Here is a 56,009-nt window from a genome sequence, read left to right on the forward strand (position 1 = left end):
CGCTGCGCACGCGCATCGACGCGCTCGCGCCGGTGCGCACCGTCGTGCCGTCGGGCATGGAGCGCCGCATCGAGTACGCGTTCGACGCCGAAACCGACACGTCGCTTGCGCCCGTGCTCGCAGTCAAGCTGCAGGAGCTGTTCGGGCTGGCCGACACCCCGCGCATCGCCGATGGGCGTGTGCCGCTCACGCTTCACCTGCTCTCACCTGCCGGCCGCCCGCTGCAGGTGACGCAGGACCTGCGCGGCTTCTGGGAACGCACGTACCCCGAGGTCAAGAAGGAAATGAAAGGTCGCTACCCACGGCACCCATGGCCCGACGATCCGTGGAGCGCAACCGCCACACATCGGGCGAAGCCGCGGGGGACGTAACCGGCCGCAGCAGGCCGTCGCATGGGCGCTCTTGGGTGTTACCGCGGTGCATTGCGTCGAGAGCTGAGCTCGCGCTGCAGCAGGTGCGCTCAGATGCAATGCAAGCCCCGCTCACGCTGCTTCAACGACGGCCGCTCGACACTGGCTTCCGCTCCCGCTGCAGGATTTTCGCCATGTGGTTCAGACAGCCCTCCATGACCGACCGTGCAATCGGCCGCGCCAAGCAGGTCGGTGACAACCTCAAGTTCATGGTGCCGAGCGCCAATGCGCTGCTTGCTGCAGGCACGAAACTCGGCGCCGCGAAGACCGGTGTCCGCGTTGCGGGCCTGTTCCTGCGCCGCCACCCCGCCGTGACCGTCGCCACCGTCGCTGGCGCAGGCCTGCTGTGGTACGCAGCCAAGCGCCGCAGCGCGCGCGCCGAGCAGGGCAATACGATCATCGCCGGCGAGCGCAGCTCGCGCCGCATCGATGCGAGCCAGAGCAACGATGCGCAGTTCAACGCGAACGGCGAGCGTGACCACAGCGGCCGTCGCAACGCGTCCGCCGGTGCACGATCGCGTAAGCGGGGCGGCGCACGCGGTGGCGCACGCAACGACAGCACGCCGAACGCGACGCAATAAGTGATCGGTGACCGGGCATCCGCAGCCTGCGGTGTCCGGAAGTGCGCGATAACGTTCAACGATGCGCCGAACGAGTCCGCTCGTTTGGCGCTAGTTTCATGCGTGTGCCCGAGCGAGCACTTGCCAGCGCGTCTATTGATAGCGTGGATTAGCTGCGCCTGAGCCGCGAGGCGGCTTCGCCGCTGCGGGTCACTGTGCGTTGTCCGATGCACCCGACGTGCGATAAGGCACGGGCGCCGATCGAGATCGAGTCGAGCTGGCGCGGCTGATCCGCACGCAGGTGGTGCGCTCGGACGGTCCAGCCGTGCTGCGCTACGCCTGGGGCAGTTCGATCACAAAGCGCGCGCCGCCGCTCTTGCGTTCTTCGTACCAGAGCTGGCCGCCGGCGTTCACGATGATCTGTTTCGCGAGCGACAGCCCCAGACCGCTGGACACGCCATCGTCGTTCGCCTCTTCGTGCAAGCGCACGAACGGCTTGAACAGCTCGCGCTGCTTCGAGGCTGAAATCCCCGGCCCGCGGTCGGCCACGATGAGCTGCCAGAAACCCGGCGCGCCGGCCCGGCCGATCAGCGTGAGTTCGCTGCCCGGCGCGTACTTCATTGCATTCGTGACGAGGTTTTCGCTGACCTGGCGCAACACGCGCTCGTCGATCGCAACGCGCGCATCGCGCGGCGGCGGCACGAGCTTGACGCGCAGACCCTTCGATTCGAGCTGCATTTCATAGCGGCGCAGCAGCCAGTCGAACGTCTCGGCGAGGCTCGCCGACGCCTTGGTCTGCGCCGCCTTCTGCTGCCCGGCGCGGCTTTCGAGGTAATGGCGGATGTAGCCAAGCGCGTCGGTCGCGCTCTCGTGGATCATTTCGTAGTAGCGCGGCTTGCGCTCGGGCTTGCAGCCATTGCTGCGCAGCAGATCGCTTGCGAACAGCACGCTCGTGAGCGGGTTCTTGAGATCGTGCGCGACGAGATTGACGAGTTCTTCGCGTTCGCGCGCCACGCGCTCGAGCCGGTCGCGGGTGAGCTTGAGGCCGATGTGCGCGTTCACGCGCGCCAGCAGCTCCTCGGGGAGGAACGGCTTGGTGACGTAGTCGACAACGCCGGCTTCGAACGCGCGCAGCAGCAGGTCGCGATCGTGCGCGGCCGTGACGAACACGACCGGGGCGCGCAACGGGCGCTCGTGGTTGCGCAACGCCTGCAGCACTTCGAAGCCGTCCATGCCGGGCATCATCATGTCGAGCAGGATCATGTCCGGCTCGGATGCGCCGTAGGACTCGATCGCCTTCTCACCGGACTCGGCCGTCGCGACCTCGTAGCCCTGACGCGTCAGCAGCATGCTGACCACGCGCAGGTTCGCAGCCTGGTCGTCGACGACAAGAATCCTGCCCGAATTGGAGGCGGCTACAGCCATGGCGTCCTTTGATCCGGGCGCGCGCGCAGAATTCGGCGCAGCGCTCATGCAAACACGACGAACGTTAACAGAACGATCTTCCACTCATCCAGAATGAAGTCAGCTTGCTGAATACGCCCTCCAGACGGTGTGAACGGCAAGCGAAGCCGGACGCGGCCGCAGTGCGCAGCGTCAATCAATGCGCCGCCATGTTCCGGGCGCGAGCCCGTCCAGCCGGTGTCCGCCCATCGCAGCGCGCACCAGGCGCAGTGTCGGCAGACCGACCGCCGCGGTCATGCGGCGCACCTGCCGGTTGCGGCCTTCACGCAGTTCGATTTCGAGCCACGCGTCGGGCACGGTCTTTCGAAAGCGCACAGGCGGATCGCGGGGCCACAGCGTCGGCGCATCGATGCGTCGCGCGCCGGCCGGGCGCGTGCGCCCGTCATTGAGCTCGACGCCCCGGCGCAGCGCGTCGAGGTGGGATTCGTCCGGATCGCCTTCGACCTGCACCCAGTAGGTTTTGGGCTGCTTGTGGCGCGGATCGGTGAGCCGATGTGCGAGCGTGCCGTCGTCGGTGAGCAGCAGCAGCCCTTCACTGTCGTGATCGAGCCGGCCGGCTGCATACACGTCCGGCGGCAGGCCGAAACGAGCCAGCGTGGGCCGCGGTGGCGTGCTGCGGTCGGTGAACTGGCACAGCACGCCGTAGGGCTTGTTGAACGCGACGAGCATGAGGCGGAATTACCCAAGGTGATCCGTTGCGGGCACGATCGAGACAGCCGGCGCGGCTGGCATGCACCGCACTCACCCGTACCGATCGCGTTCGTGGATCACCCAGTCCGCATCACGGCTTGCGGAAGCGCAGCGTCATGCGATCGCTTTCGCCGATCGCCTCGTACTTCGCCGCGTCGGCCGCCTCGTGCCGCTTGGCGGGCGGCAGCGTCCACACGCCGTTCGGATGGTTCTTCGTGTCGCGCGGGTTCGCGTTGACTTCGCTTTGCGCGGCGAGTTCGAAGCCGGCTGCTTTCGCGAGTGCGATCACCTGCGCCTGGCCCACGTAGCCGGACTTGTCATCGGCCGGCACGTCGGCCGCGGCGCGGTGCTCGACGACGCCCAGCGTGCCGCCGGACTTGAGCACATCGTAGAAGCCCTTGAACATCGCCTCGGCGTTGCCGTCCATGCGCCAGTTGTGGACGTTGCGGAACGTCAGCACGACGTCCGCCGAGCCCGGCGCGCCGAAGTTCGGCTGCTTCGGGTCGAACTTGACCGTGCGCGCGCCGCCGAAGCGCGCGGCGTCGCCGGTGAGCTTCGCCGTCAGGCCGTCGTTCGCCTTCGTGTAGTAGGCCCGTGCCTTCTCGTTGCTCTGCGAAGCCGGGTCGACCACCGCGGCGACGTACTGGCCGCGCGCGAGGTACGGCGCGAGCACTTCGGAGTACCAGCCGCCGCCGGGGGTGATCTCGATGACGGTGTCGTCGGGCTCGACGCCGAAGAACGCAAGCGTCTCACGCGGGTGGCGGTGCGCATCGCGCGCACGGTTCTCGGCGCTGCGCCAGTCACCGGCGATCGCGGCGTCGAGCGCGGCGGTGTCGACGGCGGACGCGGATGCGGGGGCGGATGCAGTCGCAGCCGCGTTCGCCTCGGCGGCCGAGGCGGTGTTCGTCGGGGAATCCTGCGTGGAGGCGCAGGCGGCGAGCAGGGCGGGGACGAGCGTGGCGAGCAGCAGACGATTCATGCGACGGCTCCGAGGGTCGGGGACCGGCGAGCGTACCGCGAGCGCATGTGAGCGGACCATCGCGCTTGCGACACCGGGCCGACATCGCACCGCAACGCGGCTGGCGCAGCGGTGTCATGCGCGCTGCGTAGCCTGCGCCGCGTCAAAGCCCATGACCGCGGCCTGCCTGCCGCGCCCCCGAAAAGGAGATCTGCGATGCGCCTGTTCAAAAGCGAATGGATGTTCGAACCGGCCCGCGCCGCCGGCGCGTTCGACCTGCGCCGGCCCCGCTACGGCGCCGGCCGTGCGACGCCAGTGCGCGCGGCGTGCCCGCCGCTGCCGGTGCTGGACGATGTGCCGGCACTGGCGACGATCGAGCACGAACGCGCGGTGCTGCGCCGGCTCGCCGAGTACGACCGCGCCGCCTGAGTCACGAAGCCGCGCCGGCCGCGACGATGCGGCCGGCGCATGGGTTGCCGTCAGCGCTTGAGCGTGGCGAGCGCGGCGTTGAACGTCGCGCTCGGGCGCATCGCATCGGCGAGCTTGGCGATGTCGGGCTGGTAGTAGCCGCCGATGTCGACCGGCCGGCCCTGCACCGCAACGAGCTCGGCGTGGATCTTCGACTCGTCCGCGGTCAACTGCCCGGCGATCGGCGCGAACAGTGACTTGAGCTCGGCATCGCTGTCCTGCGCGGCGAGCGCTTCGGCCCAGTAGCGCGCGAGGTAGACGTGCGTGCCGCGGTTGTCGAGCTGGCCGACCTTGCGCGCCGGCGAGCGGTTCTCGTCGAGGATGCGCGCGTTTGCGACGTCGAGCGCATCGGCGAGCACCTGCGCACGCGCGTTGCCGGTCGTGTTGGCCAGGTGCTCGAGCGAGGCTGCGAGCGCGAGGAACTCGCCGAGCGAATCCCAGCGCAGGTAGTTCTCTTCGACGAACTGCTGCACGTGCTTGGGCGCGCTGCCGCCGGCGCCCGTCTCGAACAAGCCGCCGCCCGCCATCAGCGGCACGACCGAAAGCATCTTCGCGCTCGTGCCGAGCTCGAGGATCGGGAACAGGTCGGTGAGGTAGTCGCGCAGCACGTTGCCGGTCACCGAGATCGTGTCCTGCCCGGCGCGGATGCGCTCGAGCGAGAGCTTCATCGCCTCGACCGGCGCGAGGATGCGGATGTCGAGGCCGCTGGTGTCGTGCTCTTTCAGGTACGCCTCGACTTTCGCGATGAGCTGCGTGTCGTGCGCGCGGTTCTCGTCCAGCCAGAAGATCGCCGGCGTATTCGACAGGCGTGCGCGCGTGACCGCGAGCTTGACCCAGTCGCGGATCGGCGCGTCCTTGGTCTGGCACATGCGCCAGATGTCGCCCGGCGCGACGTCGTGCTGCAGCAGCACGGTGCCGGCTTCGTCGACGACGCGCACGGTCCCGGCCGCATCGATGCGGAAGGTCTTGTCGTGCGAGCCGTATTCCTCGGCCTTCTGCGCCATGAGGCCGACGTTCGGCACCGAGCCCATCGTGGCCGGGTCGAACGCGCCGTTCGCCCTGCAGTCGTCGATCACCGCCTGGTAGATCCGCGCGTACGAGCGGTCGGGGATCACGGCCTTCGTGTCCTGCAGCTCACCGGCGGCGTTCCACATCTTGCCGCTGTCGCGGATCATCGCCGGCATCGAGGCGTCGACGATGACGTCGCTCGGCACGTGCAGGTTCGTGATGCCCTTGTCGGAGTTGACCATCGCGACCGCGGGGCGCTGCTCGTACACGGCCTTGAGATCGGCCTCGATCGTCTCGCGCACGCTCGCATCGAGCTGCGGCAGTCGCGCATACAGATCGCCGATGCCGTTGTTTGCATCGAAGCCGACCGATTCCAGCACCGCGGCGTGCTTGGCCAGCGCTTCGCGGTAGAAGCGCTCGACGACGATGCCGAACATGATCGGGTCGGAGACCTTCATCATCGTCGCCTTGAGATGCAGCGAGAACAGCACGCCCTGCGCGCGCGCGTCAGCGATCTGCGCATCGACGAAGCCCGTGAGCGCATTGGCGCTCATCGTGGCGGCGTCGATGACCTCGCCGGCCTGCAGCGCGACCTTCGGCTTGAGCACGCGCACCGCGCCATCGCTGCCGACGTGTTCGATGCGCACGTTCGTCGCTTCATGCACCGTCGTCGAGCGCTCGCTGCCGTAGAAATCGCCGCCGTCCATGTGCGCGACGTGCGTCTTCGAGTCCGCGCTCCACTTGCCCATGCGGTGCGGATGTTTGCGCGCGTACTGCTTGACGGAGGCCGGCGCGCGGCGATCGGAGTTGCCTTCGCGCAGCACCGGGTTCACCGCGCTGCCCTTGACGCGGTCGTAGCGCGCCTGGGTGTCGCGCTCGGCATCCGTGCCCGGCTCTTCCGGGTAGTCGGGCAGCGCGTAGCCCTGCTGCTGCAGTTCCTTGATCGCGGCCTTGAGCTGCGGCACCGAGGCGCTGATGTTCGGCAGCTTGATGATGTTCGCCTCGGGCGTCGTCGCGAGCGCGCCGAGCTCGGCGAGATCGTCGCTGACGGCCTTGTCGCCGAGCGCTTCGGGGAACTGCGCGAGGATGCGGCCGGCGAGCGAGATGTCGCGCGTTTCGACCGCGATGCCGGCAGTGCCGGCGAACGCCTCGACGATCGGCAGCAGCGACTGCGTGGCGAGGAACGGGGCTTCGTCGGTCAGCGTGTAGAGGATCTTCGGCGTGTTCGGCATGTCGGTCTCGCGGAATCGGGCGGAAAGACGGCGCGGCGTACGCTCGCGCATGGACACGCGCCGCGGCGCGGGCGCGCATTGTCGCGGTTCAAGGTGTCACGGGCAAAACACGGCCGCGGCATGAGGACCCAGCCGATCGCACTGAGCGGACTGGATTGCGTCGCAAACGCCCGCTAGTTCTGGCTCCACTGGCCGCTGCGCTTCATCGCACCCCACTGGTGCTTGCGCCGGCTCATCCATTGCCACATGCCGCGCACGCGCCAGAGCGTGTTGAGCTGGCGGTAGCCGAAGTTTTCGATCACGGCCATGAGAAACAGCAGCAGCATGTCGCGGCTGCGGGTGTAGATGCGGAACGACATCGTTTCCAGCAGCAGGCCGTTGACCGACAGCAGGATGCCCATGCCGATCGCGACGAGCAGGAAGATCGACAGCGCGACCGGCGAGATCACGCCAAGGATCGAGCCGACGATCATGAACACGTAGCCCGCGAGTTCGATGATCGGGCCGACCCATTCGAACAGCGCCATGAACGGCCAGGCGAGCCACGCCGCGGCGCCGCCGCGCGCGCCGAACGTGTGCGGCGGGTGGAACACCAGGCTTTCGGCGAGACCCCGCTGCCAGCGGCTGCGCTGGCGGCCGAGCGTGCCGAGGTCTTCGGGGCACTCGGTCCAGCAGATCGGGTCCGGCAGGTAGCGGATGCGGTAGGGAATGCGGCGCTCGCGGTGGTAGCGGTGCAGGCGCACGACGAGTTCCATGTCCTCGCCGACGGTGTCGGTGCGGTAGCCGCCCACGGCCTCGACGCGGGCGCGGTCGAACAGGCCGAACGCGCCGGAGATGATGAGCACGGCATTCAAGGGCGACCAGCCGAGCCGGCCGAACAGGAACGCACGCAGGTACTCGACGATCTGCAACCGCGCGAGCAGGTTCGTCGGCAGGCCGGACTTGATCAGAAAGCCGCCGCGCACCTGCGAGCCGTTCGCGATGCGCACCGTGCCGCCGGCGGCGACCGTGCGGGCGTCTTCGATGAACGGCTGGACGACGCGGAGCAGCGAGTCGCGCTGCAGGATCGAGTCGGCATCGACCGCGCAGAACAGCGCATGGCGCGCGAGGTTGATGCCCACGTTCAGCGCGTCGGCCTTGCCGCCGTTGTCCTTGTCGACCACGCGCAGGTTGCCGTAGCGCAGCGAGCGGTACACGCCGCGCACGGGCTGGTGCGGCACTGCGCGACGCACGATTTCGGGGTGGGGGACCAGCTCGAATTCGTCGATCAGCACCTGCAGCGTGTTGTCCTTCGAGCCGTCGTTGATGACGACCACCTCGAAGTCCGGGTACTGCAGCTGCAGCATCGATCGCACCGAGGCGCGGATCGTCGCCTCCTCGTTGTAGCCGGGCACGAGCAGCGAGATCGGCGGTTCGATGCCGAGGTACGGCGCGTCGGTGCCGTACTCGCTGCGTTGGCGCATGTAGCTGCGCAGGCTGAACAGCGACAGCACGTTGAGCAGCAGGTAGCCACCGTTGAGCAGCACGAAGTAGCCGATGAAGAAGATCTGTGTCGCAAGGATGATGCGCTCGGTCACGACGTCGGCCCCTCGGTGGCGGTCGCGGCGTTGCGACCGCGCCGCTCGTCGAGCGCACGCTGCAGCGCTTCGCGCCCGTAACGGTCCTCGACCTGATTCGCCCACGTCTCGAGCGTCGCATCGTCGATGCGCGGCAGCTCGACGAGCGTGTCGGCCGCGGCGCGGCGCACCCACCAGCTGCGATCGCTCAGGCGCGGCACGAGCAGCGCGGCGTCGTCAGGGCCGAGCCGTGCGCGCAGCGATTCGACCGCAACCAGCCGGACCGCGGCGTCCTCGTCGTCGAGCGCCTGCACGAGCGCGTCGCGGTCACGCGGGTCGTGCAGTTGGCCGAGCGTCTGCACGGCGCCGGCGCGGTGGCGCGGCTCGGGGTCGCGCGCGAGGCAGTCGCGGGCCCACGGCGCGGCGCGGCGCGGGTCGGCATGGCGCAGCAGCGGCACGAGTCGATCCAGGCCAGCAGCATCCGCCGCCTCCAGCGCGTCGAGCAGCGGCGGCGTGACCGCTTCACGGCCCGCCTGCTGGCACAGCGCGGCGATGCGGGGCACGCCCCAGTCCACCCGCGAGACCGCGAGCGGCATCACGAGCTGCATTGCACGCGTGGGGTCGATTGCGACGAGCGCATGCGCGGCGGCGAGTGCGACGAACGGGTTGCGCGCCTGCAGTTGCGGCTCGATCGCGTGCCAATGGCCCGGGTCGCTGAGGTGACGCGCGGCTTCGAGCGCGACGAGGCGCGCCCGCACGCTGCGCGCGCGCAGCAGGCGGCGCACCTGCGGCTCCAGGTCGAGCCGGTGCAGCACGCGGTTGAGCCGCTGGCTCGACGCGCCGCGCACCTGCCGCTGCATGCGGTTCCATTGCATCAGCCACCACGTCCGGCGCCCCCGGACCGGCGGCGGCAAGGCGGCGAGCGCGGCCGCATCGAGCGCGTCGTCGTCGAGGCCCGCCACCGCGAGCGCGGGGCGCCACGCGGCGTTGAACGCGTCGCGATGCCGGCGCTGCCGCGCGGCGACCGCGGACAGCACGAGCACCTGCACGAGCACGGCGAGCGTGACCGCCGCGAGCGCGAGCGCCGACTGCGCCGCAAGGCGCAGTGCGGGGTCGGCGGGCAGCCAGTGCATCGCGGTGATGTCCATGAGCTCAGTTCAGTGCGGCAGTCGACCGGCGCAGTGCGCCGTGCCGGGTTCAGAAGCGCCGCTCCAGGCCGAGAGCGACACCGTCGCGGGCGTACAGCGCGCCCTGGCGCACGTGGCCGACGTTCCAGCGCAGCGCCCACGCGCTCGACAACGGATGGCGCCCGCCGATCGACCACGCGCGCACGTCGCTGGCGACCACCTGCGTGCCCAGCAGCGCGTCCTCGCGCCCGGCCGCGAACTGCACGCCGATCTCGCCGCCGTCGGCCCCGTACGCGCGGGCGATGCGCAGGTCGTGGCCGACCGCGTGCACGCCGCGCAGGCGGGTCGCCGTCGCCGTGTAGCCGGCGCGCCATGCGCCGACGTAGCGCTCGACGCCGAGCGCGAGCCGCTCGACACGCACGTCGCGGTAGTCGCTGCGCCGCACCGCCGCCGCGCCGACCCAGCCCGCGCCGAACACGTGCTCGACGCGCAGCTCGCCAAAGCGCCGCGGCAGGAACTGCGCCCCCGGCACGACGCCGAGCTGCGGCTGCACGGTCCAGCCCTCGCGCACCGGCACGACCAGGCCGAGTTCGACGCCGTGATCGTCGAGGCCGAACCGCGATTCGGTGAACACCGCGCCGGTCACGCCGGTGCGATCGCCGCCGGTCGCGGCCGCGTCGAGCCGCCAGGCCCGCCAGTCGTCGAGGCCGCGGTCGAGGCGGTCGTGCCGCGCGGTCAGCACGAGCGAGCGACGGCGCTCGGGGGCGTCGGTCACTCCGGTGAGCGCGCTGGCCGCCGCGGCCCGCGGTGCAGCCTGCATCGGGTCGGCGGGCGTCAGCGCGCTGCCGATTGCCTGCGCATTGGACGGCCGGGCTGCGCCGTTCACGGGCGCGGCCGGGGCCCCCGCTGCCTGGCCGCGCGCCGCAGCCGCGGGCGGCGCGTCCGTCGGGGGGCTGCTCGCGACGGCGGTTGGATCGGCACTCGACCCGGGGTTCGCAGCGCGCGCCCGTGCCAGCGCCCGGTCGACGTCGGCGTAGTCAGGCGCGAGCGCGTGCGCGCGTTCGAGCGTGGCGATCGCCGCGTCGCGTTGGCCCGCCCACAGCTGCGCAAGCCCGTAGCCGAGCAGGTAATCGGCGTTGTCGGGCGCGCGCTCGAGCAGCGCGCGGTACAGCGGCAGCGCGGCCTCGGGCTGGCCCTGCCAGGCGCGCACGCGGGCGAGCAGGAAGCGGGCTTCGTCGTCGTCCGGCGACCGCGCAAGGTGTTGTTCGAGCGTCGTGCGCGCCGCCGCCCAGTCCCGGCGTGCGAGCTGCGCGCTCGCGGCTTGTACGGGCGTAGCCGATGCCGTCGGCCCAGCGGCCGGCGGCTGCGCCTGCGCGCCCGTGGCCGCGACCAGCGCGCACGCGAGCAGCGCCGGGTGCAGGCTCACGGCGCCCTCCGCAGCAGGCGGCGGATCCGCGCGAGCAGCTCTTCGGGTTGGAACGGCTTGGTCACGTAGTCGTCGGCGCCGAGCTCGAGCGCGCGCACGATGTCGGCCTCGCGCGCCTTTGCGGTCAGCATGAGCACCGGCACCGTGGCCCAGCCGGCCTGCGCGCGCAGCCGTTCGACGAGGTCGAGCCCGTCGTGGTACGGCAGCATCAGGTCCATCAGCACGAGGTCGGGCGCCGCACCGCTGCCGATGCGTTCGAGCGCGAGCCGGCCGTCGGCCATGTGCTCGACCGTGAAGCCGTTGCGCTCGAGCAGGAAGCGCACGATGAACGCGATGTCCTCCTCGTCCTCCACCATGAGCACGCGGGCGGGCGGGGTGTTCATTGCGTCTCCTTTCCCGCGTGCTGCGACACGGGCCAGTGTTCCAGGTTGGTCTTGATCAGGGCAGCGAGCTCGGCCGCGTCGCTGCGCGACTTGACCAGGCGGCGTAGCACGACGCGGCTGTCAGGCAGCGGCGCGTCCTGCGCGGAAAAGATGATCACCGGCGTCGGCGGCCGCGCTGCGCCGAGCTCGGGCAGCAGTTCCGCGCCGTCGCCGTCGGGCAGCATGAGGTCAAGGATCACGAGGTCGTGGTGCCGCTGGGCGAGCTCGCGCCGCGCCTGCGCGAGGTCGGCGGCGCTGTGCAGCGTCAGCGCCTCGCCGGCGAGCAGGGTGCGCACGAGCTCGCGCAGGTCCGCGTCGTCCTCGACGTGCAGCACGTCCGGCCGTGCACGCGCGCCGTGCAGGCACGCGCGCACCGCGGCGGCGACCCGCTCGGGGTCGAGCGGCTTGGCGAGCCAGTCGACGACGCCGACCGTGCCGCCGCGCAGCCCACCGCGGCCGCCGGCCGGCGGTTGCACGCCGAGCAGCAGCACCGGCAGGTGGCGGTAGCGCGACTGTGCGCGAAGCTCGCGCAAAAACGCGGGCGCGGAATCGCCGGCCAGCGCGAGGTCGAGTGCGAGCCCGCGCACGCCGGGCTCGACGAGCAGGCGCCGCGCCTGCGCCGGCGTCGTCGCCACACGCGTGCCGAAGCCGTTGCGCGCGAGCATTTCGGTGAGTTCCGCCGCGGTGGCCGCATCGTCCTCGACGAGCACGAGGTGCGGCTGCGTGGGGTCGCCCACGGCGTCGTCCGCACGGTCGAGCGCGACCGCACGCGACACCGGCAACCACACCTCGAACCGCGTCCCGTGGCCGAGCTCGGATTCGAAGCCGATCGTGCCGTGCATCTGCTCGACCAGCGAGCGCGTGATCGCCAGGCCCAGCCCGGTGCCGCCGCGGCGCCGCACGTCCGAGCCGTCGGCCTGCGCAAAGCGCTCGAACACGTGCGCGCGGAACGACTCGGGGATGCCTTCGCCGCGGTCGATCACCGCCACGCGCACGCCCCCGTGCGCTCGCACGAGTTCGACTTCGACCGTGCCGCCGGGCGGCGAGTGCTTGGCGGCGTTCGACAGCAGATTGGCCATGACCTGCGCAAAGCGATCGGCGTCGACGTCCACGGTGATGTCGTCGGCGACTTCGGTGCTCTCGTCAGCGGCCGACGCGAACACGACTTCGACGCCGAACTCGACCGCGTAGGGCCGGTTCTGCGCGATCGCCTGCTCAATCAAGCCGCGCACCGGCCACGGGCGCAGCTGCATCTGCAGGCGGCCGGATTCGAGCTTCTCGATGTCGAGGATGTCGTTGATGAGGCGCACGAGCCGCTCGGTGTTCTTGTGCGCGATGTCCAGCAGCGGCCGCGCGTCGTCGGGCACCGGGCCGGCGATGCCGCTGCCGAGCATGCCGAGCGCGCCGCGGATCGACGTCAGCGGCGTGCGCAGCTCATGGCTCACCGTCGAGATGAACTCGTTTTTCATGCGCTCCACGCGCAGGCGCGCGGTCACGTCGACCGCGACGGTGAGCACCTGCCTGCGCCCGTCGGACAGCTCCAGCGGTCGCTTGACGAGCTGCAGCCACATTTCGTGCCCGCGCAGGTCGACGACGCGCACCTGCAGCTGGCGCCATTCGGCCTCGCCGGCGACGAGCGCGGCGTCACCCTCGAGCAGCGGGGCGATCACCGCGCGCGCTTCGAGCGCATCGGCGTGCGTGCCTTCGACCTGCGCGGGGTCGAGGTGCAGCAGATCGCACAGCGCGAGGTTGGCGAGCACGAAGCGGCCTTCGGGGTCGCGCACGAAGATCAGGTTCTCGTCGGTGTCGACGATGCTGCGCAGGAACGCGCGGCGATCGAGGATGTCGCGCCGGTTGCGCATTGCCTCGGTGACGTCGCGCACGATCGCGAGCGCGCCTTCATCGGGGATGCGCACGAGCCGGACTTCGTACTCGTGCCCGTCAGTGTCGTTCCAGTTGAACGTGCGCAGCTCGTCGTTGCCCGGCAGCGAGGGCGCCTGCGCGCGCACCGCGTCGGCGAGCGCGGGCGGCAGTGCGGTGGCGCGGCCGGCGCCGGGGCTCGAGAGCGCGTGCATCACGCCCGCTTCGTCGACGAGCCACAGCGTGTCGGGCACCGCCTGCAGCATCGCGCGCTGACGCGCTTCGCCGGCCTGCGCGCGCGCGGTGAGCCGCGCCCGGAGCGCGAAGTTGCGGTTCACCGCGACCAGCGCCGACAGCAGCAGCACGATCGCCGTCAGCCCGCCGGCGATCGCGAGCCGGCGCCCGGATTCGAGCTGGCGGGTGACCGCCTGCTCTTCCGCGACCAGCTGCGTGCGCTCTGCGCGTTCGAGCGCGCCGAGCAGCGCACGCACGCGGTCCATCGCCTGCTTGCCGGCGGTCAGGCGCGCGCGCTCCGCGCTCTCTTCGAGCGTGCCGGTGCGTCGGAACGCCACGTTCCCTTCCGCGAGCGCGAGGCGTCGCACCACCGCCTGGTCGAGCGTGGAGAGGAACGCTGCGTGCTCGGGGGTCGGCGCAAGACGCGAGTGGAGCTCGCTCCGCTCGCGCACCAGTCGCACGCGGCCGCGGTGGTAGGGCTCGAGGAACACCTCATCGCCGGTGAGCAGGAAGCCGCGCATGCCGGTCTCGACGTCCTGCAAGGACGAGAGCGTGCCCTGCAGCGCGCTGAGCAGTTCAAGCCGATCCGCAACTCGGGCGTTCGCGTTGAGCAGCGCGTCCTGCGTGCGCTTGGCCTGCACGCCAAGCAGCGCCAGCAGCACGAACGCGAGGACGATGCCGAGCGTCGGCAGATGGCTGGATCGCAGGGGCACGCTACCTCCGAAAACTGCGGCGCAGTCTAGCCCGGCCGCTTAGACGGCACGTGAGCCGGGCCGGCGCTCAGGCGGTCCACGCCTCCGGCGTCAAGGGCGCCAGCCCGTACGCGACGCGCGCGCGATCGCATTGCGGGCTCGGTTCGCCGTGCTCCCACGCGGGCTGCAGCTCGCGGCAGGGGCTCGGCCGGCGCGCGTAGACCGTGCACTGCGCATCGCGCCCGACGGCACCGCTCAGTGCGGTGCACCGCACCGGCGCAGACAGCGTGCCGCGCATCGCGAGGCGGTGCGGGTCGAGCGCGGTGGTGAGTTCGATCGGCACATACGACGCGGGCGCGGGCTCGGTCTCGCTCCAGTGGAACGCGACACGGTAATGCGCGCAGCACGCGCCGCAGGAGAGGCAGGGGTGGTCGGGCACGATTGCGGCGCAAACCAGGCAGGTGCGGCATACGCCGCGGAGACCAAAGGCCGCACGCAGCGAGAGGCGCGTGCGGCGGCCCGTCCGCGCACGGACGGGGCCGGCTGCGACTTACCCCGCGCCGCAGCACTTCTTGTACTTGCGGCCGCTCCCGCACGAGCACGGCGCGTTGCGGTCCGGCGTGGCGTCGCGACGGATCGGCTCACGTGGGGTCAGCGCATCGATGCGGTGGTGGTGCAGGTCGGCGAGCATGCCCGGCAGGCTCGCGACGACCTCCAACCGCTCGCGGTAATCGACCGGCTGCCCGGGCTGCGTCGGGTCCTCGCCCATGACTTCGCCGCTTGCGAGGCGGTCGAGGCGCTCGAAGATTTCGTCGATCCACTCTTCCGCGTCGAGCCACGCTTCCCACTGCGTCTCGCGCAGCTCGACGCCGCGGAAAAAGCCCAGCGCCCAGTCGTGGCCGACGTCGAGCTCGTCGGGCTGCTCGGCCTCGACGTCCTCGGGCAGCCACAGCAGCGGCGCGAGCACGTCGGGGATCTCGTCGCCCTCGTGGCGCACGCGCAGCGTCACCGTGTGCCAGTGATCGAGCAGCAGCGCCTCGACCTCGGCGCGCTCGTCGGCATCGCGCCAGCGCGGCGGTGTGCCCCACACGGCGGGCTCCCATTCGCTCATCGGCACCGTGTCGGGGCCAACCGCGAGCGCGGAGAGGTAGCCGTCGAGCGCTTCGAGGTTGAAGCCCTTGTACGGCACCGCACGCTGCTCGAGCAGCTCGGACAGGCGTTCGATCTGCTGATCGTCCAGGACGCGGGGAGCGGGCATGGCGGCACCGGCGGAAAAAGGGCGTGTAGGGTAATCGCGCTGCGTGCGGCATGCTGCGCGACCCGCTGAATCCGCCCTCTTGAATCCGCCGCGCCATGCCCGCCTGCCCCTGCTCGCCCGACCGCGACTACGCCGCTTGCTGCGCGCCGCTGCACGCAGGTCAGGCCGCGCCGGACGCCGCCGCGCTCATGCGCTCGCGCTACAGCGCATACGCGCTCGGACGGCACGGTTACGTGCTCGACACCTGGCATGCGTCGACGCGGCCGGCCACGCTCGAGCCCGATGAGGCCGTGCAATGGCTCGGCCTCGACGTGCGCACGCACGTGGCCGACGGCGACCGCGCCGAAGTCGAGTTCGTCGCGCGCTGGCGTGCCGGCGGCGCGAGCGCGCAGCGCCTGCACGAGCGCAGCCGCTTTGTGCGCGAGGGCGGGCGGTGGTTCTACCTCGACGGGACCTTCATCGAGCGCGCGACGCGGCGTTGAGCCGGCGTCAGGCCTGTCGCCTAGAGGCGGCGCGCCGCCGGAATCACCCAAACAAAAAGGCGCGACTTCGCAGTCGCGCCCAAGCCCGTCGGACGGGAGAGAGCCAGTGTGGAGCGGCTGCGGGATGGCAGGCTCCGGGTCGAGGCCAGCATCGCATTCAGCTTGTTAAGTGCGCATTTCGCCGGCGTGAAGCACGGCCGTGAAACACGCAACAAATGGCGCTACTGGCGCAGGTCGCGCCCGGGCTGCGGCATCGCGAAGCCCGGCGTGGCGCGCCAGGGGTTGATGTCGAGCCCGCCCCGGCGCGTGTAGCGCGCTTCGACCGACAGGGCCTCGCAGTGCGCGTGCCGCATGAGGTCGAGAAAGATGCGCTCGACGCACTGCTCGTGGAACTCGCAGTGGTCCCGGAACGAGACGAAGTAGCGCAGCAGTGCCGCGCGGTCGAGTCGCGGCCCGCGGTAGTGCAGCGTCACGCTGGCCCAGTCGGGCTGGCCGGTCACCGGGCAGTTCGACTTCAGCACCGCGCTCGTCAGCGACTCCTCCACAAGCGCGTCGTCGACCGCGATCAGCTCCGCGCGCGGCGGGCCGTAGTGCTCGATCGCGACGTCGAGCGCATCGATCGATTGCGCGTTCGCACCCCCGTCGATCGCCGGCAGGCCGAACGCGACCGTGACCGTCGCGCCGGCCGCCTGCGACAGATCGCGCGCGATCAGCGCGCGGACCGTCTCGCGGCATTCGAAGCGGCTGCCGTTGAGCGAGTTCAGATAGAGCTTGAGCGACTTCGATTCGACGAGGTTCGGCGAGTCGGCCGGCACCGTGAACGTGGCGGTTTCGATGATCGGCTTGCCGCGCGCGTCGAGCCAGCCGAGCTCGTACGCGTGCCAGCGGTCGTGGCCGCAGAACGGCAGCGCCTCACCGTCGAGGCCGAGCTCGCGGCGTGCGCCGGCGCGTTCGATCGGAAACAGCAGCGACGCGTCGTACGCGCGCGGGTAGTCGACGCTGCGGCCGAGCGGCAGGCCGGCCGGGTTCACGCCATGAGGATCGTGCGGGTTCATGCCGCGATTATCGCGCGCCACGGCGGCGCGCGATCGCAGGCCCGCATGGTCGGTTCAGTCGCGCGTCGCGACCGGCTGCGCGCCGCCGTGCAGGTAATCGAGCGCGACCTGCAGCATCGAGCGCACGCCCACATCGAGCGCCCCTTCGTCGAGCAGGAACTTCGGCGAATGGTTGCTCGGCGCCTTGAGCGGGTCGATGCCCTCGCTCGTCGCGCCGACGAACCAGAACATCGACGGCACCTGCTGCGCGTAGTACGCGAAGTCCTCCGCGCCCATCTGCAGCGGCGGCTCGATGACCTTGTCCGCGCCCACCGCGGCCACGAGGCTCGCGCGCATGCGCTGGGTGAGCGCCGGATCGTTGACGGTGACCGGGTTGCCCGCGTTGTCGGGCACGCTCGCCTCGACGCTCGCGCCGTGCGCGGCGGCGACATGCTCGGCGACGTTCGCGAGATCGGCGTGGATCGCCTTGCGCACGCCCTCGTCAAACGTGCGGATCGTGCCGACGAGTTCGACCTCGTCGGGAATGATGTTGTAGCGGATGCCGCCTTGGATCGCGCCGAAGCTCACCACGGCCGGCAGCTTTGCGATATCGGTGCGGCGGCTCACCACGGTCTGTGCGGTGTTGACGACGTCGGCCGCGGCGACGATCGGATCGATGCCGCCCCATGGCCGCGAGCCGTGCGTCTGCCGGCCCTTGACCTTGATCGTGAACTTGTCCGAGGCGGCCATCAGCGGGCCGCCGCGCACCGCGACCGTTCCGACGGGCAGCGTCGAGAACACATGCAGGCCGAACATCGCATCGGGCTTGAAGTCCTTGAACAGGCCTTCCTTGAGCATCAGCGATGCACCGCCTTGTTCACCGTCGGGCGCCCCTTCCTCGGAGGGTTGGAACACGAGCATCACCTCGCCGGGCAGGTCCTTCTGCATCGCCACGAGCGCCTTCGCGACGCCGAGCAGCACGCCGGTGTGCGCGTCGTGGCCGCAGGCGTGCATGACGCCGGTGGTCTGGCCGTTGAACGTCGTGGTGACCTTGGAGGCGAACGGCAGGCCGGTCTGCTCGGTCACCGGCAGCGCGTCCATGTCCGCGCGCAGCGCAATCTTCGGGCCGGGCTTGCCGCCGCGGATCACCGCGGTCACGCCGTGGTGCGCAAGGCCCGTGCGCGGCTCGAGGCCCATCGCCTTGAGCGCCTTTGCGACCTGCGCAGCGGTGCGCTGCTCGCGGTTCGAGAGTTCGGGGTGCGCGTGGAAGTCACGCCGCCAGGCGACGACCTCATCGTGCACCGCGCGGGTCGCGGCCTCGACCTCGGGGCGCGCGCTCTGCGCATGCGCGGCGGTGGTCGCGCACAGCGCGGCGAGCAGGGCGGGCCACAGCAGGGACGGGGTCGGGCGCATCGGGATTCTCCGGGTCGGTCGGGTCGATCCTAGGTGCTGGGCTGATCGCCGGCCATGACCGCATCGGGCGCGCCGGCCCACGGCGGCTTTCGCGATGCGCTCACCGGCGCGGATCGAGCATTTGCCGCACACCCGCCCGCGGCGCCTGCGCGTCGCACCGGAGCCGACCATGACCCGCCGCGACGCCTCCACCGAGGTCGAACTCGTCGAAGCCGTGCGCACCGTCGCGCACCCCCTCACCGGCACGCCGCACGATCACGACGCCCTGCTCGAGCGCATCGGCGACGCGCGCGTCGTGCTCATCGGCGAGGCCTCGCACGGCACGCACGAGTTCTACGCGATGCGCGCCGAGATCACGCGCCGTCTGATCGAGGAAAAAGGCTTCACCGCGGTCGCGGTCGAGGCCGACTGGCCCGATGCGTATCGCGTGAACCGCTACGTGCGCGACGACGAGCACGACGCCGATGCGAACGCCGCGCTCGGCGGCTTCGAGCGCTTCCCGACATGGATGTGGCGCAACACCGAGGTGCTCGCGTTCGTCGACTGGCTGCGCGCGCACAACCGCGGGTGCGCTGGGAACGCGGGCGTCGGCTTTTACGGGCTTGATCTCTACAGCCTGCACAGTTCCGTCGCTGCCGTACTCGATTACCTGCAAGACACCGACCCGGACGCCGCCCGGCGCGCGCGTGACCGCTACTCGTGCTTCGAGCATTTCGGCGAGGACCCGCAGGCCTATGGGTATGCGGCGAGCTTCGGGCTCAGCGAGTCCTGCGAGGACGGCGTCATCGAGCAGCTCGAAGAGCTCAGCCGCCGGGCTGCACGCGCCGGCGGCGACCGCGACGAGGACCTGTTCTTCGCGGAGCAGAACGCGCGCCTGGTCGCGAACGCCGAGGCCTACTACCGCAGCATGTTCCGCGGCCGCAACGAGTCGTGGAACCTGCGCGACACGCACATGATGGAAACGCTGCAGGCGCTCATGCAGCACGGCGACGGCGGCGCGAAGATCGTCGTGTGGGCACACAACTCGCACCTCGGCGATGCACGCGCAACCGAGATGGGCGCGCGCGGCGAGCTCAACCTCGGCGAGCTCGTGCGCACGCACTACGGCGACGCCGCGGTGCTCGTCGGCTTCAGCACCTACCGCGGCAGCGTGACCGCGGCCGATGACTGGGGCGATCCGGCCCACCACAAGCGTGTGCGGCCCGGCCTGCCGGGCAGCTATGAGGCACTGTTCCACGAGGTCGGCCTGCCCGCGTTCGCGCTGCGTCTCGATGATCCCGCGCTGACCGGCCTCGCGACGCCGCGCCTGCAGCGCGCGATCGGCGTGATCTACCGCCCGCAGACCGAGCGCATGAGTCATTACTTCCACACGCAGCTGACGAAGCAGTTCGACTGGATGATCCACCTCGACGAGACCCGCGCGCTCGAACCGCTCGAACCGGGCGCGCGGTGGCACGCCGGTGAAGAACCGCCCGATACGTTTCCCAGCGGCTTCTGATCGCACCGCGACCCCACGTTGACCGCGCGCGCGCTACGGTGCGCGGCATGGCCCACGCAGCGCTGCGGCACGGCGGCGCGGGCGCCACGGAGCGATGCACATGCAGAAACGGTCCCGCGGTCTGCTGGCCGGCGCGACGCTTGGCGTCATTGGCACGGTGCTCGCGCTGTGCGCCGGCGCGCTCGCCGTTGCGTATTCGGGCGTCTACGACATCGCGGCCAACCGCGACCACATTGCAGGCGTGCGCTGGTTCCTCGAGCGCACCATGCACTCGTCGGTGCAAGAGCATGCGCAGGCGCCGACACGTGAGGCGCTTGCGGCGGTCGACATCACGGCGGGCGCCGGCGAGTACAAGTCGATGTGTCAGCAGTGCCATGCCGGTCCGGGCGTGGACCGGGCTGCATGGGCGGACGGCATGACGCCGCTGCCGCCCAACATGGCCGACGCCGCGCGCGAGTGGTCGGTCGGCGAGGTGAAGTGGATCGTCCAGCACGGCCTGAAGTACACCGGCATGCCCGCATTCGGCGCGGACCACGACGAGGCGACGCTGTGGAACATCGCCGCGTTCGTGAAGCAGCTGCCCGAGATGACGCCCGCGCAGTACCGCGCGTATCCAGAGGCGCACTCGCACGGCGCGGCGTCGACGCACGGTGACACCGGCGAGGCCTCTGAAAAGGCGCATTCGCACGACGCGGCGTCGGCGCACGGCAGCGCCGCCGAGACCTCTGAGCCGAGCCATAAGACGGCCGATGGCGCGGAGCCGCACGGCGAGGCGGGTCACCCGCATCCTGACGGCGGCCACGGCCCGTCGCACTGATCGATAACAGGAGCCACCGCATGCAATCGTCCTACTGGCGCTTCGCCGCGATGATCGCGACCTCGACGGTCGTGATGTTCGGCCTCATGTACCTCACGACCTACGCGCTCGACCACGTGTTCTGGAGCGAGACGCGGGCGTGGATGGCGCTGCTGATGGGCGCGACGATGGCGATCATCATGCTGGGCTTCATGCTCGGCATGTACAAAAAGCGCGCGCTCAACATCGCGATCTTCGCCGGCGCGGCCGCAGTGTTCGCGGTGACGTTGTGGATCGTGCGCAGCCAGTCGACGGTCGACGGCGTCGATTACATGCGCGCGATGATTCCGCACCATTCGATCGCGGTGATGACCAGCGAGCGCGCGCAGATCACCGACCCGCGCGTGCGCAAGCTCGCCGACGAGATCATCGCCGCGCAGCGCCGCGAGATCGCCGAGATGAAGTACCTCATCGCCCGGCTCGACGACGACGGCGCGGGCAAGGTCGCAGCGCTCAACGAGCCCGCCGCACCGCCCGAACTCGTGTCGCCGCGCGAGGCGATCACGAGCGCCGAGATCGCGAAAGTCGACCTGGGCGAGTTCGACAACGCCGAGGTCGAGCGCGTGCTCGGCCCCGGACGGCGCTGCATGTTCCATTACTCGCAGGCGGCCGGGCCGGTTCTGGCGGCCACCGCCGATGCGGGCGTGGTCAAGATCCACGGTCGACTCGTGCAGCTCGACGCGACGTCGCAGTCCGCGCGCGGCGTCGCGCTGCGCGGTGGCGGCATCACGGTGGCGGTCAAACCGGACGCCGAAGCCAGCGACGGCGCGTGGCAGGAGGCGGTCGCGCGCCTGCATCTGGCAGCCGGGCTCGACGTCGGTTACCGCGGCTTCTATCGCTGCGTGCCGGCAGGCGCACGGGGACGCGTGGGCCGCTGAGCCGAACGCCCATCCCTTGTCCAATCAGTGCGCCCGTGCTCGCGCTCGGTTAGCGTTGCGATCACGCGTGGATCATCGAGCGTTTCGCGTGAGCCGCCTACGTTGGGTGTCCCACCCCAGGCAAGGCCGTCGGCGCGACGCCACCGGCAGCGCGCGCGGCCTGCGAACCTCCGGAGCCCACGATGCACCACACCGACACCGATACGTCCTCCTCGTCCGGCCACACGCTGGCCAACCTCGCAATCGGCGCCCTGGCGGGCGCGGCCGCGGTCTGGGTCATGGACCGCGTCGACAACTTCAACTTCCGCCATGAGGACGCCGCCGCGCGTCTTCGCACGCAAGCCGTGCGCCCGGACGGGCAGCCGCCCGCGCAGGTGATGGTCAAGCAGGTCGCCGAACTTACCGGCCACTCGCTGTCGCGCGAGCGCATCAACCGCATCGGGCAGGGCGCGCACTACATGATCGGCGTTGGGCCGGCGATGCTCTACGCCGCACTCGGCTCGAAGTTTCCGGCGATCACCCGCGGCCGCGGCGCCGCATTCGGCCTGGGCATGTTCCTGCTGCAGGACGAGCTCATGAATCCGCTCATGGGCTGGTCCGCAAAGCCCGGGGCCTACCCATGGCAAGCGCACGCGCGCGGCCTCGTCGGCCATCTCGTCTACGGCATGACCGCCGATGCGGTGGTGCGCACGCTGCAAAAGCGCATGCAGCGTGGCGACGCCGACAGCACGCGCATGCCGACCACGACGTACGCGGACAATGACGCCTCGATCGTGCGCTCGGGCAACGACGCGGTCGTCGCGCCGCTGCACGCGGCGCCGCCGCAGTCCTCCACTGGCGCCGGCAGCTCGATCGGGATGCAGGCGGGCTGAGGATCCAGGCGGTCTGACCGCAGCGCGGGCAGCGTTAGACAGGCCGGCCGCGGCAGCGGGCAAAGCGCCGCGGCGGCCGATCGTCGAGACTCGCAGGCCCGCCCTGCCGAGCCCGTGCCATGTCCTACGTCCGCTGCCTGCGTGGCCTCGCGTCCGGCGTCGAATACGACGCCGACGTGCCGATGAACCTCGATCCCGTCGACGGCCGCCCGGTCGAGATGGTGATCGACCTCGAGCGCCTCGCCGCCGAGCAGCCTGATGCACGCTGGTATGACCCGACGCGCCGCGACATGTGGCGCTTTGGTGGGCTCATGGCGCTCGACGTCAACGACACGCGCGACGCCGCGCATATCGTGCCGATCGGCGGTGGCGGCACGCCGCTGCTCGACTGGCGCACTCATCCGCATGCGCAGGCGGGTCAACTCGCACTACAGCTGAAAGACGAAGGCCAGCCGCACGCGGGCTTCGGCGCAAACCCGACGCAGAGCTTCAAGGACCGCGGCATGGCGATGGTCGCCGCGCAGGCGCGCCGGCTCGGGCTCACACGGCTGTGCGTGCCCACGCAGGGCAACGCCGGCGATTCGCTCGTGCGCTATGCGCTCGCGGGCGATCTTTCCGTCGTCGTCGCGATGCCCGACGACACGCCGCTGCCGATCCTCGGCGGCGTCGCGGCGGCCGCGCACCGGCACCCGGACCGCGTGAAGCTCGAACTCGTCGGCCCGACGATCCGCGAGGCCGGCGCGTACCTCAAGCAGCACTACGTGCCCGAGGGCTGGTTCTCGGTCGCAACATTCCAGGAGCCGGGCTGGCGCATCGACGGCAAAAAATCCCTGGGCCTCGAACTCGCGGAGCCCGCGCCCGGAGAGACGCGCTGGTCGCTGCCGGACGCGATCATCTACCCGACTGGCGGTGGCACCGGCGTGCTCGGCATGTGGAAGGCATGGGACGAGCTCGAAGCGCTCGGCCTCATCGACTCGCGCCGGCCGCGCATGCTGTGCGTGCAGAGCACGCAGACCGCACCGCTGGTGCGTGCGTTCGACAGCGGCGCCGAGGACACGACGGCGGTGGATGCGGGCCAGACGCTCGCGTTCGGCCTCAATGTGCCGGGCGGTGTCGGCCACTTCCGCGTGCTGCAGATCATCCGCGCGAGCGGCGGGGCGGCGGTCGCGGTCGACGAGGCGGACATGGCCGCCGAGCTGTCGCGCACGTGGCGCGAGCAACGGGCGTGGATCAGCCCGGAAGGCGCGGCATGTATCGCCGCGATTCCGCAGCTGCTCGATCGCGGCCTGCTGCGCGCCGGCGAGCGCGTCGTCGCGGTCAACACCGGCTCGTCGGAGAAGTACCTGCCGGCGCTGCGCCACCTGCTTTAAAGCCACCTGCTCCACGCGATCGCGCGGCGCGGCGTTTCGACACGCCACGCCGCCCGTGCGACGCTCGCGCCACCACACCGCTGCCGGACCGTGCCGATGACCGCGACCGCTTCCGACCGTCCGCCGCTGCACGGCGAAGCCGCGCTCGTGCGCGTGCTCGGCCCGTTCGCGCTCGGCGCATCGATCGTCAACATCATCGTCGGCGCGGGCATCTTCATGCTGCCGGCGCTGCTGCTGGCGCGCATGGGCGAGGCCGCGCCGGTCGCGTTCCTCGCCGGCGCACTCGCGATCATTCCGGTCGCGCTGTGTTTCGCGGCCGTCGGCAGCCGCGTCGATGCGACGGGCGGGCCGTACATGTACGCATCCGCCGCGTTCGGGCCGTTCGCGGGCTTTCTGGCCGGCGCGCTGATGTGGATCGCGAACGTCACCTCGAGCGCCGGCGTTGCCGCCGCGCTCGCCGACCAGGCCGGCAACGCCTGGCCGGTGTTCGGCGACGGCGTCGCGCGCGCGGCGCTGCTCGCGTCCGTGTACGTCGTGCTGTTCGGATTCAACGCCTACGGCGTGAAACTCGGCTCGCGCACGATCAACGTGCTTGCCACACTCAAGCTGCTGCCGCTGTTCGCGCTCGTGCTCATCGGGCTCGCGTTCGTCGATTGGGGCCGCATCGAATGGTCCACGCCGCTCACGTCCGATGCGTTGTCATGGGGCGCGCTCGGCGCGTCGATGGTGTTCGTTGTGTTCGCGTACTCGGGCATGGAAACCGCGCTGATTCCCGGTGGCGAGGTGCGCGATCCATCCCGCCACGTGCCGCGCGCAACGCTCGGTGCAATCGTGCTCGTCGTCGCGCTGTACGTCGGCATCCAGGTCGTCTGCCAGGGCGTGCTCGGCCCCGCACTTGATGGCAGCAATGCGCCGATCGCGCAGACCGCCGGCGCGCTGTGGGCGCCGGGGCGCGGTCTGCTGCTCGCGACCGCCGCGGTGTCGATGACGGGCTTTCTGATGGGCAACCTGTTCGCGTCGTCGCGGCTGCTGTTCGCACTCGGCCGCGACGGCTATCTGCCGCGCGCGTTCGACCGCGTCGATGCGCGCTGGCGCGTGCCGCGCGTCGCGCTGGCCGCGCATGCCACCGTGGCGCTGGGGCTCGCGCTCGCAGGGAATTTCGAGGTGCTCGCGCTGATTTCGGGCGGCGCGATCTGCCTGCTGTTTGCGGCGGTCTCGCTTGCCGCATGGCGCGCGCAGGCGCTCGGGCTGCGCAGCGCAGGCACGCCGTTCGTACTGCCCGGCGGCGGTGCGATCCCGTTGCTCGCGCTGGTCACGATGGCCGCGATCTGCGCGACGCTGAGCGCACGCGAGTGGCTGGCCATCGGCGGCGCGCTCGCGGTGCTCGTGGCCGTCTACGCGCTGCTCGTGCGGCTGCGCCGCCGCCCGCCGGGCCCGGACGCAACGCTCACGGCGGAGTCGCACGCACGCGGCTAGCCTCGGCGCGTCCCACGCAACGCGAGGCATACAGACGCCATGGACACCCCGATCGGACGCCGACGCTGGGCAATCGCCGAAGGCTACATCCCGGGCCACAGCCACGGCCCGACGCCGGCGATGGAGAGCCACGAGACCTGTTGCATCCTCAACGCGGGCGAGCGCGAGGCGCGCATCGAGATCACCGTGTATTTCGAAGACCGCGACCCGGTCGGCCCGTACCGCCTGACCGTGCCGGCCAAGCGCACGCACCACCTGCGCTTCAACGAGCTCAGTGAGCCGGCGCCGATCCCGAAAGAGACGTCCTACGCGAGCGTGATCGAGTCCGACGTGCCGATCGTCGTGCAGCACACGCGGCTCGACTCGCGCCAGGCGGAAAACGCCCTGATCACGACGATCGCGTACGCAGCGGACTGAGCCGGCCGCGTCGACCCGGCCGCTCAGCGTTGCGGCGCGCGCCCGTGGTGGCCGGGCGGCAGCGTGAGTTCCTCGTGCCGCAGCCATCGGTAGCCGTAGCCGTCAAGTTCGATCCGAAGCGGCGTGCCCGCCACCTCCGGGTACGGCCGGTCGCTGAGCACGTCCACGAGCGGATCAAGATCGGGCGCGTCGAGTTCGAACGACACCGGCCGGTCCGAGAGGTTCGTGAACAGCACCGCGACCGAGCCCGTTTCGCCTTCGTCGTAGCGCACGCCGAACACCGATGGCGCATCGACGCCCACCACGCGCGCTTCGCCGATCAACTCGCGCATGCCCTGGCGCGTGCGCACGAACTGCTGCGTGTCGGTGAGCACCGAGCCGGGCACGCCCTGCTGCGCCTCCACGTTCACGCGCGGATACGCGTACTGCGGATCGTCGACGGGCGCGACGACGAGCGCGTCGGGCGCAGCGCCTGAAAACCCGCCGTTGCAGCGCCGGCTCCATTGCATCGGCGTGCGCACCGCGAGCCGCTCGGGGCGCGAGAGGTCCTCGCCCATGCCGATTTCCTCGCCGTAGCGCACGACCGGCACGCCGGGCAGCGAGAACAGCAGCGAATGCGCCATCGCGATGCGCCGCGCGTCACCGCCGAGCATCGGCGCGAGCCGGCGCCGGATGCCGGTCTTGTAGGCGCGCATGCCCGGGTCCGGCGCGAACGCCGCAAATACGTCCTCGCGCTCGTCGGGCTTGAGCTGGTCGAGGTCGAGCTGGTCGTGGTTGCGCAGCCACTGCAGATGGCTGCAGTAGCCCGGCGCCGACGAGCGCTTGTCGATCGCGTCGATGAGCGGCTGCGCCTGCTCACGCGCCAGCGCGAGGAAGGTGTGGTTGTTGAGCCAGAAATCGAGCATCCAGGTGAGCCGGTGCCCGCCTTCGAAGTACTCGGAATACTCGTGCACGGCCACGTCGGCTTCGCCCATGAGGATCGCCGTCGGGCTGCGCTGGCGCACGTAATCGTGCATTTCCTCGAGCCACCACAGCCCGCCATCGCGCGGGTCCGCGGTGCTCGCCGAACGCATCATGTGCGACGCCGCATCGATGCGGAATCCGCACACGCCGAGGCGCAGCCAGAAGCCCATGATGCGCAGGATCTCCTCGCGCACACGCGGGTTTGCGATGTTGAGATCGGGCTGGTGCGAATAGAACACGTGGCGGTAGTACTGCTGCGCCTGCTCGTCCCACGTCCACACGCCGTCCTCGACGCCCGGAAACGCGGACTCGACCTCCGTCTCGACCGGCTCGTCGGACCACACGTAGTAATCGCGAAAGCGCGAGTCGCGGCTCGATCGCGCCTCCTGGAACCACGGGTGCTGGTCGGAGGTGTGATGCGCGACGAGCTCGATGAGCACGCGGATGCCGAGTTCTTCGGCGCGCTCCATCATCGCGATGAAATCGGTGATGTCGCCAAAGCGCGGGTCGACGTCGAGGTGGTCGACGATGTCGTAGCCGCCGTCGCGGAACGGCGAGCGGTAGAACGGCATCAGCCACAGGCAGTCCGCGCCGAGCAGGCGCAGGTGATCCAGGCGCGAGCGCAGCCCGGCGAAATCGCCGCAGCCGTCGCCGTCGCCGTCCTTGAACAGGGACGGGTCCACTTGATAGACCGTGGCGTTGCGATGCCAGAGCGCTTCCATCGATCACCGGTGCCGTGCGACCGCGCCGTTGTAGCCGACGCGGAGCGAGCGGAAAGTGATGGCGCGACCGGCAGCGGGGCAGGTCGGTGCGAGGCGTTGCCGGCGATCGGTGCCTAGCCGCGGTGCTCGAGCGCGAGGTAATCCGACGACTGCATTTCAACCAGACGCGAGGCCGTGCGTTCGAACGCGCCGTCCAGCTTGCCGCCTGCGTACAACCGCTCCGGCGTGTCGGCCGCGGTGCACACGAGGTTGACGTGGCGGTCGTAGAACTCGTCGACCAGATGCACGAAACGGCGCGCCGGATCGTCGTTGCGGCCGTCGAAGCGCGGCACGCCGCCGACGAGCACCGTGTGGTACTCGGTCGCGATCTCAATGTAATCGCTTGCCGCACGCGGGCCGTCGCACAGCGCGCCGAAGTCGAACCAGGCATGCCCTTCGGCGAGCGCACGCACCGGGATCGTGCGCTCGTCGATCACGAGCGGCCCGTCGATGCGCGGTGCGCCCGCGGTGAGTTCGATCCACCGCGTCGTAAGCCACGCCTCGGCCTGCTCGTCGAGCGGCGTGCGGTACACCGGCGAGCGCGTGAGCGCACGCAGGCGGTAATCGTTCGGGCTGTCGAGGTGCACGGTGGCGCAGTGCGCCTGGATCTGTTCGATCGCCGGCAGGAACCGCTCGCGCTGCAGGCCATGCAGGTAGAGGTTCTCGGGCGCGGTGTTCGAACTCGTCACCAGCGCGACGCCCTCGGCGAACAGGCGCTCGAGCAGCCGGCCGAGCAGCATCGCGTCGCCGATGTCGTTGACGAAGAACTCGTCGAGCACGAGCACGCGCAGCGAGTCGCGCCACTGCCGCGCGATCAGCGCGAGCGGGTCGCTCGCGCCGGCGTGCGCGCGCAGCTGCGCATGCACCTCGCGCATGAAGCGGTGGAAATGCGTGCGGCGCTTGTGCTCGATCGGCAGCGCGTCGAAGAACAGGTCGATCAGGAAGGTCTTGCCGCGGCCGACGCCGCCCCACAGGTACAGCCCGGTCGGCGGCGGTGGGGTGCGGCCGAACAGGCGGTCGCCGAGGCGGTCGAACAGGCCGCGCCGCGGCGGCGTCACGAGCGCGTCGTACAGGCGGTCTAGCTCGTCGAGCGCGGACTGCTGCGCCGCGTCGAATGACCAGTCGCCGCGCGCAACGCCGGCCGCGTACGCGCTCGACGGCCGCCCGGCCGCACGCGTCTCCACCGCCGAGGACACGGGCGGGCGGGGCGAGGAATCGGGCATGCGCGGGCGGTGGCGTTGCTCGCTCACGGCGCCGGCTCCGGCAGGTGCGCGCGCGCGGCGTGCTTGACCGCGCCGCGCAGGTCCATGAGCTTGCGGTGGAAGAAGTGCGTGGTCTCGGGAATCTTCACGAGCGTCGGTCCCGGCACGAGGCCGTCGATCGAATCGATCCAGTCGTACACTGCCTGCGGGTCGACGATCTCGTCAGCCTCGCCCTGGATGATCACCCACGGGCACGTCGGCAGCGTGATCGACTCGAAGTCCCAGCTGCGCCCGGCCGGCGGTGCGATCGAAAACAGCAGCGACGGCGCGAGTTCGGCTGCGACCGACAACGACACGTACGCCCCGAAACTGAAGCCGGCGAGCCACAAGGCCGCGTCGGGCCGCTGCGCGCGCACCCAGGCGACGACCGCGCGCAGGTCGTCGGCTTCGCCGCGGCCGTCGTCGAACGTGCCGCCGGACTGGCCGACGCCGCGGAAGTTGAAGCGCACCGTCGTCGCGCCGCATTCGCGCAGGGCGCGCGCGGTCATCGTGACGACCTTGTTGTGCATCGTCCCGCCCTCGGTCGACAGCGGGTGGCACACGACCGCGACCACCGGGCGCGCGGGCACGTCGGCGTCCGGTCGCTCGACCGTGACTTCGAGTGCGCCGGCCGGGCCGTCGAGCGCGAGCGCCGCCAGGTCGGCGGTGGGAAAGGCGGGGGAGTTCATGGCGTCATGATACGGAGCGCAGTGAATGCACCGTCAGCGGCGCAGTGCCAAGAGGGCGAGCGCGAGCGCGCGGTCGCGGAAACGACGACGCCGCCCGGAGGCGGCGTCGAAGAGCATTCGCGAGCGCGGGGGCGCGTTACTGCAGGTTCGCGAGCATCCAGTCCACGGTCGCGTTGACCTGCTCGTCGGTGAGCGCCGGGTTGCCGCCCTTCGGCGGCATGACGCCGGCCGAGCCGGTGTAGCCCTCGATGGCGTGGCGGTACAGCACCTCGTTGCCCTGCGCGAGGCGCGCGGTCCAGTCGCCGCGCGCGAGCGTCGGTGCGCCGCCGGCGCCGGACTTGTGGCAGCCCGCGCAGAGGTTGCCGAAGATCACCGAGCCGTCGAGCGTGCCGCCGTAGGCGACCTGCGACGCGGCCGCGGCTGCAGCGGCCTGCGCGGCGGCAGCCTGCGCCGCGGCGCCGGTCGCGCCCGCGTACACCGAACCCACCGGCGCGATGCGCTGGTACGTGCGGCGCGCGAACGACGTGTCCGCGTCGCGCGGCAGCGTGCCGTGCAGGTAGATCGATCCGAGGATCAGGCCAAGGGTGACCAGCACGAGAAAGCCGATCACCATCGAGAATTTCTTGAGGAACTCGAGGTCGTAGTTGCGCACGAATCCACCTGTTGCACGCGCCGCTTGGCGCGCAGAGCCGTCGTCGGAAGCCGCGGGTGCGGCGCCGGGCGGGCCTGCGGGCAGGCGCGACCGAGCGCGGCAGTCTACCATTCCCCGCCCGACGTGAGCGCCGCGCCGTGCATCGTGCGCCGCATCGCACTTTCCGCCCCGGTCCGCTTGTTCTATAACCGGGGGCGGACTTTACGGAGAACGGCATGTCGCGCTGGACCACGCAGGAGCTGTGCACGCGGTTGGAGGCGGCGTTCGGCGCCGATCGCGTCGAGGAGGTGCCGACCGTCGACGGCGCGCTGCAGGTGACGCTGCCCGATTGCGGCGACCTCGGCATCACGATCGCGCTGACCGACCGGCAGGTGTTCGTTTCCACGCCGCTCGTCGAGGCCGAGCGCGTTGCAGACCGCGCAGGTTTCAACGAGGCCTGCCTGCGCCTGAACCCGCTGAACCCGCTGTCGAACCTCGGACTCACCGAAATCAACGGCCGTGACACGTACATTGTGTTTGGCGAACTCGCGCCCGACTCGAGCGCCGAGCAGATCGAACTCGAGGTCCGCACGCTCGCCGAGAACGCGATCGACGCGATCGAAGCCCTCCAGACCTATTTGGTGCACGCATGAGCCTGTTGCAGAAGATCCTCACCCTGTTCCGCGGCAGCGCCCACGAGGCGGGCCAGGCCGTGGTCGACAAGAACGCGCTGAAGATTCTCGACCAGGAAATCCGCGACGCCGGCAACGACCTCGTGCGCTCCAAGGAGGAGCTCACGAAAGTGATGGCGCAGCGCCAGCTGCTCGCCACGCGCAGCGCCGACCGCCAGGCCAAAAAGGCCGAGTACGAGAACTACATCGCCGGCGCGCTGCGCCAGGGCAACGAGACGCTCGCGCGTGAAGTGGCCGAGCGCCTCTCGGCCGTGGAAACCGACCTTGAGCAGGACGTGCAGACGCTCGCGCAGTACGACGCGAGCATCCGCGCGCTCAAGAGCGCGATCGGCGAGACCGAGCGCAAGCTCGCGCGCGTCAAGCAGCAGGTCGACACGGTCAAGGCGACCGAAGCCGTGCAGCGCGCGCAGGGCGCGGTGGCGGCGCGGTATTCCGGCGCGAACGGCAAGGTCGGCACGGCGCTGGATTCGCTCGAGCGCATCCAGGCCAAGCAGGCCGAGAAGGGCGCGCGCCTCATCGCCGCGCAGCAGCTCGAGGCCGAGACCGGCGACAACGACCTCAACTCCAAGCTCAAGAGCGCCGGCCTGCTCGGCCAGTCGCACAGCGTCGACAACATCCTCGATCGTTTCCGCGACAAGCCGGCCGAGCAGCTCGGCCACGACCAGAAGGTGCTGACCGCGACGCTCACGCCGACCGACGCCGACCGCGTGCCGCGCGAGTAAGCGCTGATGTTCGTGCTCGGCCGCCTCGTGCGCGCACTGCGTGCGCACGTGCGCCGGCTCAGCTGGGCGATGCTGCTCGCCGCGCTTGCGCTGCACATGCTCAGCGCGTGGGCGCTGCTTGCGTTCGCGGGCGAGGCGAAGCTGCTCGGCATCGACGCGTACCCGTACTGGTACATGACCACGGCGACGACGATTGGGTATGGCGACCTGTCGCCGTCGACGACCGCCGGGCGCTACATCGTTGCGTTCTTCGTGATGCCCGGCGCGGTGGCGCTGTTTGCGTCTGCGCTCGGCAAGGCCAGTGCGACGCTGCTGAACTTCTGGAGGCGACACCAGATGGGACGGATGGGATACGCGGACATGCGCGGGCACACCGTGCTCGTGGGCTGGCGGGGGCGTGAATCGGCCCGGCTCGTGCAACTGCTGCTCAGCGACTGCAGCACCGACGACGAAGGCATCGTGCTCGTGGCCGAAGGCATCGCGGAAAACCCGCTGCCGGACCGCATGCGCTTTGTCGCAGTCGAGTCGTATGCGGATTTCGACGGCTATGAGCGCGCCGCGCTCGCACGGGCTGCGCGCGCGATCGTGCACTGCGGCAGCGACGACCAGACGCTCGCGGCCGTGTTCGCGGTGATGGCGCAGCTGCCGGCCGAGCCGCGTCCGCACGTGGTCGCGCATTTCGACGGCGACACCGCGGCGCGCCTCGTGCGCAGCCACTACCCCTGCGTGGAATGCACGCGGCCGCTGCATGTGGACGTGATCGCCCGCGCCGCGCAGGACGCAGGCAGCTCGCTCGTGGCAACTCAATGGCTCAGCGCGGGCGGCGCCACGCAGTTCAGCCTGCCGGTGCCTGACGACGTCGGTGCCCCCGAGGCCCACCGCATCGCCGAGGCGTTCCGCGCACAGTCCGCGCTGTGGATCGGCTACCGCGCGCCCGGCGCGGACGAGCCCGTGCTCAATCCGCGCGAGCACGACCGCGTGCCCGCCGGTTCAATGCTCTATTACCTCGCTGATGCGCGCATCGATTCCGCACGGCTGCGTTGGCCCGCCGCTGCGACGGAGGCCGCATGAGCTGGCTCGACCGCCTGCGCGGCAAGTCCACGCCGCCCGCGTTGCCGGACCCGTCCGCGCTTGGCCATCCGTTGCCGCTGGGCTTCCGCGTCAACGGACGCGTCGCGTTCGACACGCTGGTGTTCCGCGCGCACCCCGATGCGCTGACCGTACAGTTGCCCGAAGGCCACCAGGGCATCCCCGCGTACGGGCACATCGATCTGGGCGCCGGTCATGCGCTGCACCGCTTCTACCTCGACGACGACGCGTACGTGCAGGTGAGCACGGCCGGCGAGCTTATCGAAGGCATCAAGGCGTTCGTATTCGTCGAGACCGTCAACCCGCCGACCCAGGCCGAGTTCCAGCGCTTCATCCACGGCCATGAGCATCTGGGCGCGCCCTCAATCGAGTACATGGGCCGTCAGTGGCAGCGTGATTTCAGCGGCGAGGCCAGCGGGCGCATTCCGCCGGTGATCTACGACGAGGTGCTGTACCGCCATGATCCGCCGCGTCGCGACGACGACCTCACCCACTACGCGATGCTCTACCGTCGTGAGGTGCCCGAGCTCGCGCGCGATGAGTTCCTGCTCGTGACCGCCGAGGATTACGGCCCGGCCGAGTTCCTCGTGACCTATGCAATCGGCCTGGACATCAACACCGCCGACTTAGACATCACCTAGTCGACATCACCCCTGCTCGACATCACCCCTACTCGACATCAGCCGACCGATACCGTTTCAACGCCTGATGGATATCGATCGACCGCGACATCACCTGACCCGCTCCGCCCTCGCACAAGGACCTTCGATGGACGCCGCCCCAATGACCGCCACGAGCTTTCTGAGCTTCCTCGCCTACCTCGGCACCGGTGTCGGCGTGCTCGTCGTCGCGGCCATGCTCGTGTCGCTGATCACGCCGCACAAGGAGTTCGCGCTGATCCGCGCGGGCAATGCGTCGGCCGCGACCGCCTACGCCGGCACGCTGATCGGCCTCGCGCTGCCGCTGCACGCGGCGATCAGCCACTCGGTGAACCTGCTCGACGCGCTGCTGTGGGGCGCCGCCGCCTGCGCGGTGCAGGTGATCGCCTACCTGCTCGCGCGCGCGGCCTTGCCGCGGATCTCGCACGAGATCACCGATAACGTCATCGCCGGCGGCATTTTCGCGGCCGGCGTGTCGATCAGCGTCGGGCTGATCAATGCCGCGGCGATGACGCCGTAAGGAGGCTGCGATGAAGCGTTCGCGCAACCTGCGGCTGGTGCTCATGGCCGCAACCGTGCCGGTCGTGCTGGCCGGCTGCGAAAGCGAGCCGACCGGGCAGGTGCTGTCGTCGGTCGAGCAGTGCCGGAACCAGGAAACGGTCTCGGTCGAACAGTGCGAGCAGGCTTACCTCGCCGCGCGCGCCGAGCACGAGCGCATCGCGCCGCGATTCGAAAGCCGGGTCGAATGCGACCAGCAGTTCGAAAACTGCGTCGCAGTCGAGGAGGGCGGCCAGACCGTCTACCACCCGCCGATGGGCGGCTTCCTGATGGGCTACCTGATCGGCAGCGCGCTCAGTCCGCGGGGTTATTACCCCGTCGGCGCGGCGTCGCCGCTGTACCGCGATTACCGCGGCGGTTACTACAAGCCGAACGGCGATTTCGCCGGCAACCGCATCGGCAACGTCAGCGGCAACAAGGGCAAGGTCGCATTGCCGGCGCGCGCGGTCACGGTGTCGCGATCGGGCTTCGGATCGAGCGCGAGTGCGCGCGGCGGGTTTGGCAGCAGCCGCGGGACCGGCGGCTGATGCGGCGCATCGCGGTCGACCCGCGCCCGGACTGGCGCGACCAGGCCGAGTCGCTCGGCTTCGTGTTCCACACGATCGACGGCGCGCCGTACTGGGACGAGTCGGCCTATTACGCATTCACGCTGCGCCAGATCGAGGACGACCTGGAGGCCCCGACGCAGCAGCTGCATGACATGGCGATGGCGCTCGTCGACGAGGTCGTCGGCTCCGAGCAACTGCTCGAACGGCTCGCGATCCCGCGCCCGTTCTGGGACTGGATCGCCGCGTCGTGGGCATCGCGCGAGCCGCATCTGTACGGCCGCATGGACCTCGGCTACGACGGCGCCGGCCCGGCCAAGCTCTACGAGTTCAACTACGACACGCCGACCTCGCTGTACGAGAGCGCGTATTTCCAGTGGCTGTGGCTGGAGCAGCAGATCGCGCGCGGCGTGCTGCCGGCCGGCACTGATCAGTACAACCGCATCCAGGACGCGCTGTGCGAGGCGTTTGCGACGCTTGCGCGCGAGCAGCGCATCGGCACGCCCGTGCATTTCGCGGCGGTCGAGCATTCGCCCGAGGACCGCGGCACCGTGCGCTACCTACGTGACTGCGCCGAGCAGGTCGGCATCGAGACGATCGAGCTCGCGATCGAGCAGATCGGCATGAGCGCAGACGGTTACTTCACCGACCTCGACGACCGCGTGATCCGCACGCTGTTCAAGCTCTATCCGCTCGAGTGGATGTTCGTCGAGGAATACGGCCCGAAGCTGCAGGCGTCCGGCGTGCAGCTCATCGAGCCGGCGTGGAAGGCGATCCTCAGCAACAAGGGCGTGCTGCCGCTGCTGTGGGAGCGCCACCGCGGCCACCCGAACCTGCTCGAGGCGCATTTCGACGACGGCGCGACGCTTGCGCCGGGCTGGGTGCGCAAGCCGCTGTTCTCGCGCGAGGGCGCGAATGTCGAGCTCGTTCAGGCCGACGGCGCGCGGCTCGCAAGCGACGGCCCGTACGACGACGCGCCGCGCATCCGTCAGGCGCTGCACCCGCTGCCGTGCTTCGACGGCCAGTACCCGCTCGTCGGCAGCTGGGTGATCGCCGACGCGGCGGTCGGCATCGGCCTGCGCGAAGACACCGGTCCGATCACCCAGGACGGCTCGCGCTTCGTGCCGCACGTCATCACCGGCTGAGCGGCGCGTCACGGTCCTGCTACGGCAAGCACTCATCGTGTGAAGTTAAAGTGTTGCGTGAGGTTTAACGACTCGTTAACCTGCCCCGGTCCGGTTTCGACCGGCGCCATGCACCATGTCTTCCCGGTGTCCGCCGGGCTTTTGAAGGAGGCTTCGGCCTCCTTTTTCTTTGCCTGTCGCCTGTCGCCTGTCGCCGTCGCCTGCCGGCTAACGCTCAGCGCGGCCGCACGGCGCCGATGTCGACGCGCACCGCGTCGCGCACCCGCACTTCGATCTCGCGCTCGGCCGAGGCGTCGAACGCCCACGGCAGCGGCAGGTTGTCGGCCTGCGCCGTGAGCCGGTGCGCGCCCGTCGCGACGCGTGGAAACTCGAACTCGCCCGCGCCGTCGGTGCGCACCGAGTAGCGGCCGTCGAGCACGACGGTGATGTTCGCCGCCGGTTGCTCCGACGCGGCGCGCACGCCGTCGCCGTTGTCGTCAAAGAACACGCTGCCGCGGATCGTGCCCGCGGCAGCACCGGGCGCGCCGCCGAGCACGCCGCGCGCGCGTCCGGCCTCGCGCTCGTAGCGCAGGGTAAGGAAGGCGGCGCGCTCGCGCGGCACTGAGATGAACGGCACTTCGGTCACCAGTGGATCGAGCACGAACGGCGAGCGTTGCGAGCCGCGGTTCTGGTACAGCGTCGAGGCGAGCGTCCAATGCGGCGCGAGCCGCCAGTTCGCGGTCAGGTGCAGGTCCAGGCCGCGGCGTGCGAGCACCCCGTCGGCGCTGAGCCAGCGCACCGTGCCGTCGATCGACAGGCCGTCGCCGAAATCCCGCCCGCCGTCGAGCGCGAGCGTCGTCGTGCCGGTGCGGTCGCCGGTGTCCTGCGCCAGTTCGCCGTAGGCGGCCGAGGCCGACAGCCGCGCGCCGGCGCGCAGATCGAACGCGTGGTCCAGGCCGAGCTGCCAGCTCGTCGCCTCGCCGCCGTCGGCCTGGTCGAACTGCAGCCGCGTCTGGCCGCGCGCGTGGCGCCAGTCGGCAAACAGCTGCGCGCTGTGCGACCACGCCGGCGCGCGCCGCAGCGACAGGCTCGCGCCGTAGCCGAGCGTCGGGCTGGCCTGGCGACGCGCGAAACCGGTGCCGTACGAGCCGTCGAAGCCCGCGCCGGACACCGACGCGATGCGATCGACGCCGAGGTTCCACACCCAGCGTCCGTACTGGTAGCCGAGCCGGTAGTAGCCGCCTTCGACGTCGTTGTTGATCGGCAGCGCGCCCCAGCGCAGCCCCGGGTCGAGGCGGAATAGGCCCAGGCCGTGCACATGGCGGCCGCGGCGCAGGCTCGCGTCGATCCACGCGCCTTCGGCGCGGCCGAGATCGCTGTCGCTGCCGAGCAGGTTCATCTGCACCCGATCGCGTGCGTCCTGCCACGCGGCGGTGGCGTGCAGCGCGCGCGTGCGGGCCGGCTCGAGGATTGCCTCGCCCTGGGCGTCGGGCACGATGCGGCCTTCGGTCGCGAGCGCGGACACGGCGCCGGCCCAGGCGGGCGACCACGCCCACTGCCCGCCGAGCGCCCCGACCTGGCCGTCGGCCGGGTCGAAACCGGCGACCCGCGCGCCCGTGTACAGGCCCGCGCGCCCGAGCGCCGCGTGCCAGCGCGTGGTTCCGCGGGTCCAGTCGGTGCTGGCGCCCACAAATGGCGCGGTCGGCAGAAAAAAGCGCGGCTGCGTGCGCAGCAGCGGCACCGCGGGGGTGTTCAGCACGCCGAGGCCGTTGTCGACGCGCCAGTCGCCGTCGAGCGCGAGGCCGCGCTGCCAGAGCGTCGCGCTGCCGCCGAACGCATTACTGCCCCGGCGGCGTTCGCGGTCGCTGCGAAACAACGCGGCATCGAGCGAGAAGCCGCCGAGGTCGGCGCTCTCCCAGAAACCGTTCACGGCCACGCCATGCTCGTCGAACGCCTCGTCGCCGCGCTCGTTGCGGCTGGCGCTGAGCTCGACGCGCAGTGAGCGCGGCAGCCCGTCGTCGCCGGGCTGCGGGGCGTCTTCGTCGGGTGGCAGCGGAGCAAGGCGGTCGGGCGCGATCACGCGGTCGCGGTATGGCGCGGGCGGGGCTGCCGCCGGCGTGTCGGACGCGCTGCCTCCTGCGACGGGCGCCGGTTGCGTTGACGCGCTCACGGCCGGACGCGGCGACTGCGCCGCCGCCGCGCCGGTCGCCGCCAGCGCGGCGCCCATCGCGAGCGCGAGCGCACGCCTGCGCAGCCCGCCACCGCCGGGCACGCCGGCGCTCATGGGGCGATCGTGGTCTCGACGTCGACGTGCTGCCGGCCCGCCGCGAGTTGGCCGGACAGGGTCACCGGGAACACGAGTTCCGGCGGCGGCGCATCGGGCCGGTCGCTCTGCGCGGTGAGCGCGATCGCGCGCGTCTCGCCGGCCAGGATCGGCTGCGTCGACGCGGTGAATGCGTAACGACGACCGCTCGCGTCGCGCCCTTCGACGAGCCCGTCGAGCCGGCCGTGCGCGTCGCCGCGATTGCGGATCTCGAGCACCGGCACGCGGCGGCCTTCGACGACGGCCGCGCGAGCGCCGCTGACCTCCAGTTGCGGAGCGGCGTCGCCGACGCCGACGTAGACGATCACCGCGATGCGCCCGGCGACCGGCATCGCCACCGGGCCGTCCAGCGTCGTCGGGTCGCCCTCGACCATGATCGCGAACCGGCATTCACCCTGCGGCGCATCGGCCGGGACCGCGACCTCGAAGCGGTAGCGGCGCTTCATGTTCGGCTCGACGACGAGCTCGGGCGCCTCGATGCCGACCCACGGCCGGCAGCTGCCGGGCGCCAGGTCATACGAGAATGAGGCCGCGCCGTTGGGATCGAGCGTCCAGTCGGCGGTGCGCAGCGCGTAGCGGGCGCGGGTGTCGGAGACGTTCGTGATCTCGATGACGTTCCGGTACGTCGAGCCCGGCGCGACGCGGTCTTCGAACCGCGGCGGCGTGACCAACGCGGAAAAGCCCTGGGCGAACGTGAGGCCGGGGACGAGGGCGCAAGCACAGGCCACTGCGCGCAGCGCGCGACGCGAAACGATCACGGCGACTCCAGTTCGATTTCAAAAGCAAAATGCAGTTGTTCGGGGCGCACAAGCCGCGCGCCGTCAGCGCGGATCGTGAGCTGCTGCACGTCCTCGAGCTGCGGCCCGCGCAGCGGTCCGGCGTAGACGAGCGCACGCTCGCCGTCGCGCAGCGCGCCCGGGAGCAGCACGCCGCGCGTGGTCCAGTGCGCGTCGACGCGGGTGCCCGCCTGCGGCGGCAGCGTCATGAAGATGCGCGCCTGCCGGCCCTGCCAGGGCGCAACGTCGAGCCGCACCCGCACCGCGACCTCGCCCGAGACGGTCGGCGATGCGTCGTGACGCCCCGCGGGCGTGTCCCAGCGCATGCGCAACGGGCCGCCGAGCACTTCGCTCGCATGGTCGTCGACCGGCAGCGCGGTCTGGGCGCCGGCGAGCAGCGGCGCCGCAAGGAGGAGCAGCGCAAGCCGGGCAATGCGGCGGCTCACGGCACGGACAACGTGTAGACCACACGCGCCTCGTAGGTGCCTGCGCCGACGACCTGCCCGTTCGCGTACGAAAAGCGCAGGCAACTCTCGCGCCAGGTGTTGCGACGGACGGTCGCGAGCGTCTGCGGACCGGCGGTGTCGTCGAACGCGCCGGCGGGCACAGGCTGCGCCGCGGTGCCGTCACCATTGCCGGTGCTCGTCCAGCTGATCTGGGAGAGCGGGATCGTTTGGCCGTCCGCCGCGATGAGCGATGCGGGCGCGTCGACGATCAGCACGCCGTCGGACAGGCCGTTGTTGCCGCGCACGAAGCCGCCGACATAGACCTCGTCGGCGTCGCAGAACGTGTAGCTGTCGTACGAGCTGGTGCGTTGCGTCGTGTTCGCCGACATCGGCCGCGCCCCGGCCCCGACGGCTGCCGCGGGCACGGTGACCGACACGCGATTGACGACGCCGGACTCGCCGGGCCTGCCATCACTGTCGAGGAATGTGCCCGCCCCGCCATCGCCCACGCGCAGGAACGCGGAGCGGGGCCCTGGATTGATCGACACCACATACGCCGCCGCCGGCGCGCAGGCGGCGGCGAGCAGGGCGGTCAGTGCGAACCGGGCGCTCGGGCGCAGCATCGATCGAACTCCTGAAACAAAGAAACCGGCCGCTGGGCAGCCGGTTCCATGGCAATGCTTCCAACCGTGGGAGCGCTTACGGCATTACGGCGGTGTAGACGACGCGGCCGCCGTTGGTGGTGCCTGCGCCGCCGTACGTGCCGGGCGCGTAGATCGCGCTGTTGGCGAAGCTGAAGGTCCAGCGCGCCTCGAGGTCGACGACCTTGCCCGACGCCGGCGTCAGCGTGACCGGCGCGCTTGCGCCGTTGACGAGCTCGGGTGCCGGCAGCGCCGAGCCGCCGGACGCCATCGGCGTCGATGCCGTGTCGATCTCGCTGAAGGGAATGAAATCGCCATCGCCATTGCTCAGGCCGGTGCCGGCCGTGGTCGCGGTCAGCTGGATCGCGCCGTTGTTGCCGCGGACCTTGGCCGTGACGCTGCCGTTGCCCAGGTCGCCGCCGGTGCCGGCCACGGCGCCCGTGCCCAGCGCCGCAGCGCTCGGGGCGAACTGGATCAGGTCGACGGCGGTGTTGTCCGCCTTGTTCGTGCCGGTGCCGACCTGCAGGAACAGCACGCGCGGGATGGTCACGCGGAAGTCGAGCTTCGCGCTGGCATTGCCTGCGCCGTCGACGAAATCAGACTCGGCATGGGCCGCCAGCGGCGCGGTGGCAAGAGCGGCGGTCAGCAGGGACGCTTTGAGCAGGTTCACGGCAACACTCCAGGCAGGCGTGGGCGACTGGCGCCAAGGATGCGACGGATCTCGCAATTTACGTGCCAAGTATTCCACGCTCGCGCCAGGCTTCTGACGCAATATTTCGTGATTGCGGTCGCGCTTTGCACGACTAACGTGAAGGCCGTGACAAAACGCGCGGGCTTGGGTCTCGAATCGCGTCAGGTTTGGACGCGGTCCGGCAGCCCGCTCGCCGAACCGGGACCGGCTTGGCTTGTCCACTGGCGCGACCGTGGACAAGATGCGGCTCGCCCGCCGGAGCTGCCGTGCCGATCCTCCGCCTCACCACCGTCGCCGCGCTGTGCCTGCTCGCCGCCCTCGCTGGCTGTGAACGCACGGCCGCGCCCGCGCCCGCGCCGCCGCGGCCGGTCGCGCCGCCCGGGCCCGTGGCCGCGGTTGAGCAGCGCCTGCGCGAGCTGCGGCGCAACGACCTCGACGTCTACGCGCGGCACGCGGTTCCGCCGACGCTGTATGCGCAGCTCGAACGCGCCTGGCGCGAGGACCGCACGCGCTGGCCGCTCACCGAACTTCCGCTCGACGACCGCCTGCCCGGCGCGCTCGCCGCGCTTGCCGAACCCGGCGCCGAGCGCCGCCTGCGCGCCGCCTATCGCCGCGAGTTCGCCGGCGCACGCACCGAGCTGCGCTCGGCCGTCGACACGCTCGGCGTGCTTGGCGAACGGCACCTGATGTCCGAGCCCGGCTACGGAGAAACCGAGCGCGCGCATTACCTGCAACTGGCCGGCGCGCTGCAGAGCTGGGGCCGCAGCGCCGCGCTCGCCGACGCGCGACGGGCGAATCCCGCGATCGAGCGGCTCGTCTCTGCCGCGCGCCGCACGCGGCTGGCCGGGCCCCACGCCATGCGCGACGCCGGCCTCGACGCCAGCCTGCGCCGGCTCGGTCCGTTCTTCGGCGCCGTCAAGGACGTGTTCGCCGACTACGGCTTCGACCTGGATGCGGCGCTCGCGGACGCGCGCGTCGAGCCGGTCGAACAGCGCGGCGACCGGGCACGCGTGCGACTGCGGTACACGCTGGCCGGACGCGCGATCGACACGCCGCTCGACCTGCAGCGCATCGACGGCCGCTGGTACTTGACCGACACGCTCGCCCACGCGCGCTTGGAAGCCGACCGCCCGGCACCCTGATCAGCCCGCGGCGCGGGCGCCGCGGGTCGAATCGGCATAATGCGGCCGATGCCCAAGCAAACGCCCCTGCCGTTTTCCGAGGCGCCCGACGCCGCGGGTGCTTCGCCCGAGGCGTCGGCCGCCTCCGATCTGCGCGAGTCGCACGCCGCTGCAGCGCCCGGCCCGGACGTGACCGACGTTGCGACCGCGATGCCGCCCGCAGCACCGGCCGACGGCGCATCGCCGTTGGCGACCTTGCCGCTCGGGATGCCGCCTGACGCCGCAGCCGCGGTCGACGACCCGAGCCGCACGATCGACGCTGCCGAGCCGCGCCAGACGCGCCGCCCGTCGTGGTGGATGCGGCTGCTGGGCCGGATCATTGCGCCGTGGGTCACGCTCAAGATCGAGCCCAAGGCGCCGCTTGAGCACGCGCCGCAGGCGTACGCCGGGGGGCCGGTCTGCTATGTGCTCGAGGACTACGGGCTTAGCAATGCGTTGATCCTCGAGCGCGCCTGCCGCGAAGCCGGCCTGCCGTCGCCGCTGCAGCCGCTGCCAGGCGACCCGGTCGGCCGCAAGCGCGCCTACGTCGCGCTCTCGCGCCGCAACGCGGGCGGTCTCGCGCCGCTGCCGGCCGCCCTGTCGACGACGATCACGAACTCGCCGCCGCCCGCAAAGACGCACTCGGGCTCGCTCGCGCGCCTGCTCGAGGCGCACCGCGCCGATCCCGCGTTCGACGTGCAGCTCGTGCCCGTGTCGATCTTCGTGGGTCGCGCGCCCGACAAGTCCAGCGGCTGGTTCTCGGTGCTGTTTTCGGAGAACTGGACGCTCGTCGGCCGCTTCCGCCGGCTGCTCGCGATCGCCCTGAACGGCCGTGGCACGCTCGTGCGCTTCAGCCCGCCGGTGAGCCTGCGTGCGATCGTCGATGAGGGCCTGCCGCCCGAGCGCACGGTGCGCAAGCTCTCGCGCGTTCTGAGAACGCACTTCCGCCTGATCCGCGCGGCGGTCATTGGTCCCGACCTGTCGACGCGGCGCCTGCTCGTCGACCGCGTGCTGGCCGCCGAGCCGGTGCGCGACGCGATCGCCGACCAGGCCCGCCGCGACAAGACGCCGATCGACGATGCGTGGAAGAAAGCCCACGCAATGACGTACGAGATCGCGGCCGACTACTCGCACCCGGTCGTGCGCTCGCTGAGCTTCATCCTCACGCCGGTGTGGAACCGCATCTACCGCGGCGTGCTCGTGCACCACCTCGACCGTCTCAAGCAGGACGCGCCGGGCTTCGAAGTCGTCTACGTGCCCTGCCACCGCAGCCACATGGACTACCTGCTGCTGAGCTACCTGATGTACACGCGCGGCATCGTGCCGCCGCACATCGCCGCCGGCATCAACCTCAATCTGCCGGTGATCGGCACCGTGCTGCGCAAGGGCGGCGCGTTCTTCCTGCGCCGCTCGATCCGCGGCAACGCGCTGTATTCGGCGGTGTTCTCCGAATACCTCGCGCAGCTCGTCTCCGGCGGTTACTCGATCGAATACTTCATCGAAGGCGGTCGCTCGCGCACGGGCCGGTTGCTGCCCCCGAAGGGCGGCATGATCGCGATGACGGTGCGCGCGTTCCTGCGCCAACCCACACGCCCGGTGCTGTTCCAGCCGGTGTACATCGGCTACGAAAAGCTCATGGAAGGCCGCAGCTACCTCGACGAGCTGACCGGCAAGCCGAAAGAGAAAGAATCGATCTGGCAGCTCGTGACCGGCATCCCGCGCGTGCTGCGCAGCAATTACGGTCAGGTGGTCGTGAACTTCGGCGAGCCGATCCGCCTCGGCGACGTGCTCGGCGAATGCGCGCCGGAATGGACCGGCACGCCGCTGCGCGACGACGAAAAGCCGGCATGGCTCGCGACCGCCGTCGACACGCTCGCGCAGCGCATCCAGGTCAACATCAACCGCGCCGCCGACGTCAATCCGATCAACCTGCTCGCACTCGCGTTGCTGTCGACACCGAAGCACGCGATGGCCGAAACGGATCTGCTCGCGCAGATCGCGCTGTCCAAACGCGTGCTCGACGAGCTGCCGTACTCCGACCGCGTCACGGTCACGCCGCACACGCCGGCCGAAATCGTCGCCCACGGCGAAGAGATCGGCGTGCTGCGCCGCACCGCGCATCCGCTGGGCGACGTGCTCGCGGTCGATCCCGAACAGGCCGTGCTGCTGAGTTACTTCCGCAACAACGTGCTGCACCTGTTCACCGCTGCGGCGTGGATCGCGTGCTGCTTCCAGCACAACCGCCGCATGAGCCGCGCGCGCGTGCTCGAGCTCGGTCGCAGCGTGTACCCGTTCCTGCAGGCCGAGCTGTTCCTGCCGTGGGACGAGGGCACATTCGTGGGACGGCTGGAACGCACGATCGGCCTGTTCATCAGCGAGGGCCTGCTGCAGTTGGCCGACGACGAAAGCGGCGTGCTTGCGCGCAACGCGGCGCAGAGCGACGAAGTATTCCGCCTGCGCGCGATCGGCCACTCCCTGCAGCAGGCGTTCGAGCGCTACACGATCGCGACCTCGGTGCTCGTCAAGAACGGCCCCGGCACGCTCAGCGCCGGCGAGCTCGAGACGCTGTGCCAGCTCGCCGCGCAGCGCCTGAGCTTGCTCTACGCGCCGGCCGCGCCGGAGTTCTTCGACAAGACCCTGTTCCGCGGCTTCATCCAGAAAGCCCGCGAACTGCGCCTCGTGCGCACCGACGAGCAGGGCAAGCTCATCTTCGACGAGCGCCTCGACGCCTGGGCCCGCGACGCCAAGGTCATCCTTGGCCGCGAGCTGCGGCACTCGATCGAGAAGGTGAGCCCAGAGGCGGCCACGCGCGGCGAGGCAGCGCCCCCGGCGGTGTGACGCCTGCGGCGAGTCGGCTCAGGCCGGCTCGTCGGGGATCAGCGCGCTTTCGAGTCGCGCGATGCAGTCCTTGAGCCAGAGCTTGCGCTTCTTGAGGCGCAGCACGGCAAGTTGGTCGGCGCGCGCATCCGGCGCGAGGCGCTCGATGGCCGCGTCGAGGTCTCGATGTTCCTCGCGCAGGGCGGCCAGGCGGCGGGCGATCTCGGTGGGCGATGCGTTTTCGAGCATGCGTCGCAGCTTAGCGCGGCCCGGCTTCAGCGACACCGCGGGCCCCGCCGGTAGAATGGCCGGCCGCCGCCCGGTTCGCCCATGAGCTCGATCCTGCCCCTGCACCCGGCGTCCGACGCCCTGCCGCTTGCCGAACCCGCGCCGCATGTGCCGCGCGCGCGCCGCGGCGCGCACGAGGCCGACCGGCTCGCCAAGCGCCTGCGCCACCAGGTCGGCCGCGCGATCGCCGACTTCGGCATGATCGAAGACGGCGACAAGGTCATGGTGTGCCTGTCCGGCGGCAAGGACAGCTACACGATGCTCGACATCCTGCTGCAGCTGCAGAAGAAGGCGCCGGTGCGCTTCGAGCTCGTCGCGGTGAACCTCGACCAGAAGCAGCCGGATTTTCCCGAGCACGTGCTGCCGCAATACCTCGAGTCGATCGGCGTTGCCTACAAGATCCTCGAGCAGGACACGTACTCGGTGGTCACGCGCGTGGTGCCCGAGGGCAAGACGATGTGCTCGCTGTGTTCGCGGCTGCGCCGCGGCGCGCTGTACACATACGCCGAAGCCGAAGGCTTCACGAAGATCGCGCTCGGCCACCACCGCGACGATCTGGTCGCCACGTTCTTCCTGAACCTGTTCTTCCACGCCAAGCTCTCGGGCATGCCGCCGAAGCTTCTGAGCGACGACGGCAAGCACGTCGTGATCCGACCGCTCGCATACGTCAAGGAAGACGACATCGCACAGTACGCGCAGGCCAAGGGTTTCCCGATCATTCCATGCAACCTGTGCGGCTCGCAGGAGAACCTGCAGCGCAAGCAGGTTAAAAAGATGATGGACGCCTGGGAGCGCGACACGCCCGGGCGCATCGAGACGATCTCGCGCGCCCTCGGCGACATCCGCCCGTCGCAGCTCAGCGATCCGAAGCTGTTCGATTTCCTCTCGCTGGGCGCGCGCGCGGATGCGCCGCTGGATGCGAACGCGTGGCTCGCCGGCGACTCGCACGCCGACGAAGGCGCGTGAGCGCTCCGCGCTGGGAATCGGCGGCCTCGTCGTGCACGTACCCGCCGCTGCGTGCGAACCAGCCGCTGACAGGCATTCGCTGTCTGCGGAAGCCACGCGCTCAACGCGCGGGCCGTCGATCGAGTGAAGGCCGCATCTGCGCCGATCGTTGCGGCGCAACGGCAGCCATGACAGCTCCCGCAAATCACGAATCACGAATCACGAATCCCGAGACCTAAATGTTCTTTCGCAACCTGACGTTCTTCCGCTTCCCGACCGGCACCGACTTCGAGACGCTCGATGCCGGCCTCGACGCCTGCCAGCTCAAGCCCGTCGGTCCGCTCGAACTGTCGAGCCGCGGCTTCGTCTCGCCGTTCGGCCGCGACAGCGAGCTGCTTGCCGCACGCCAGGGCGATGCCCTGTGGCTCACCGTCGGTGGCGAAGACCGCCTGCTGCCGGGGGCCGTCGTCAACGAGATGCTGCAGCGCAAACTCGAGGAGATCGAGGCGAAGGAAGGCCGCAAGCCCGGCGGCCGCACGCGCAAGCGCATCAAGGACGAGCTGATCACCGACCTGCTGCCGCGCGCGTTCATCAAGCCCTCGCGCACCGACGCGCTGATCGACCGCGCGCTTGGCGTCGTCGCGGTCGACACCTCGAGCCGCAAGAGCGCTGAGAACATCGTCAGCGAGATCCGCCGCGCGCTCGGCAGCTTCCCGGCGCTGCCGCTCAATGCGGAAGTCGCGCCGCGCAGCGTGCTCACGTCGTGGGTCGCCGGCGAATCCTTGCCTGAAGGCCTGAGCCTGGGCGAGGAATGCGAGCTGCGCGATCCGATCGATCAGGGTGCGATCGTGAAGTGCCAGCGCATGGAGCTGACCGGCAACGCCGAGATCGACAAGCATCTGCAGTCGGGCAAACAGGTCACGCGGCTCGCGCTCAATCTCGACGATCACGTGAGCTTCGTGCTTGGCGAGGATCTGATCGTGCGCAAGTTCAAATTGCTCGACGGCGCGGTCGACCAGCTCGAGTCGAACGACACCGACGACATGCACGCCGAGCTCGATGCGCGCTTTGCGCTCATGAGCGGCGAGCTGCGCCGGCTGTTCACCGTGCTCGAAGGCGCGCTCAAGCTCTCGAAGGTCGAGGCCTGAGCGAGGCGGTCGTGCGCGCGGGGGCAAGGAGGCGTTCGATGTTCGGTGCCCCGACGCCACCCGCGCACGGCGATGCGCACGCATGCGGCAACTCGCATGCGGCGTCGATCGCGCATCGCCGCATGCGGGCGCGATGCATGCGCGACGCGATCCACTGATGTTCGGCCTGCGCGCCAGCCCGAAACCGCGAACGATCGAGCGCGAGACCGTCGCATTCGCGCTTGCGGACGGTCGCATCGTCGAGATCGTGCGCGTGCGCGATCCACGCGCGAAACGGCTGCGAATCACCGTCGACCTGCGCGGCGTGCGGCTCACGGTACCGCCGCGCGCGAGTGCGAAAGCCGCCGATGCGTTTCTCGCCTCGCACCGCGAGTGGCTCGCCAGTGCGCTCGCGCGGCGCGGCGACGCGCCGGCCGGCCTGCAGCCACACGTCACTGCGACGCTGCCGCTGCGCGGTGTCGACGTGCCCGTGCATTGGCACGCCGCGCGACGCGTGCATGTCGAATGCAGTGACGACGCGATTGCGTTCCACGTGACCGACGGCGCCAATGACGCGACCGTGCGCGGCGCACTGCGCGACTTCTACGAGGCGCAGGCGCGCGCCGACGTCGGCCGCTGGCTGCCGCGCTACCTCGACGGCCTGCCGCGTGCGCCGTCCCGGCTGCGCCTGCGCACGATGTCGACGCTCTGGGGTTCGATGACACGCGACGGCGCTCTTACGCTGGACCTCGCGCTCGTGCTCGGCGCGCCGGCCGCGTTCGAGTACGTGCTCGTGCACGAGCTCTGCCACCTGATCCACATGGACCACTCGCGCGCGTTCTGGCACGAGGTCGAGGCGCGATGCCCGGACTGGCGCGAGCACCGCGCCTATTTCCGCAGTGACGGTCAGGCGCTCAAGCCGAAGCTGCACGCACTGTGTCGCGCCGGCTGACGCGACATCGCGACAGCGTCAGCGCGACGCAGGCCCGCGCAGGAAGTCGGCGATCGCCGCCGCGACCGGTGCCGGATCGTCCATGTGCAGGTGATGCGCGCCGGGCAGGCCGATGACTTCGACCTCGCGCAGGCACGCCGAGCGCGCCTTGCGCGCGGCTTCGGGGAAGAAGCGGAACGCGGGCTCGGCATGTACGAGTCGCACCGGGCATTCGATCGCGGCGATCACGTCGCGCATCTGCGCTTCGGTCATGCGCACCGCGGTCGGGCGCGTGAGGCGCGCGTCGCTGCGCCAGGTCAGGCCGACGCCTTCCGGCGCCGGCGCGACGCCGCGCTCGACGATGAGCCGCGCGCTCGCGTCGGTGAGTTCGCCGGCCTGGCGGCGCGCACGCACCGCGGTCGCGATGTCATCGAAGCGCCTGCGACGCGCGCCGGCCGGTTCGCCGTGCAGCGCGAACGCCTCGCGCAGGCGCTGCGCGGTGCGGTCTTCGGTTTCGACCAGGCCGCCGAGCGCTTCGATCAGCGCAACGCGCTCGATGCGCTCGGGCGCCGCGGCGGCGAGCAGCGTGGCGCTCGCCGCGCCCATCGAATGCCCGAGCAGCACGAAGCGCGACCAGCCCAGGGCATCGGCCGCCGCCAGCGCGGCGCGCGCGGCCGCGAGCAGTGTGTATTCCGCGCAGGCGGGCAGGTGCGCGCTCGCGCCGTGGCCCGGCAGGTCGAGCGCGACGAGGTCGAGGCCAGGCAGGTGCGGCGCGAGCGGCACGAAGCTCGCTGCGTTGTCGAGCCAACCGTGCAGCGCGAGCACCGGCGTGCCGTGGCCGTTCCCGAAGCGCAGTGCGGCGAGCCGTCCGAAGACGGTGTCGAGCGTGATCTCGCGCATGCTCAGGTCCGCGCGGCGAGCGCGCGTTCCGCGATGCGCGCGAGCGCAGCCGCGTGGGCGGGCGCGTCGTTGAGGCAGGGGATGTAGCGCATCTCGCCGCCGAGGGTGGCGAATTCCTCGGCAAGCATCATCGACACCTCCTCGAGCGTTTCGAGACAGTCGACCGCGAAGCCCGGTGCCACCACGTCGACGCGTTTGACTCCGCTGGACGCAAACGCGCGCAGCGTCGCGTCGGTCGCGGGTTCGAGCCAACGCTCGCGGCCGAAGCGCGACTGGTAGCTCAGCGACCACGCGTCGTCGGGCAGGCCGAGCGCCGCCGCAATGTCGCGCGCACTCGCCTCGCACTGCTGCGGATACGGATCGCCCGCATCCGCAAGCCGCTGCGGCAGGCCGTGGAACGAGAACAGCAGGTGATCCCCGGCGCCGTGCAGCGCGCGGTGCGTGCGGATCGAATCGGCGACTGCGGCGATCCATTCGGGCGCGTGGTGGTAATCGTCGATCATCGCGGTCGCCAGGCCGTGCGCCCCCGCGGCAGCGTCGCCGACCGATGCGGTCGTCGTCGTCGAGTACTGCGGGTACAGCGGCAGCACGAGCGCGCGGCGCACGCCCTGCTCGCGCAGCGCGTCCAGAACCTTCGGCAGCGCAGGATTGCCGTAGCGCATCGCATCGACCACGCGCAGCGCCGGCAGCTCGAGCTGCACCGCACGCGCGAGGCGCCGGGTGTAGACGGCGAGCGGCGAGCCGCCGTCGTCGCCGTCGATCCAGATCGAGGCGTATTTGTGCGCGACCGGCTTGCTGCGCAGCGGCAGGATCACGAAATGCAGCAACGGGCACCACAGCCAGCGCGTGAGCTGCACGACGCGGTGGTCGTGCAGGAACTGGCTCAGGTACCGGCGCACCGCGCGCGGCGTCGGCGCATCGGGCGTGCCGAGGTTGACGAGCACGAGGGCGGTGTCGGCGGAGGCGGGCGCGGTCATCCGCATAGGATGACAGCTGCGCGCGTCACAGTGCCGGGCCTGCGCATGCAACGCTGAGTTGGGCGCGCATCACGATCGCTGCTTCCCCCTGCTTCGGTTGCGGCGGGATTCATTCGCCCATCACTAGCCTGAATCGACCGTCCGCCGCCCGCCTTCCCGTGGAGTTCCGCATGTCCCGTCTGCCGCGTCTTGCCGCCCTTGCGCTCGCCCTGAGCCTGGCCACCTCTGCTGTCGCAGGCCCGACCGAGGACGCACGTGCACGCAACGCGCTGCGTGTGCTCACCGACATCCAGCGCATTCCCGAGTCGGCGATCCCCGACAAGCTGCTCGACGAGGCGCGCGCGATTGTCGTCGTGCCCGATGCGCTCAAGGTCGGCCTCGTGTTCGGTGGCCGCCGCGGCCACGGCCTGCTGTCGGTCAAGCAACCTGACGGCAGCTGGTCGAGCCCGGCGTTCGTGAAGCTCACCGGCGGCAGCGTCGGCTTCCAGGCCGGCGTGCAGTCGGCCGACATCGTGCTGGTGTTCCGCTCTGAGCGAGGCCTGGATTCGATCGTTAACGGCAAGGTCACGCTCGGCGCCGACGCGGGCGTCGCGGCCGGTCCGGTCGGGCGCAACGCTGCGACCGCGACCGACGGCCAGCTCAAGGCCGAGATCTGGTCGTGGTCGCGCGCGCGCGGGCTGTTCGCCGGCATCGCGCTCGACGGCGCCGTGCTCACGATCGACGACGCCGCGAACCAGGCGGTCTACGGCGCCGGCACCACGCCGCGCATGATCTTCGAGGGCCGCGCGCCCGGCGCGGCGCCGGACGCCGTGGTGTCGTTCCGCGATGAGCTCGAGGAAGCGACCGCGTCCGCACGCACGAGCCGCGGCGGCCCGGTTGCGGCGCGCGCATCGAGCCCCACCGCGGTCACGACGCCCGTGGCGGCGCCCGCCGCGCCGGCCCAGGCGACGCCGCAGCCGTTCGAGACGGTCGAGGGGCAGGCCACGGTCGAGCCCCTGCCGCGCTGAGCCCACCGCCGCGGCCGCCACCGCGGCTGTCACATCGCTGCGCTATTCTTTTCGACCTGGCGTTTCAGCCTTAATCCGACGGGTGCGTTCCCATGGGCAGTCTGAGTTTGACCCACTGGCTCATCGTGCTGGTGATCGTGGTGCTGGTGTTCGGCACCAAGCGCTTGGGCAACGTCGGCAAGGACCTTGGCGACGCGGTCCGCGGCTTTCGCAAGGGCATCCGCGACGACGACACCGAGGCCGGCCCGCCGGCGCAGCTGCGCGACGACGCGCGCCGCGACGGCGTGCGCGAGGACACGCGCGAGACGACGTCCGCTGCGGACCGACGCGACCCGCGCTGAGCGCACGCGCGGCCGCGCCCATGTTCGACATCGGCTTTTCCGAACTGTTTGTCATCGCGGTCGTCGCGCTGCTCGTGCTCGGGCCCGAGCGGCTGCCGAAGGCCGCGCGCTTTGCGGGGCTGTGGATGCGCCGCGCGCGCGCGCAGTGGTACACGGTGAAGTCCGAACTCGAACACGAACTCGCGGCTGAGGAACTGCGCCGCAGCCTGCGCGAGACACAGGACGAATTGCGCGCCGCGCACGCCCACGTCCAGCGCGAGGGCACCTCGCTCCACGACGAGTTGCGCACGGCGGTCGACCCCGAAGTGGCCGCGGCGCCGACGCGCGACGACGCCGGTACGCCGGTCGAGACCGTGCCTGTCGATTCGCCGGCCGTTCGCGATGAGCGCTGAGCTGCAACCCGGCATGGTCCCTGACGAACCCCGCGCCCACGCGAGCCCGGCCGACGACCCCGCCGCCGACGAGCCGCGGCTGCTCGATCACCTGCTCGAGTTGCGCGGCCGCCTGCTGCGCGCGGTGCTCGGGCTGCTTGCGGTGTTCGTGGTGCTGCTGCCGTTCGGCAACAAGCTCTACGGGTGGCTCGCACAGCCACTGCTGCAGAAGCTGCCGGCCGGCGCGCAGATCATCGCGGTCGAGGTCGCCTCGCCGTTCTTCGCGCCGGTCAAGCTCGCGTTCTTCACCGCGCTGCTCGCAACGATGCCGTGGCTGCTCTACCAGGCCTGGGCGTTTGTCGCGCCGGGCCTGTACTCGCGCGAAAAACGGCTCGCATTGCCGCTGCTCGTGAGCGCCGTGGCGCTGTTCTACATCGGCTGCGCGTTTGCGTTTTTCCTGGTGCTGCCGGGCGTGTTCGGCTTCCTCGTGCACATCGCGCCCGAGGGCGTGGCGATGATGACCGACATCAACGCCTACCTCGACTTCGTGCTCGTGATCTTCCTCGCGTTCGGCGCGAGTTTCGAACTGCCCGTCGCGCTCGTGATCGCCGTCGTGCTGGGCTGGGTCACGCCCGCGCAGCTGCGCGAGGCGCGCGGCTACGCGATCGTCGGCATCTTCGTGATCGCGGCGATCATCACCCCGCCGGACGTGGTCTCGCAGCTCATGCTCGCCATCCCGATGGTGCTGCTTTACGAGCTGGGCATCATCGCCGCGCGCTTCGTGACGCCGCGCGAGCGCTGACCGCCCGGCGCAACGCGCGCCGTGAGGCGGCCGGGATCAAGCCCGGCGATCGACGGCCTTCAGGCCTCGACCATCCCCGGAACCGGCGGCGGCACCGGCGAATCGCCGAGCATGCGCCGCCATGCGTGGTAGACCAGCCCTGCCAGCACCGGCATCAGCACCGCGAAGATCAGCAACTGGCTGACGAACTGCCCCGCCGCCGCGCCGATCAGCCAGCCGAGCAGCCCGCTCACGAGGCCGACCGCGAGGCTCAGCGCGATGAACGTGATCACCAGCAGCACCGTCATCACGAGCAGCGCCGGCAGGTTGCGCAGGCACGCCCGCAGGCTCGCCCCCATTGCGGCGAAACCGCTGCGACCGCGGTAGAGGATTTCAGGCGTCGCCACGAACGTGAAAAGACCGGCGACGATGACGATGAACATCGCGAGCAGGAAGAACTGCGAGATCTTGTCCTGCGGCAGCGTCTGGATCAGCTCGGGCTGCGCCGCCGGGTTGGCTTGGATCTGCTCGACGACGCTCGTGATCTGCTGCAGCTCGCTTTCGGTCAGCATCGCGAAGAACACCACGCCCATCACGAGCAGCGCGCCGATCTGCGGCAGCAGCAGCGTGAGCAGCGACAGCGCACGGCCGTTGCCCAGGCCATGAAACAAAAGCGCGGGCTGCGCGGGGCGCCCGGCGTCAACCTCGCGCGCGGCGTGGATGAGACCGGCGAACAGGACCGGACCGAGCAGCCACATCGCGAGCGCGGGGAAGCTGCCGATCATTGACGCGAGCGCCGACAGTGCGCCCCAGATCAACCCGAGCAGGCCGAGCTGCAGCGGCGCGCGGCGCAGCAGCGCGAATCCGCCGAGCAGCCATTCCGCGCCGTCGCCGGCCGGCACCTTGCGCACATCCGTCATCGTCGCGTCTCGTGTTGAATCAGAAGAATCCGCGCATGGTGCCTGTCCGGCGCGCGGCGCGCATCCGCCCGCGTCAGGCGGTCAGCGCACGCGCGTGGCGCACGAAGCGGCGCAGCACGCGACGCGCATGCGGCGTCGCGCTGACCGTGCGCGCGACCGCGTGCGGGCAATGGCCTTCGTTGCGCAGCGCATCGCGGCGGGCCCGCACGTAGCCGCGCATGTGCACGGTGCTGAATTCGGGGTGGAACTGCACGCCCCAGGTGCGATCGCCCCAGCGGAACGCGTGGCAGGCATCGTGCACCGAGCGCGCGAGCACCGTCGCGCCTTGGGGCGCGCGCAACACCGTCTGCAGGTGCGTGGCCTGCGCGGCAAACCGCTCGGGCAGGCCGGTAAACAGCGGATCGTGCAGCGCGGTGTCGTGCAGTTCGAGCTCCACGGTGCCCATTTCGCGGCCGTCCGGGTGCCAGCCGACCTCGCCGCCGAGCGCATGCGCGATCAGCTGGTGGCCGTAGCAGATGCCGAACAGCGGCAGCCCAGCACGCGCCGCGTCGCGCAGCCACTGCGCGGTCGCTTCACTCCACGGCTCGCGGTCGGTGACCATCGCGCCGGAGCCGGTGACGATCACCCCGGCAAACCCGTCGCGCGAGGGCAGCGCATCGCCGCGCTGCACGTCGACCGCAACCGCCTCGTCGGCGCCCAGGCCTGCGGCGACGCGGATCCAGTGGGGAAAGCCGCGATGGCGGCGCATCGAGGCGACCGGCTGGCCGGTCTCGATAATCAGAAAGGGGCGGGTCACGGTCAAGACGATTCCGGGCAGGCGCGGCGCAGCGCCTGCCGCCAAGGGGCGGGCGTGCGCGGGGAACAGAGGATGATCGTGCGCGTGCACCGCGCCGGGCGCTGCGCGCCGCGTCACAGCTTCAAAGCCGCTGCAGGGCGGTCGCTATACTAATCCGCTTTGCGCAGCGAGCGACCCGATGCCGGCCCCGCAGCTTGATTCACGCGTGCCTCGCGTTTCCCCGACGTTCCAGGACCTCATCCAGCGCCTCAACGCGTACTGGGCCGAGCAGGGCTGCACGTTGATCCAGCCGCTCGACCTCGAGGTCGGCGCCGGCACGTTCCACCCGGCCACGTTCCTGCGCGCGCTCGGCCCCGAGCCGTGGCACGCCGCGTACGTGCAGCCCTGCCGCCGCCCCACCGACGGCCGCTACGGCGAGAACCCGAACCGCCTGCAGCGCTACTACCAGTACCAGGTGGCGATGAAGCCGTCGCCGGACAACATCGTCGAGCTGTATTTCGATTCGCTCAAGGCGCTCGGCGTGGACCCGCAGGTGCACGATCTGCGCCTGGTCGAGGACAACTGGGAATCACCGACGCTCGGCGCCTGGGGCCTGGGCTGGGAGGTCTGGCTCAACGGCATGGAGGTCACGCAGTTCACGTACTTCCAGCAGGCCGGCGGCATCGAGTGCAAGCCGGTGCTCGGCGAGATCACCTACGGCCTCGAGCGTTTGTGCATGTACCTGCAGAACGTCGACAACGTCTACGACCTGATCTGGACGTACGGGCCGGACGGCACGCCGGTGACCTACGGCGACGTGTACCACCAGAACGAGGTCGAACAGAGCGCGTACAACTTCGAGCATGCCGACGTGGCCGAGCTGTTCCACCGCTTCGACGCCTGCGAGCGCGAGGCCGCGAAGCTCATCGAGCTCGGCCTGCCGCTGCCTGCCTACGAACAGGTCTGCAAGGCCTCGCATTCGTTCAACCTGCTCGACGCGCGCCGCGCGATCAGCGTGACCGAGCGCCAGCGCTACATCCTGCGCGTGCGCCGCATCGCGCAGGGCGTGGCCGATGCGTACTTCGCGCAGCGCGAAAAGCTCGGCTTCCCGGGCCTCAAGCGCACGCAGGAGGCCGCGTGATGACCGCGATGCAACCGCTTCTGGTCGAACTCGGCACCGAAGAGTTGCCGGTCAAGGCACTGTCCGGCTTGGCGCAGGCGTTCTTTGACGGCGTGCTCGAGGGCCTGCGCAAGCGCGGCATCGAGATCGAACGCGGCGACGCGAAGCCGCTGTACACGCCGCGCCGGCTCGCCGTGATGCTGCCCGCAGTGGCCACCGAGCAACCGGAGCAGAAATCCGAGGTGCTCGGCCCGTACCTCAACATCGCACTCGATGCGAACGGCGCGCCCACGAAGGCACTGCAGGGCTTCGCCGCGAAGGCCGGCGTCGAATGGACGCAGCTCGAGCGCACCAGCGACGCGAAAGGCGAGCGCTTCGTGCACCGCGCGGTTAAGCCCGGGGCGCGCACGGCCGACCTGCTTGGCGAGATCGTGCGCGAGGCGATCGCCGCGATGCCGATCCCCAAACCGATGCGCTGGGGCGCGCATGCGCACGCGTTCGCGCGGCCGGTGCACTGGCTCGTGCTGCTGCTCGGCAATGACGTGGTCGACGCCGAGTTGCTCGGCGTGCGCAGCGGACGCACCAGCCGCGGACACCGTTTCATGCACGACGAGAACATCGTCATCGATGCGCCGTCGAGCTACATCGATGCGCTGCGCGCCGCGCACGTGATCGTCGACCCCGACGCGCGCCGCGATCGCATCGTCGCCGAGGTCGAAGCCGCCGCGCGCCAGGGCGGCGGGCAGGCACGTATCGACGCCGGCATCCTCGAGGAGGTCAACGGCCTGACCGAATGGCCGCATGCGATCGCATGCAGCTTCGACCGTGCGTTTCTCGCGGTGCCGTCGGAAGCGCTGATCGCCACGATGGAGGCGAACCAGAAGTTCTTCCCAGTGCTCGATGCGGACGGCCGGCTCGGCGAGCGCTTCGTCGGCGTTGCGAACATTGCCTCGCGCGACGAGAGCGAAGTGCGCAAGGGCTACGAGCGCGTGATCCGACCGCGCTTTGCCGATGCGAAGTTCTTCTTCGATGAGGACCTCAAGCAGGGCCTCGCGGCGATGGGCGAGGGCCTTGCGGGCGTGACCTACCAGGCCAAGCTCGGTTCGATCGCCGACAAGGCCGCGCGCGTGGCGACGCTGGCCGAGTCGATCGCGACGCAGGTCGGCGCCGATGCCGCGCTCGCGCGCCGCGCCGCGCAGCTCGCGAAGAACGACCTGCAATCGCGACTCGTCGGTGAATTCCCGGAGCTGCAGGGCATCGCCGGTCGCCATTACGCGCAGGCTGCAGGCGAATCGAGCGAGGTCGCCGCCGCGATCGACGAGGCGTACATGCCGCGC

General features: G+C 70.7%; 56 protein-coding genes (2 of these 56 running past the window's edge). 29 read left to right on the top strand and 27 right to left on the bottom strand.

Annotated features, from left to right (window positions below; all coding sequences use genetic code 11):
* Both hrpB and IE075_RS13430 read left to right on the top strand, forming a co-directional pair.
* Positions 1-371: the final stretch of an ATP-dependent helicase HrpB gene (gene hrpB / locus IE075_RS13425; RefSeq protein WP_189457498.1), read on the top strand. The gene continues 2,173 nt to the left of window position 1, outside the view; the window shows 371 of its 2,544 coding nt (coding positions 2,174-2,544); its start codon lies off the left edge, out of view; the stop codon is at positions 369-371.
* A 194-nt stretch (positions 372-565) separates the two neighbouring features.
* Entirely contained in the window at positions 566-991 is a 426-nt protein-coding gene (locus IE075_RS13430) for a hypothetical protein (protein ID WP_189457500.1), read from the top strand.
* Between the two features lie 312 nt (positions 992-1,303).
* On the opposite strand, the gene IE075_RS13435 is transcribed toward IE075_RS13430, so the two are convergent.
* The 3 genes from IE075_RS13435 to IE075_RS13445 form a co-directional block, all read right to left on the bottom strand.
* On the bottom strand, positions 1,304-2,395 hold the full coding sequence (locus IE075_RS13435; RefSeq protein ID WP_189457502.1) for a hybrid sensor histidine kinase/response regulator: 1,092 nt from the start codon (positions 2,393-2,395) through the stop codon (positions 1,304-1,306).
* Between the two features lie 171 nt (positions 2,396-2,566).
* Positions 2,567-3,103: a pseudouridine synthase gene (locus IE075_RS13440; RefSeq protein WP_189457504.1), complete on the bottom strand. Its 537-nt coding sequence runs from the start codon at positions 3,101-3,103 to the stop codon at positions 2,567-2,569.
* A gap of 112 nt (positions 3,104-3,215) precedes the next feature.
* Positions 3,216-4,103 carry a class I SAM-dependent methyltransferase gene (locus IE075_RS13445; RefSeq protein WP_189457506.1) on the bottom strand — a complete coding sequence of 296 codons (888 nt, stop codon included), beginning with the start codon at positions 4,101-4,103 and terminating at the stop codon, positions 3,216-3,218.
* 195 nt (positions 4,104-4,298) lie between these two features.
* Here IE075_RS13445 and IE075_RS13450 point away from each other — a divergent pair, with 195 nt between their 5' ends.
* A complete protein-coding gene (locus IE075_RS13450) occupies positions 4,299-4,511 on the top strand; it encodes a hypothetical protein (RefSeq protein WP_189457508.1) in 213 nt (70 codons plus the stop codon).
* Positions 4,512-4,561: 50 nt separating this feature from the next.
* On the opposite strand, the gene IE075_RS13455 is transcribed toward IE075_RS13450, so the two are convergent.
* From IE075_RS13455 to IE075_RS13490, 8 genes are all read right to left on the bottom strand, one after another.
* Complete coding sequence (locus tag IE075_RS13455; protein ID WP_189457743.1) at positions 4,562-6,790, bottom strand: NADP-dependent isocitrate dehydrogenase; 2,229 nt, start codon at positions 6,788-6,790, stop codon at positions 4,562-4,564.
* Positions 6,791-6,963: 173 nt separating this feature from the next.
* Positions 6,964-8,367 (bottom strand): glycosyltransferase family 2 protein, encoded by a 1,404-nt coding sequence (locus IE075_RS13460; protein WP_189457509.1) that lies wholly within the window; start codon positions 8,365-8,367, stop codon positions 6,964-6,966.
* Positions 8,364-9,494: a HEAT repeat domain-containing protein gene (locus tag IE075_RS13465; RefSeq protein ID WP_189457511.1), complete on the bottom strand. Its 1,131-nt coding sequence runs from the start codon at positions 9,492-9,494 to the stop codon at positions 8,364-8,366. Before IE075_RS13465 ends, IE075_RS13460 begins: the two co-directional genes overlap by 4 nt.
* Positions 9,495-9,543: 49 nt before the next feature.
* Positions 9,544-10,899: a YaiO family outer membrane beta-barrel protein gene (locus IE075_RS13470; RefSeq protein WP_189457514.1), complete on the bottom strand. Its 1,356-nt coding sequence runs from the start codon at positions 10,897-10,899 to the stop codon at positions 9,544-9,546.
* Positions 10,896-11,282 carry a response regulator transcription factor gene (locus tag IE075_RS13475; RefSeq protein WP_189457515.1) on the bottom strand — a complete coding sequence of 129 codons (387 nt, stop codon included), beginning with the start codon at positions 11,280-11,282 and terminating at the stop codon, positions 10,896-10,898. Before IE075_RS13475 ends, IE075_RS13470 begins: the two co-directional genes overlap by 4 nt.
* Entirely contained in the window at positions 11,279-14,128 is a 2,850-nt protein-coding gene (locus tag IE075_RS13480; RefSeq protein ID WP_189457517.1) for a CHASE3 domain-containing protein, read from the bottom strand. Before IE075_RS13480 ends, IE075_RS13475 begins: the two co-directional genes overlap by 4 nt.
* A 67-nt stretch (positions 14,129-14,195) precedes the next feature.
* Entirely contained in the window at positions 14,196-14,546 is a 351-nt protein-coding gene (locus IE075_RS13485) for a YkgJ family cysteine cluster protein (protein WP_189457519.1), read from the bottom strand.
* Positions 14,547-14,657: 111 nt separating this feature from the next.
* Positions 14,658-15,365 carry a UPF0149 family protein gene (locus IE075_RS13490; protein WP_189457520.1) on the bottom strand — a complete coding sequence of 236 codons (708 nt, stop codon included), beginning with the start codon at positions 15,363-15,365 and terminating at the stop codon, positions 14,658-14,660.
* A gap of 95 nt (positions 15,366-15,460) precedes the next feature.
* Here IE075_RS13490 and IE075_RS13495 point away from each other — a divergent pair, with 95 nt between their 5' ends.
* Positions 15,461-15,847, top strand: coding sequence for a YchJ family protein (locus IE075_RS13495; RefSeq protein WP_189457521.1), 387 nt, complete (start codon positions 15,461-15,463; stop codon positions 15,845-15,847).
* A gap of 221 nt (positions 15,848-16,068) precedes the next feature.
* Here IE075_RS13495 and queF read toward each other — a convergent pair whose 3' ends face one another.
* Together queF and IE075_RS13505 are read right to left on the bottom strand one after the other, a co-directional pair.
* A complete protein-coding gene (gene queF / locus IE075_RS13500) occupies positions 16,069-16,902 on the bottom strand; it encodes an NADPH-dependent 7-cyano-7-deazaguanine reductase QueF (protein ID WP_189457522.1) in 834 nt (277 codons plus the stop codon).
* A gap of 54 nt (positions 16,903-16,956) precedes the next feature.
* Positions 16,957-18,294, bottom strand: a complete 1,338-nt coding sequence (locus IE075_RS13505) for an amidohydrolase (protein WP_189457524.1) — start codon at positions 18,292-18,294, stop codon at positions 16,957-16,959.
* Positions 18,295-18,463: 169 nt separating this feature from the next.
* Between IE075_RS13505 and IE075_RS13510 the strand changes: the two genes are divergently transcribed.
* From IE075_RS13510 to IE075_RS13540, 7 genes are all read left to right on the top strand, one after another.
* Positions 18,464-19,792: an erythromycin esterase family protein gene (locus IE075_RS13510; protein WP_189457526.1), complete on the top strand. Its 1,329-nt coding sequence runs from the start codon at positions 18,464-18,466 to the stop codon at positions 19,790-19,792.
* 100 nt (positions 19,793-19,892) lie between these two features.
* Positions 19,893-20,609 (top strand): c-type cytochrome, encoded by a 717-nt coding sequence (locus IE075_RS13515; RefSeq protein WP_189457528.1) that lies wholly within the window; start codon positions 19,893-19,895, stop codon positions 20,607-20,609.
* Between the two features lie 20 nt (positions 20,610-20,629).
* Complete coding sequence (locus IE075_RS13520; protein WP_189457530.1) at positions 20,630-21,526, top strand: DUF305 domain-containing protein; 897 nt, start codon at positions 20,630-20,632, stop codon at positions 21,524-21,526.
* 182 nt (positions 21,527-21,708) lie between these two features.
* Entirely contained in the window at positions 21,709-22,398 is a 690-nt protein-coding gene (locus tag IE075_RS13525) for a DUF1440 domain-containing protein (protein WP_189457532.1), read from the top strand.
* A gap of 119 nt (positions 22,399-22,517) precedes the next feature.
* Positions 22,518-23,768: a threonine synthase gene (locus IE075_RS13530; RefSeq protein ID WP_189457533.1), complete on the top strand. Its 1,251-nt coding sequence runs from the start codon at positions 22,518-22,520 to the stop codon at positions 23,766-23,768.
* Between the two features lie 96 nt (positions 23,769-23,864).
* Entirely contained in the window at positions 23,865-25,244 is a 1,380-nt protein-coding gene (locus tag IE075_RS13535) for an APC family permease (protein ID WP_189457535.1), read from the top strand.
* A 39-nt stretch (positions 25,245-25,283) separates the two neighbouring features.
* Positions 25,284-25,661 carry a sensory rhodopsin transducer gene (locus tag IE075_RS13540; protein ID WP_189457537.1) on the top strand — a complete coding sequence of 126 codons (378 nt, stop codon included), beginning with the start codon at positions 25,284-25,286 and terminating at the stop codon, positions 25,659-25,661.
* A gap of 23 nt (positions 25,662-25,684) precedes the next feature.
* Here the strand turns inward: IE075_RS13540 and IE075_RS13545 are convergent, their stop codons facing one another.
* The 4 genes from IE075_RS13545 to IE075_RS13560 all read right to left on the bottom strand — a co-directional run bounded on the left by IE075_RS13545 (position 25,685) and on the right by IE075_RS13560 (position 29,967).
* Positions 25,685-27,346, bottom strand: coding sequence for an alpha-amylase family protein (locus IE075_RS13545; RefSeq protein WP_189457538.1), 1,662 nt, complete (start codon positions 27,344-27,346; stop codon positions 25,685-25,687).
* A gap of 113 nt (positions 27,347-27,459) precedes the next feature.
* Entirely contained in the window at positions 27,460-28,608 is a 1,149-nt protein-coding gene (gene zapE / locus IE075_RS13550; RefSeq protein WP_189457744.1) for a cell division protein ZapE, read from the bottom strand.
* Between the two features lie 23 nt (positions 28,609-28,631).
* Positions 28,632-29,315: an alpha/beta hydrolase gene (locus tag IE075_RS13555; RefSeq protein WP_189457540.1), complete on the bottom strand. Its 684-nt coding sequence runs from the start codon at positions 29,313-29,315 to the stop codon at positions 28,632-28,634.
* Positions 29,316-29,451: 136 nt separating this feature from the next.
* Positions 29,452-29,967, bottom strand: a complete 516-nt coding sequence (locus IE075_RS13560; protein WP_189457541.1) for a c-type cytochrome — start codon at positions 29,965-29,967, stop codon at positions 29,452-29,454.
* 215 nt (positions 29,968-30,182) lie between these two features.
* Here IE075_RS13560 and IE075_RS13565 point away from each other — a divergent pair, with 215 nt between their 5' ends.
* The 7 genes from IE075_RS13565 to IE075_RS13595 all read left to right on the top strand — a co-directional run bounded on the left by IE075_RS13565 (position 30,183) and on the right by IE075_RS13595 (position 35,356).
* Positions 30,183-30,599: a YjfI family protein gene (locus IE075_RS13565; RefSeq protein WP_189457543.1), complete on the top strand. Its 417-nt coding sequence runs from the start codon at positions 30,183-30,185 to the stop codon at positions 30,597-30,599.
* Positions 30,596-31,360, top strand: coding sequence for a PspA/IM30 family protein (locus IE075_RS13570; RefSeq protein ID WP_189457545.1), 765 nt, complete (start codon positions 30,596-30,598; stop codon positions 31,358-31,360). Before IE075_RS13565 ends, IE075_RS13570 begins: the two co-directional genes overlap by 4 nt.
* A gap of 6 nt (positions 31,361-31,366) precedes the next feature.
* Positions 31,367-32,431, top strand: coding sequence for a potassium channel family protein (locus IE075_RS13575; protein ID WP_189457547.1), 1,065 nt, complete (start codon positions 31,367-31,369; stop codon positions 32,429-32,431).
* Positions 32,428-33,090, top strand: a complete 663-nt coding sequence (locus tag IE075_RS13580; RefSeq protein WP_189457549.1) for a DUF2491 family protein — start codon at positions 32,428-32,430, stop codon at positions 33,088-33,090. The genes IE075_RS13575 and IE075_RS13580 overlap by 4 nt, the downstream gene beginning before the upstream one ends.
* Before the next feature lie 127 nt (positions 33,091-33,217).
* Positions 33,218-33,628, top strand: coding sequence for a DUF350 domain-containing protein (locus IE075_RS13585; RefSeq protein WP_229792532.1), 411 nt, complete (start codon positions 33,218-33,220; stop codon positions 33,626-33,628).
* A 10-nt stretch (positions 33,629-33,638) separates the two neighbouring features.
* Positions 33,639-34,193 carry a DUF1190 domain-containing protein gene (locus IE075_RS13590; RefSeq protein WP_189457550.1) on the top strand — a complete coding sequence of 185 codons (555 nt, stop codon included), beginning with the start codon at positions 33,639-33,641 and terminating at the stop codon, positions 34,191-34,193.
* Positions 34,193-35,356 (top strand): glutathionylspermidine synthase family protein, encoded by a 1,164-nt coding sequence (locus IE075_RS13595; protein ID WP_189457552.1) that lies wholly within the window; start codon positions 34,193-34,195, stop codon positions 35,354-35,356. The genes IE075_RS13590 and IE075_RS13595 overlap by 1 nt, the downstream gene beginning before the upstream one ends.
* Positions 35,357-35,570: 214 nt before the next feature.
* On the opposite strand, the gene IE075_RS13600 is transcribed toward IE075_RS13595, so the two are convergent.
* The 5 genes from IE075_RS13600 to IE075_RS13620 form a co-directional block, all read right to left on the bottom strand.
* Positions 35,571-37,619: a carboxypeptidase-like regulatory domain-containing protein gene (locus IE075_RS13600; RefSeq protein WP_189457554.1), complete on the bottom strand. Its 2,049-nt coding sequence runs from the start codon at positions 37,617-37,619 to the stop codon at positions 35,571-35,573.
* Positions 37,616-38,416, bottom strand: a complete 801-nt coding sequence (locus IE075_RS13605; RefSeq protein WP_189457556.1) for a hypothetical protein — start codon at positions 38,414-38,416, stop codon at positions 37,616-37,618. Before IE075_RS13605 ends, IE075_RS13600 begins: the two co-directional genes overlap by 4 nt.
* A complete protein-coding gene (locus tag IE075_RS13610; protein WP_189457558.1) occupies positions 38,413-38,880 on the bottom strand; it encodes a hypothetical protein in 468 nt (155 codons plus the stop codon). Before IE075_RS13610 ends, IE075_RS13605 begins: the two co-directional genes overlap by 4 nt.
* A complete protein-coding gene (locus tag IE075_RS13615) occupies positions 38,877-39,503 on the bottom strand; it encodes a hypothetical protein (RefSeq protein WP_189457559.1) in 627 nt (208 codons plus the stop codon). The genes IE075_RS13610 and IE075_RS13615 overlap by 4 nt, the downstream gene beginning before the upstream one ends.
* Positions 39,504-39,579: 76 nt before the next feature.
* Complete coding sequence (locus tag IE075_RS13620) at positions 39,580-40,452, bottom strand: hypothetical protein (protein WP_229792533.1); 873 nt, start codon at positions 40,450-40,452, stop codon at positions 39,580-39,582.
* A gap of 26 nt (positions 40,453-40,478) precedes the next feature.
* On the opposite strand from IE075_RS13620, the gene IE075_RS13625 reads away from it, so the two are divergent.
* Positions 40,479-41,354: a hypothetical protein gene (locus IE075_RS13625; RefSeq protein ID WP_189457564.1), complete on the top strand. Its 876-nt coding sequence runs from the start codon at positions 40,479-40,481 to the stop codon at positions 41,352-41,354.
* 48 nt (positions 41,355-41,402) lie between these two features.
* Positions 41,403-44,210, top strand: a complete 2,808-nt coding sequence (gene plsB / locus IE075_RS13630; RefSeq protein WP_425489379.1) for a glycerol-3-phosphate 1-O-acyltransferase PlsB — start codon at positions 41,403-41,405, stop codon at positions 44,208-44,210.
* 18 nt (positions 44,211-44,228) lie between these two features.
* Here the strand turns inward: plsB and IE075_RS13635 are convergent, their stop codons facing one another.
* A complete protein-coding gene (locus IE075_RS13635; protein WP_189457568.1) occupies positions 44,229-44,438 on the bottom strand; it encodes a YdcH family protein in 210 nt (69 codons plus the stop codon).
* An 81-nt stretch (positions 44,439-44,519) separates the two neighbouring features.
* Here IE075_RS13635 and ttcA point away from each other — a divergent pair, with 81 nt between their 5' ends.
* From ttcA to IE075_RS13650, 3 genes are all read left to right on the top strand, one after another.
* Entirely contained in the window at positions 44,520-45,443 is a 924-nt protein-coding gene (gene ttcA, locus IE075_RS13640; RefSeq protein WP_189457570.1) for a tRNA 2-thiocytidine(32) synthetase TtcA, read from the top strand.
* Positions 45,444-45,661: 218 nt separating this feature from the next.
* A complete protein-coding gene (locus IE075_RS13645; RefSeq protein WP_189457572.1) occupies positions 45,662-46,570 on the top strand; it encodes a recombination-associated protein RdgC in 909 nt (302 codons plus the stop codon).
* Positions 46,571-46,727: 157 nt separating this feature from the next.
* A complete protein-coding gene (locus IE075_RS13650) occupies positions 46,728-47,501 on the top strand; it encodes a M48 family metallopeptidase (RefSeq protein ID WP_189457746.1) in 774 nt (257 codons plus the stop codon).
* Positions 47,502-47,519: 18 nt separating this feature from the next.
* Here the strand turns inward: IE075_RS13650 and IE075_RS13655 are convergent, their stop codons facing one another.
* Together IE075_RS13655 and hemH are read right to left on the bottom strand one after the other, a co-directional pair.
* Positions 47,520-48,380: an alpha/beta fold hydrolase gene (locus IE075_RS13655; protein ID WP_189457574.1), complete on the bottom strand. Its 861-nt coding sequence runs from the start codon at positions 48,378-48,380 to the stop codon at positions 47,520-47,522.
* A gap of 2 nt (positions 48,381-48,382) precedes the next feature.
* Entirely contained in the window at positions 48,383-49,357 is a 975-nt protein-coding gene (hemH, locus tag IE075_RS13660; RefSeq protein WP_189457576.1) for a ferrochelatase, read from the bottom strand.
* Positions 49,358-49,536: 179 nt separating this feature from the next.
* Between hemH and IE075_RS13665 the strand changes: the two genes are divergently transcribed.
* From IE075_RS13665 to tatC, 4 genes are all read left to right on the top strand, one after another.
* Positions 49,537-50,364, top strand: coding sequence for a lipid-binding SYLF domain-containing protein (locus tag IE075_RS13665; RefSeq protein WP_425489382.1), 828 nt, complete (start codon positions 49,537-49,539; stop codon positions 50,362-50,364).
* Between the two features lie 92 nt (positions 50,365-50,456).
* Complete coding sequence (gene tatA / locus IE075_RS13670; protein ID WP_189457580.1) at positions 50,457-50,705, top strand: Sec-independent protein translocase subunit TatA; 249 nt, start codon at positions 50,457-50,459, stop codon at positions 50,703-50,705.
* A 20-nt stretch (positions 50,706-50,725) separates the two neighbouring features.
* Entirely contained in the window at positions 50,726-51,097 is a 372-nt protein-coding gene (gene tatB, locus IE075_RS13675) for a Sec-independent protein translocase protein TatB (RefSeq protein ID WP_189457582.1), read from the top strand.
* Between the two features lie 13 nt (positions 51,098-51,110).
* The gene (gene tatC, locus IE075_RS13680) at positions 51,111-51,878 is read left to right on the top strand and encodes a twin-arginine translocase subunit TatC (protein ID WP_189457584.1); all 768 of its coding nucleotides are present in this window, start codon (positions 51,111-51,113) and stop codon (positions 51,876-51,878) included.
* 59 nt (positions 51,879-51,937) lie between these two features.
* Here tatC and IE075_RS13685 read toward each other — a convergent pair whose 3' ends face one another.
* Both IE075_RS13685 and IE075_RS13690 read right to left on the bottom strand, forming a co-directional pair.
* Positions 51,938-52,777 carry a BPSS1780 family membrane protein gene (locus tag IE075_RS13685; RefSeq protein WP_189457586.1) on the bottom strand — a complete coding sequence of 280 codons (840 nt, stop codon included), beginning with the start codon at positions 52,775-52,777 and terminating at the stop codon, positions 51,938-51,940.
* A 73-nt stretch (positions 52,778-52,850) separates the two neighbouring features.
* Complete coding sequence (locus tag IE075_RS13690; RefSeq protein ID WP_268244944.1) at positions 52,851-53,573, bottom strand: glutamine amidotransferase; 723 nt, start codon at positions 53,571-53,573, stop codon at positions 52,851-52,853.
* A 178-nt stretch (positions 53,574-53,751) separates the two neighbouring features.
* Here IE075_RS13690 and glyQ point away from each other — a divergent pair, with 178 nt between their 5' ends.
* Both glyQ and glyS read left to right on the top strand, forming a co-directional pair.
* The gene (gene glyQ / locus IE075_RS13695; protein WP_189457590.1) at positions 53,752-54,693 is read left to right on the top strand and encodes a glycine--tRNA ligase subunit alpha; all 942 of its coding nucleotides are present in this window, start codon (positions 53,752-53,754) and stop codon (positions 54,691-54,693) included.
* On the top strand, positions 54,693-56,009 hold the 5' portion of the coding sequence (gene glyS, locus IE075_RS13700) for a glycine--tRNA ligase subunit beta (RefSeq protein WP_189457592.1). The gene runs 759 nt beyond the window's last position; only the first 1,317 of its 2,076 coding nucleotides appear in the window; the start codon lies at positions 54,693-54,695; the stop codon falls past the right edge of the window. Before glyQ ends, glyS begins: the two co-directional genes overlap by 1 nt.

It is taken from the genome of Cognatilysobacter bugurensis, from assembly GCF_014652095.1.
Lineage (GTDB): Bacteria > Pseudomonadota > Gammaproteobacteria > Xanthomonadales > Xanthomonadaceae > Cognatilysobacter > Cognatilysobacter bugurensis.

Bases quoted from the DNA above. Each gene is read 5' to 3' on its own strand.
- IE075_RS13540 (WP_189457537.1), top strand. From the start codon at position 25,284: ATGGACACCCCGATCGGACGCCGACGCTGGGCAATCGCCGAAGGCTAC.
- IE075_RS13655 (WP_189457574.1), bottom strand. From the start codon at position 48,380: ATGCGCGAGATCACGCTCGACACCGTCTTCGGACGGCTCGCCGCACTG.
- tatA (WP_189457580.1), top strand. From the start codon at position 50,457: ATGGGCAGTCTGAGTTTGACCCACTGGCTCATCGTGCTGGTGATCGTG.
- IE075_RS13650 (WP_189457746.1), top strand. From the start codon at position 46,728: ATGTTCGGCCTGCGCGCCAGCCCGAAACCGCGAACGATCGAGCGCGAG.
- IE075_RS13495 (WP_189457521.1), top strand. From the start codon at position 15,461: ATGCCCGCCTGCCCCTGCTCGCCCGACCGCGACTACGCCGCTTGCTGC.
- IE075_RS13645 (WP_189457572.1), top strand. From the start codon at position 45,662: ATGTTCTTTCGCAACCTGACGTTCTTCCGCTTCCCGACCGGCACCGAC.
- tatC (WP_189457584.1), top strand. From the start codon at position 51,111: ATGGTCCCTGACGAACCCCGCGCCCACGCGAGCCCGGCCGACGACCCC.
- IE075_RS13545 (WP_189457538.1), bottom strand. From the start codon at position 27,346: ATGGAAGCGCTCTGGCATCGCAACGCCACGGTCTATCAAGTGGACCCG.
- IE075_RS13455 (WP_189457743.1), bottom strand. From the start codon at position 6,790: ATGCCGAACACGCCGAAGATCCTCTACACGCTGACCGACGAAGCCCCG.
- IE075_RS13435 (WP_189457502.1), bottom strand. From the start codon at position 2,395: ATGGCTGTAGCCGCCTCCAATTCGGGCAGGATTCTTGTCGTCGACGAC.
- hemH (WP_189457576.1), bottom strand. From the start codon at position 49,357: ATGACCGCGCCCGCCTCCGCCGACACCGCCCTCGTGCTCGTCAACCTC.
- IE075_RS13450 (WP_189457508.1), top strand. From the start codon at position 4,299: ATGCGCCTGTTCAAAAGCGAATGGATGTTCGAACCGGCCCGCGCCGCC.
- IE075_RS13465 (WP_189457511.1), bottom strand. From the start codon at position 9,494: ATGGACATCACCGCGATGCACTGGCTGCCCGCCGACCCCGCACTGCGC.
- IE075_RS13510 (WP_189457526.1), top strand. From the start codon at position 18,464: ATGACCCGCCGCGACGCCTCCACCGAGGTCGAACTCGTCGAAGCCGTG.
- IE075_RS13505 (WP_189457524.1), bottom strand. From the start codon at position 18,294: ATGCGCCCGACCCCGTCCCTGCTGTGGCCCGCCCTGCTCGCCGCGCTG.
- IE075_RS13635 (WP_189457568.1), bottom strand. From the start codon at position 44,438: ATGCTCGAAAACGCATCGCCCACCGAGATCGCCCGCCGCCTGGCCGCC.
- queF (WP_189457522.1), bottom strand. From the start codon at position 16,902: ATGAACCCGCACGATCCTCATGGCGTGAACCCGGCCGGCCTGCCGCTC.
- plsB (WP_425489379.1), top strand. From the start codon at position 41,403: ATGCCCAAGCAAACGCCCCTGCCGTTTTCCGAGGCGCCCGACGCCGCG.
- IE075_RS13430 (WP_189457500.1), top strand. From the start codon at position 566: ATGACCGACCGTGCAATCGGCCGCGCCAAGCAGGTCGGTGACAACCTC.
- IE075_RS13445 (WP_189457506.1), bottom strand. From the start codon at position 4,103: ATGAATCGTCTGCTGCTCGCCACGCTCGTCCCCGCCCTGCTCGCCGCC.
- IE075_RS13685 (WP_189457586.1), bottom strand. From the start codon at position 52,777: ATGACGGATGTGCGCAAGGTGCCGGCCGGCGACGGCGCGGAATGGCTG.
- IE075_RS13535 (WP_189457535.1), top strand. From the start codon at position 23,865: ATGACCGCGACCGCTTCCGACCGTCCGCCGCTGCACGGCGAAGCCGCG.
- IE075_RS13555 (WP_189457540.1), bottom strand. From the start codon at position 29,315: ATGAACTCCCCCGCCTTTCCCACCGCCGACCTGGCGGCGCTCGCGCTC.
- IE075_RS13565 (WP_189457543.1), top strand. From the start codon at position 30,183: ATGTCGCGCTGGACCACGCAGGAGCTGTGCACGCGGTTGGAGGCGGCG.
- IE075_RS13615 (WP_189457559.1), bottom strand. From the start codon at position 39,503: ATGCTGCGCCCGAGCGCCCGGTTCGCACTGACCGCCCTGCTCGCCGCC.
- IE075_RS13515 (WP_189457528.1), top strand. From the start codon at position 19,893: ATGCAGAAACGGTCCCGCGGTCTGCTGGCCGGCGCGACGCTTGGCGTC.
- IE075_RS13575 (WP_189457547.1), top strand. From the start codon at position 31,367: ATGTTCGTGCTCGGCCGCCTCGTGCGCGCACTGCGTGCGCACGTGCGC.
- IE075_RS13585 (WP_229792532.1), top strand. From the start codon at position 33,218: ATGGACGCCGCCCCAATGACCGCCACGAGCTTTCTGAGCTTCCTCGCC.
- IE075_RS13440 (WP_189457504.1), bottom strand. From the start codon at position 3,103: ATGCTCGTCGCGTTCAACAAGCCCTACGGCGTGCTGTGCCAGTTCACC.
- IE075_RS13570 (WP_189457545.1), top strand. From the start codon at position 30,596: ATGAGCCTGTTGCAGAAGATCCTCACCCTGTTCCGCGGCAGCGCCCAC.
- glyQ (WP_189457590.1), top strand. From the start codon at position 53,752: ATGCCGGCCCCGCAGCTTGATTCACGCGTGCCTCGCGTTTCCCCGACG.
- ttcA (WP_189457570.1), top strand. From the start codon at position 44,520: ATGAGCTCGATCCTGCCCCTGCACCCGGCGTCCGACGCCCTGCCGCTT.
- zapE (WP_189457744.1), bottom strand. From the start codon at position 28,608: ATGCCCGATTCCTCGCCCCGCCCGCCCGTGTCCTCGGCGGTGGAGACG.
- IE075_RS13520 (WP_189457530.1), top strand. From the start codon at position 20,630: ATGCAATCGTCCTACTGGCGCTTCGCCGCGATGATCGCGACCTCGACG.
- IE075_RS13530 (WP_189457533.1), top strand. From the start codon at position 22,518: ATGTCCTACGTCCGCTGCCTGCGTGGCCTCGCGTCCGGCGTCGAATAC.
- IE075_RS13475 (WP_189457515.1), bottom strand. From the start codon at position 11,282: ATGAACACCCCGCCCGCCCGCGTGCTCATGGTGGAGGACGAGGAGGAC.
- IE075_RS13580 (WP_189457549.1), top strand. From the start codon at position 32,428: ATGAGCTGGCTCGACCGCCTGCGCGGCAAGTCCACGCCGCCCGCGTTG.
- IE075_RS13600 (WP_189457554.1), bottom strand. From the start codon at position 37,619: ATGAGCGCCGGCGTGCCCGGCGGTGGCGGGCTGCGCAGGCGTGCGCTC.
- IE075_RS13590 (WP_189457550.1), top strand. From the start codon at position 33,639: ATGAAGCGTTCGCGCAACCTGCGGCTGGTGCTCATGGCCGCAACCGTG.
- IE075_RS13490 (WP_189457520.1), bottom strand. From the start codon at position 15,365: ATGCCCGCTCCCCGCGTCCTGGACGATCAGCAGATCGAACGCCTGTCC.
- tatB (WP_189457582.1), top strand. From the start codon at position 50,726: ATGTTCGACATCGGCTTTTCCGAACTGTTTGTCATCGCGGTCGTCGCG.
- IE075_RS13595 (WP_189457552.1), top strand. From the start codon at position 34,193: ATGCGGCGCATCGCGGTCGACCCGCGCCCGGACTGGCGCGACCAGGCC.
- IE075_RS13525 (WP_189457532.1), top strand. From the start codon at position 21,709: ATGCACCACACCGACACCGATACGTCCTCCTCGTCCGGCCACACGCTG.